This window comes from Pseudomonas sp. A34-9 (assembly GCF_029543085.1).
Lineage (GTDB): Bacteria > Pseudomonadota > Gammaproteobacteria > Pseudomonadales > Pseudomonadaceae > Aquipseudomonas.
In genome coordinates, this window is the sequence record NZ_CP119967.1 from 1,459,925 (window position 1) to 1,515,780 (window position 55,856).

General features: G+C 57.7%; 57 protein-coding genes and 1 pseudogene (1 of these 58 cut by a window edge). 23 read left to right on the forward strand and 35 right to left on the reverse strand.

Annotated elements, in window-relative coordinates; translation table 11 throughout:
* The 7 genes and pseudogenes from P3G59_RS06425 to P3G59_RS06455 form a co-directional block, all read right to left on the reverse strand.
* A protein-coding gene (locus P3G59_RS06425) for an ABC transporter permease (protein ID WP_277760898.1) crosses the window boundary here: on the reverse strand, positions 1–618 show its 5' portion. 111 nt of this gene lie to the left of the window's left edge; the window shows 618 of its 729 coding nt (coding positions 1–618); it begins with the start codon at positions 616–618; its stop codon lies off the left edge, out of view.
* A gap of 56 nt (positions 619–674) precedes the next feature.
* Positions 675–1,457, reverse strand: coding sequence for a transporter substrate-binding domain-containing protein (locus P3G59_RS06430; RefSeq protein WP_008083900.1), 783 nt, complete (start codon positions 1,455–1,457; stop codon positions 675–677).
* A 358-nt stretch (positions 1,458–1,815) separates the two neighbouring features.
* Entirely contained in the window at positions 1,816–3,504 is a 1,689-nt protein-coding gene (locus P3G59_RS06435) for an ATP-dependent DNA ligase (protein ID WP_277760899.1), read from the reverse strand.
* Positions 3,501–4,535 carry a ligase-associated DNA damage response exonuclease gene (locus tag P3G59_RS06440; RefSeq protein ID WP_277760900.1) on the reverse strand — a complete coding sequence of 345 codons (1,035 nt, stop codon included), beginning with the start codon at positions 4,533–4,535 and terminating at the stop codon, positions 3,501–3,503. The genes P3G59_RS06435 and P3G59_RS06440 overlap by 4 nt, the downstream gene beginning before the upstream one ends.
* A gap of 389 nt (positions 4,536–4,924) precedes the next feature.
* A pseudogene (locus P3G59_RS06445) lies at positions 4,925–6,046 on the reverse strand (IS481 family transposase); the annotation flags it as partial.
* Between the two features lie 103 nt (positions 6,047–6,149).
* A complete protein-coding gene (locus P3G59_RS06450) occupies positions 6,150–8,600 on the reverse strand; it encodes a penicillin acylase family protein (RefSeq protein WP_277760901.1) in 2,451 nt (816 codons plus the stop codon).
* 220 nt (positions 8,601–8,820) lie between these two features.
* On the reverse strand, positions 8,821–9,465 hold the full coding sequence (locus tag P3G59_RS06455; protein ID WP_277760902.1) for a glutathione binding-like protein: 645 nt from the start codon (positions 9,463–9,465) through the stop codon (positions 8,821–8,823).
* Between the two features lie 146 nt (positions 9,466–9,611).
* Between P3G59_RS06455 and P3G59_RS06460 the strand changes: the two genes are divergently transcribed.
* A complete protein-coding gene (locus P3G59_RS06460) occupies positions 9,612–10,169 on the forward strand; it encodes a cysteine hydrolase family protein (RefSeq protein WP_277762118.1) in 558 nt (185 codons plus the stop codon).
* Positions 10,170–10,316: 147 nt separating this feature from the next.
* Here the strand turns inward: P3G59_RS06460 and P3G59_RS06465 are convergent, their stop codons facing one another.
* From P3G59_RS06465 to P3G59_RS06480, 4 genes are all read right to left on the reverse strand, one after another.
* On the reverse strand, positions 10,317–10,520 hold the full coding sequence (locus P3G59_RS06465; protein ID WP_034154967.1) for an SEC-C metal-binding domain-containing protein: 204 nt from the start codon (positions 10,518–10,520) through the stop codon (positions 10,317–10,319).
* On the reverse strand, positions 10,517–11,011 hold the full coding sequence (locus P3G59_RS06470) for an LEA type 2 family protein (RefSeq protein WP_277760903.1): 495 nt from the start codon (positions 11,009–11,011) through the stop codon (positions 10,517–10,519). The genes P3G59_RS06465 and P3G59_RS06470 overlap by 4 nt, the downstream gene beginning before the upstream one ends.
* 121 nt (positions 11,012–11,132) lie before the next feature.
* Positions 11,133–11,609: a YchJ family protein gene (locus tag P3G59_RS06475; RefSeq protein WP_277760904.1), complete on the reverse strand. Its 477-nt coding sequence runs from the start codon at positions 11,607–11,609 to the stop codon at positions 11,133–11,135.
* Positions 11,610–11,613: 4 nt separating this feature from the next.
* Entirely contained in the window at positions 11,614–12,111 is a 498-nt protein-coding gene (locus tag P3G59_RS06480; protein ID WP_277760905.1) for a DUF6231 family protein, read from the reverse strand.
* 199 nt (positions 12,112–12,310) lie between these two features.
* On the opposite strand from P3G59_RS06480, the gene P3G59_RS06485 reads away from it, so the two are divergent.
* The 4 genes from P3G59_RS06485 to P3G59_RS06500 all read left to right on the forward strand — a co-directional run bounded on the left by P3G59_RS06485 (position 12,311) and on the right by P3G59_RS06500 (position 15,016).
* Entirely contained in the window at positions 12,311–13,006 is a 696-nt protein-coding gene (locus tag P3G59_RS06485; RefSeq protein WP_277760906.1) for an OmpA family protein, read from the forward strand.
* 91 nt (positions 13,007–13,097) lie between these two features.
* Positions 13,098–13,820, forward strand: coding sequence for an OmpA family protein (locus P3G59_RS06490; RefSeq protein WP_277760907.1), 723 nt, complete (start codon positions 13,098–13,100; stop codon positions 13,818–13,820).
* Between the two features lie 163 nt (positions 13,821–13,983).
* Positions 13,984–14,265, forward strand: coding sequence for a DUF1145 domain-containing protein (locus P3G59_RS06495; protein ID WP_277760908.1), 282 nt, complete (start codon positions 13,984–13,986; stop codon positions 14,263–14,265).
* Positions 14,258–15,016 carry a collagen-like protein gene (locus P3G59_RS06500; RefSeq protein ID WP_277760909.1) on the forward strand — a complete coding sequence of 253 codons (759 nt, stop codon included), beginning with the start codon at positions 14,258–14,260 and terminating at the stop codon, positions 15,014–15,016. Before P3G59_RS06495 ends, P3G59_RS06500 begins: the two co-directional genes overlap by 8 nt.
* Before the next feature lie 107 nt (positions 15,017–15,123).
* Here P3G59_RS06500 and P3G59_RS06505 read toward each other — a convergent pair whose 3' ends face one another.
* Entirely contained in the window at positions 15,124–15,582 is a 459-nt protein-coding gene (locus P3G59_RS06505) for a DUF2269 family protein (protein ID WP_095125631.1), read from the reverse strand.
* A 98-nt stretch (positions 15,583–15,680) separates the two neighbouring features.
* Here P3G59_RS06505 and dinG point away from each other — a divergent pair, with 98 nt between their 5' ends.
* The 5 genes from dinG (at position 15,681) to pdxH (ending at position 23,622) form a co-directional block, all read left to right on the forward strand.
* On the forward strand, positions 15,681–17,825 hold the full coding sequence (dinG, locus tag P3G59_RS06510; protein ID WP_038358136.1) for an ATP-dependent DNA helicase DinG: 2,145 nt from the start codon (positions 15,681–15,683) through the stop codon (positions 17,823–17,825).
* A 95-nt stretch (positions 17,826–17,920) separates the two neighbouring features.
* Positions 17,921–20,401, forward strand: a complete 2,481-nt coding sequence (locus tag P3G59_RS06515; protein WP_277760910.1) for a beta-galactosidase — start codon at positions 17,921–17,923, stop codon at positions 20,399–20,401.
* 189 nt (positions 20,402–20,590) lie between these two features.
* Entirely contained in the window at positions 20,591–21,736 is a 1,146-nt protein-coding gene (locus P3G59_RS06520) for a serine hydrolase domain-containing protein (protein ID WP_277760911.1), read from the forward strand.
* Positions 21,737–21,849: 113 nt separating this feature from the next.
* Entirely contained in the window at positions 21,850–22,950 is a 1,101-nt protein-coding gene (locus P3G59_RS06525) for an OmpA family protein (RefSeq protein WP_277760912.1), read from the forward strand.
* 24 nt (positions 22,951–22,974) lie between these two features.
* Entirely contained in the window at positions 22,975–23,622 is a 648-nt protein-coding gene (gene pdxH / locus P3G59_RS06530; RefSeq protein ID WP_277760913.1) for a pyridoxamine 5'-phosphate oxidase, read from the forward strand.
* A 5-nt stretch (positions 23,623–23,627) separates the two neighbouring features.
* Here pdxH and P3G59_RS06535 read toward each other — a convergent pair whose 3' ends face one another.
* On the reverse strand, positions 23,628–23,864 hold the full coding sequence (locus tag P3G59_RS06535; RefSeq protein ID WP_277760914.1) for a hypothetical protein: 237 nt from the start codon (positions 23,862–23,864) through the stop codon (positions 23,628–23,630).
* Between the two features lie 180 nt (positions 23,865–24,044).
* On the opposite strand from P3G59_RS06535, the gene P3G59_RS06540 reads away from it, so the two are divergent.
* The 3 genes from P3G59_RS06540 (at position 24,045) to P3G59_RS06550 (ending at position 27,178) form a co-directional block, all read left to right on the forward strand.
* Entirely contained in the window at positions 24,045–24,509 is a 465-nt protein-coding gene (locus P3G59_RS06540; RefSeq protein ID WP_007969461.1) for a glycine zipper 2TM domain-containing protein, read from the forward strand.
* An 89-nt stretch (positions 24,510–24,598) separates the two neighbouring features.
* The gene (locus tag P3G59_RS06545) at positions 24,599–26,209 is read left to right on the forward strand and encodes a recombinase family protein (RefSeq protein WP_277760915.1); all 1,611 of its coding nucleotides are present in this window, start codon (positions 24,599–24,601) and stop codon (positions 26,207–26,209) included.
* A 435-nt stretch (positions 26,210–26,644) separates the two neighbouring features.
* Positions 26,645–27,178 (forward strand): helix-turn-helix domain-containing protein, encoded by a 534-nt coding sequence (locus P3G59_RS06550; RefSeq protein WP_277760916.1) that lies wholly within the window; start codon positions 26,645–26,647, stop codon positions 27,176–27,178.
* Positions 27,179–27,586: 408 nt separating this feature from the next.
* Here the strand turns inward: P3G59_RS06550 and P3G59_RS06555 are convergent, their stop codons facing one another.
* Positions 27,587–28,003, reverse strand: a complete 417-nt coding sequence (locus P3G59_RS06555; protein ID WP_277760917.1) for a hypothetical protein — start codon at positions 28,001–28,003, stop codon at positions 27,587–27,589.
* Positions 28,004–28,033: 30 nt separating this feature from the next.
* A complete protein-coding gene (locus P3G59_RS06560; protein WP_277760918.1) occupies positions 28,034–28,342 on the reverse strand; it encodes a hypothetical protein in 309 nt (102 codons plus the stop codon).
* Positions 28,343–28,454: 112 nt separating this feature from the next.
* Between P3G59_RS06560 and P3G59_RS06565 the strand changes: the two genes are divergently transcribed.
* From P3G59_RS06565 to P3G59_RS06575, 3 genes are all read left to right on the forward strand, one after another.
* On the forward strand, positions 28,455–28,676 hold the full coding sequence (locus P3G59_RS06565) for a helix-turn-helix transcriptional regulator (protein ID WP_277760920.1): 222 nt from the start codon (positions 28,455–28,457) through the stop codon (positions 28,674–28,676).
* A 379-nt stretch (positions 28,677–29,055) separates the two neighbouring features.
* The gene (locus tag P3G59_RS06570; protein ID WP_277760921.1) at positions 29,056–30,207 is read left to right on the forward strand and encodes a DNA cytosine methyltransferase; all 1,152 of its coding nucleotides are present in this window, start codon (positions 29,056–29,058) and stop codon (positions 30,205–30,207) included.
* Between the two features lie 172 nt (positions 30,208–30,379).
* Complete coding sequence (locus tag P3G59_RS06575) at positions 30,380–31,270, forward strand: HNH endonuclease (RefSeq protein WP_277760922.1); 891 nt, start codon at positions 30,380–30,382, stop codon at positions 31,268–31,270.
* A 4-nt stretch (positions 31,271–31,274) separates the two neighbouring features.
* Here the strand turns inward: P3G59_RS06575 and vsr are convergent, their stop codons facing one another.
* Complete coding sequence (gene vsr / locus P3G59_RS06580) at positions 31,275–31,694, reverse strand: DNA mismatch endonuclease Vsr (RefSeq protein WP_277760923.1); 420 nt, start codon at positions 31,692–31,694, stop codon at positions 31,275–31,277.
* A gap of 175 nt (positions 31,695–31,869) precedes the next feature.
* Here vsr and P3G59_RS06585 point away from each other — a divergent pair, with 175 nt between their 5' ends.
* On the forward strand, positions 31,870–32,085 hold the full coding sequence (locus P3G59_RS06585) for a hypothetical protein (protein WP_277760924.1): 216 nt from the start codon (positions 31,870–31,872) through the stop codon (positions 32,083–32,085).
* Between the two features lie 179 nt (positions 32,086–32,264).
* Positions 32,265–32,891 (forward strand): recombinase family protein, encoded by a 627-nt coding sequence (locus P3G59_RS06590; RefSeq protein ID WP_277760925.1) that lies wholly within the window; start codon positions 32,265–32,267, stop codon positions 32,889–32,891.
* A gap of 279 nt (positions 32,892–33,170) precedes the next feature.
* Here P3G59_RS06590 and P3G59_RS06595 read toward each other — a convergent pair whose 3' ends face one another.
* The 7 genes from P3G59_RS06595 to nhaA all read right to left on the reverse strand — a co-directional run bounded on the left by P3G59_RS06595 (position 33,171) and on the right by nhaA (position 38,627).
* The gene (locus P3G59_RS06595; RefSeq protein WP_277760926.1) at positions 33,171–33,524 is read right to left on the reverse strand and encodes a DUF6572 domain-containing protein; all 354 of its coding nucleotides are present in this window, start codon (positions 33,522–33,524) and stop codon (positions 33,171–33,173) included.
* Positions 33,525–33,672: 148 nt separating this feature from the next.
* A complete protein-coding gene (locus tag P3G59_RS06600; protein WP_277760927.1) occupies positions 33,673–34,149 on the reverse strand; it encodes a hypothetical protein in 477 nt (158 codons plus the stop codon).
* A 60-nt stretch (positions 34,150–34,209) separates the two neighbouring features.
* Positions 34,210–34,443, reverse strand: a complete 234-nt coding sequence (locus P3G59_RS06605) for a hypothetical protein (RefSeq protein WP_277760928.1) — start codon at positions 34,441–34,443, stop codon at positions 34,210–34,212.
* Complete coding sequence (locus P3G59_RS06610) at positions 34,440–35,558, reverse strand: colicin E3/pyocin S6 family cytotoxin (RefSeq protein ID WP_277760929.1); 1,119 nt, start codon at positions 35,556–35,558, stop codon at positions 34,440–34,442. Before P3G59_RS06610 ends, P3G59_RS06605 begins: the two co-directional genes overlap by 4 nt.
* Positions 35,559–35,834: 276 nt before the next feature.
* Entirely contained in the window at positions 35,835–36,068 is a 234-nt protein-coding gene (locus tag P3G59_RS06615) for a hypothetical protein (protein WP_277760930.1), read from the reverse strand.
* Positions 36,065–37,276, reverse strand: coding sequence for a colicin E3/pyocin S6 family cytotoxin (locus P3G59_RS06620; RefSeq protein ID WP_277760931.1), 1,212 nt, complete (start codon positions 37,274–37,276; stop codon positions 36,065–36,067). The genes P3G59_RS06615 and P3G59_RS06620 overlap by 4 nt, the downstream gene beginning before the upstream one ends.
* A gap of 160 nt (positions 37,277–37,436) precedes the next feature.
* Positions 37,437–38,627, reverse strand: coding sequence for a Na+/H+ antiporter NhaA (nhaA, locus tag P3G59_RS06625; protein WP_077571409.1), 1,191 nt, complete (start codon positions 38,625–38,627; stop codon positions 37,437–37,439).
* A gap of 251 nt (positions 38,628–38,878) precedes the next feature.
* Here nhaA and P3G59_RS06630 point away from each other — a divergent pair, with 251 nt between their 5' ends.
* On the forward strand, positions 38,879–39,973 hold the full coding sequence (locus P3G59_RS06630; protein ID WP_277760932.1) for a PLP-dependent cysteine synthase family protein: 1,095 nt from the start codon (positions 38,879–38,881) through the stop codon (positions 39,971–39,973).
* A gap of 138 nt (positions 39,974–40,111) precedes the next feature.
* Here P3G59_RS06630 and P3G59_RS06635 read toward each other — a convergent pair whose 3' ends face one another.
* From P3G59_RS06635 to P3G59_RS06645, 3 genes are all read right to left on the reverse strand, one after another.
* Positions 40,112–41,725: an NAD(P)/FAD-dependent oxidoreductase gene (locus tag P3G59_RS06635; RefSeq protein WP_277760934.1), complete on the reverse strand. Its 1,614-nt coding sequence runs from the start codon at positions 41,723–41,725 to the stop codon at positions 40,112–40,114.
* Between the two features lie 97 nt (positions 41,726–41,822).
* On the reverse strand, positions 41,823–42,476 hold the full coding sequence (locus P3G59_RS06640; protein ID WP_277760935.1) for a hypothetical protein: 654 nt from the start codon (positions 42,474–42,476) through the stop codon (positions 41,823–41,825).
* Between the two features lie 59 nt (positions 42,477–42,535).
* Positions 42,536–43,135 carry a short chain dehydrogenase gene (locus P3G59_RS06645; RefSeq protein WP_277760936.1) on the reverse strand — a complete coding sequence of 200 codons (600 nt, stop codon included), beginning with the start codon at positions 43,133–43,135 and terminating at the stop codon, positions 42,536–42,538.
* Between the two features lie 104 nt (positions 43,136–43,239).
* Between P3G59_RS06645 and P3G59_RS06650 the strand changes: the two genes are divergently transcribed.
* A complete protein-coding gene (locus tag P3G59_RS06650; protein ID WP_277760937.1) occupies positions 43,240–44,154 on the forward strand; it encodes a LysR family transcriptional regulator in 915 nt (304 codons plus the stop codon).
* Positions 44,155–44,177: 23 nt separating this feature from the next.
* Here the strand turns inward: P3G59_RS06650 and P3G59_RS06655 are convergent, their stop codons facing one another.
* The 4 genes from P3G59_RS06655 to P3G59_RS06670 are packed head-to-tail and all read right to left on the reverse strand — an operon-like array spanning position 44,178 to position 46,624.
* On the reverse strand, positions 44,178–44,654 hold the full coding sequence (locus P3G59_RS06655; RefSeq protein WP_213027768.1) for a DoxX family protein: 477 nt from the start codon (positions 44,652–44,654) through the stop codon (positions 44,178–44,180).
* Positions 44,651–45,409, reverse strand: a complete 759-nt coding sequence (locus P3G59_RS06660) for a DNA-binding domain-containing protein (RefSeq protein ID WP_277760938.1) — start codon at positions 45,407–45,409, stop codon at positions 44,651–44,653. Before P3G59_RS06660 ends, P3G59_RS06655 begins: the two co-directional genes overlap by 4 nt.
* Positions 45,406–46,293 carry a DUF692 domain-containing protein gene (locus P3G59_RS06665; RefSeq protein ID WP_277760939.1) on the reverse strand — a complete coding sequence of 296 codons (888 nt, stop codon included), beginning with the start codon at positions 46,291–46,293 and terminating at the stop codon, positions 45,406–45,408. The genes P3G59_RS06660 and P3G59_RS06665 overlap by 4 nt, the downstream gene beginning before the upstream one ends.
* A 25-nt stretch (positions 46,294–46,318) precedes the next feature.
* Positions 46,319–46,624 (reverse strand): DUF2282 domain-containing protein, encoded by a 306-nt coding sequence (locus tag P3G59_RS06670; RefSeq protein ID WP_277760940.1) that lies wholly within the window; start codon positions 46,622–46,624, stop codon positions 46,319–46,321.
* Between the two features lie 184 nt (positions 46,625–46,808).
* On the opposite strand from P3G59_RS06670, the gene P3G59_RS06675 reads away from it, so the two are divergent.
* Positions 46,809–48,530, forward strand: a complete 1,722-nt coding sequence (locus P3G59_RS06675) for a DUF2599 domain-containing protein (protein ID WP_277760941.1) — start codon at positions 46,809–46,811, stop codon at positions 48,528–48,530.
* 34 nt (positions 48,531–48,564) lie between these two features.
* Entirely contained in the window at positions 48,565–49,803 is a 1,239-nt protein-coding gene (locus tag P3G59_RS06680; protein WP_277760942.1) for a DUF2599 domain-containing protein, read from the forward strand.
* 181 nt (positions 49,804–49,984) lie between these two features.
* Here P3G59_RS06680 and P3G59_RS06685 read toward each other — a convergent pair whose 3' ends face one another.
* The 5 genes from P3G59_RS06685 to P3G59_RS06705 all read right to left on the reverse strand — a co-directional run bounded on the left by P3G59_RS06685 (position 49,985) and on the right by P3G59_RS06705 (position 54,985).
* The gene (locus tag P3G59_RS06685) at positions 49,985–50,686 is read right to left on the reverse strand and encodes an ABC transporter ATP-binding protein (RefSeq protein WP_008082262.1); all 702 of its coding nucleotides are present in this window, start codon (positions 50,684–50,686) and stop codon (positions 49,985–49,987) included.
* Positions 50,687–51,454 carry a high-affinity branched-chain amino acid ABC transporter ATP-binding protein LivG gene (livG, locus tag P3G59_RS06690; protein WP_077571419.1) on the reverse strand — a complete coding sequence of 256 codons (768 nt, stop codon included), beginning with the start codon at positions 51,452–51,454 and terminating at the stop codon, positions 50,687–50,689.
* On the reverse strand, positions 51,451–52,707 hold the full coding sequence (locus P3G59_RS06695; protein WP_277760943.1) for a high-affinity branched-chain amino acid ABC transporter permease LivM: 1,257 nt from the start codon (positions 52,705–52,707) through the stop codon (positions 51,451–51,453). Before P3G59_RS06695 ends, livG begins: the two co-directional genes overlap by 4 nt.
* Positions 52,704–53,627 carry a high-affinity branched-chain amino acid ABC transporter permease LivH gene (gene livH / locus P3G59_RS06700; protein WP_034154997.1) on the reverse strand — a complete coding sequence of 308 codons (924 nt, stop codon included), beginning with the start codon at positions 53,625–53,627 and terminating at the stop codon, positions 52,704–52,706. Before livH ends, P3G59_RS06695 begins: the two co-directional genes overlap by 4 nt.
* Positions 53,628–53,857: 230 nt before the next feature.
* Positions 53,858–54,985 carry a branched-chain amino acid ABC transporter substrate-binding protein gene (locus P3G59_RS06705; RefSeq protein ID WP_008082248.1) on the reverse strand — a complete coding sequence of 376 codons (1,128 nt, stop codon included), beginning with the start codon at positions 54,983–54,985 and terminating at the stop codon, positions 53,858–53,860.
* A 352-nt stretch (positions 54,986–55,337) separates the two neighbouring features.
* On the opposite strand from P3G59_RS06705, the gene P3G59_RS06710 reads away from it, so the two are divergent.
* Positions 55,338–55,658 (forward strand): DUF2288 domain-containing protein, encoded by a 321-nt coding sequence (locus P3G59_RS06710; protein ID WP_277760944.1) that lies wholly within the window; start codon positions 55,338–55,340, stop codon positions 55,656–55,658.
* Positions 55,659–55,856: the final 198 nt, after the last annotated feature.

The window sequence follows — 55,856 nt, forward strand, 5'->3', positions numbered from 1 at the left end:
GTAGAACAGTTGATAAGTGCTTTTACCGGCGTCCTGCGCCGCTTTGACCAGGTCGGCGAGGCCGATGATCGACACCAGCGCGGTGGCTTTGAGCATCACCATCCAGTTGTTGCCAATGCCCGGCAGGGCGAAGCGCATCATTTGTGGAAACACCACGAAACGAAAGCGCTGGCCGCGTTTAAGGCCATAGGCCGTGGCGGCTTCGACCTGACCGCGCGGCACGGCGAGGATCGCACCACGGAAGGTTTCGGTGAAATACGCGCCATAAATGAAGCCCAGGGTCAGCACCCCGGCACTGAACGGGTCGATTTCGATGTATTCCCATTCCATGTAATCGGTCAGCGTCGTCAACCAGGTTTGCAGGCTGTAGAAGATCAGCAACATCAACACCAGGTCCGGCACCCCGCGAATCAGCGTGGTGTAGAGCTGGGCGGGCAGGCGCACCAGTTTGATTTTTGACAGTTTGGCACTGGCGCCGAGCAGACCGAGTAACACGGCCACCAGCAGCGACAACGCCGATAATTTGATGGTCATCCAGGTGCCTTCCAACAGCAAAGGGCCAAAACCCTTGAGGCTGAAGGCTGTGAGCCCCAGATTTTGTAAGAGGTTTTCGAACATAAATCAGCAACCTGAGCGGATGGAAAAGGCGCCCATCGAGGATGGGCGCCGGGGCATTATTTGCCGCTGTACAGATTCAGATCGCCAAAGTGTTTCTTTTGAATCTCGGCGTATTTGCCGTCATCGTGTAACGCTTTGATACCTTTATCTAAAAGCGCTTTGAGCTCAGTGTTACCTTTCTTAATACCGACAGCGGTTTTGGCTGGCAGCAATTCGTTGTCGACCGGCTTGCTGACGTCATAGTCGGCGCCCTGTGGCGACTTCAAAAAGCCCAGTTCGGCTTGCAGCATGTCCTGGATACCCGCGTCGAGACGGCCAGAGGTCAGGTCGGAGTACACCTGATCCTGGTTCTGATAGGCCTGGGTTTTGACGCCGGCCTTGTCCAGCACGGCTTTGGCGTAGGCTTCCTGAATGGTGCCTTGCTCATAGCCGACGGTTTTGCCCTTCAGCGAAGCGACATCGGCGGTAATGCCGGAGCCTTTTTTCGACACATAGGCAGTCGGGCCAGAGAACAGCTCGCTGGAGAAGTCGATGACTTTCTCGCGGGCCGGGGTCACGGTCATCGACGAGATCACACCGTCGAATTTATTGGCCTTGAGGCCCGGAATCATGCCGTCGAAATCACTTTCGACCCACTTGCACTTGACCTTCAGTTCGGCGCAGATCGCGTTACCCAGATCGATGTCGAAACCCACCAGGCTGCCGTCGGCCGCTTTCGACTCGAACGGTGCGTACGAAGGGTCAACGCCAAAGCGCAGCTCTTTGTATTCCTTGGCCAGCGCGGAGCCAGCGGCCATGCACAACGCCAGTGCAGAAAGGGTCAGCAATGCTTTTTTCATTATTCAATCCCTAAGAACCAATATGAGCGCTTGTGGCGCAGAATTATTGTTACTGGAACGCGTACGACCTATAGAAAGTAGCAATTTCCGAACCAGAGTCCCGAACAAGTGTTTTAAAAGGTTGGGCGGGGAGGAATGAGGGCGATTGAATGCTCGGAAATGGGCATTGCGATTTTGCTGCACTGTTTCGGATCAAACTCCGATATTGAAGGCAGGTCACTGATCGTTCCCACGCTCTGCGTGGGAATGCCGCAATGGACGCTCTACGTCCGCTTTGGGACGCGGAGCGTCCCGGGCTGCATTCCTTTGCTGCGCGTGGGAACGATCATCGGATTGTGTGTTGTCCCGGGAAAAGGGGTCAGGCCAGCAGGTCTTGCAGGGTGGCCAGGCTATCCGCCTCATCCACGGTCTTATCCTGGCGCCAGCGCAGCATCCGCGGAAAACGCACGGCGATCCCGCTCTTGTGTCTGCGTGACAGGGCAATGCCTTCAAAGCCCAGTTCAAACACAAGACTCGGCTTCACACTGCTCACCGGGCCGAACTTTTCCACGGTGGTCTTGCGCACAATGCTGTCGACCTGACGCATTTCTTCATCGGTCAGCCCCGAATAGGCTTTGGCAAACGGCACCAGCGCGCGTTGGCTGGACTCGGGCGGGCCGTCCCACACGGCAAAGGTGTAATCGCTGTACAGGCTGGCGCGCCGACCATGACCGCGCTGGGCGTAAATCAACACGGCATCGACACTGAACGGATCAACCTTCCATTTCCACCACACGCCCATGTCCTTGGTGCGGCCGACGCCGTACAGCGAATCCCGCGCCTTGAGCATCATGCCTTCAACACCCAAGCGCCGAGAGGATTCGCGCTGGCGGGCAAGGTCGAACCAGTCGCTGCCGGTCAGCACCGGCGAGGGCAGCAGCACCGGACTGTTGCACCGGGCGATGACCTCTTCCAGTTGCGCACGGCGTTTGGCCTGCGGCTGATTGCGCCAGTCTTCGCCCTGCCATTCGAGCAAGTCGTAGGCGAGCACCACCACCGGCACGTCTTCGAGGATTTTCTTGTCGAGGGTCTTGCGGCCGATGCGTTGTTGCAGCAGGGCGAAGGGCTGCACGGCCGGTGGTTCGGTCGATTGCGGATCAAAGGCGTCTTCGGTGCTCGGGTGCGTGCTTTTCCACACGACGATTTCGCCGTCGATCACGGTGCCATCCGGCAAACCGTGCACCAGCACATCCAGTTCGGGGAAGCGCTCGGTGACCAGTTCTTCGCCGCGCGACCAGACCCACAAACGACCTTCACGCTTGACCACTTGCGCGCGGATGCCATCCCATTTCCATTCAATCTGCCAATCGCTCGCGGGGCCGATCAGCGCTTCGAACTCTTCAACCGGTTGCGACAAGGCATGGGCGAGGAAAAACGGGTAGGGCTGGCCACCGCGCTGGGCATGCTCATCGCTGGATTCAGGGGCGATCAGTTTCAGGTAGCTGGCGGCGCTCGGACGATTAGATAAATCGGTGTAGCCGACCAGACGCTGCGCCACGCGCTTGCTGTCCAGCCCGGCCATCGACGCCAAGGCGCGGGTCACCAGCAATTTCGACACGCCGACGCGGAAACTGCCGGTGATCAATTTGATGCACAGCATCAGGCTCGATCGATCCAGTTGCGCCCACAGTTCCGGCAGGCGCCGCGACAGGTACTCAGGGGATTCACCGCGCAGCGGCAGCAGTTTGTCTTCGATCCATTCGGCGAGGCCGGCGTCGGAGCTGTGCGGGTTTTCCGCGAGCACCAGAGAAATGGTTTCCGCGAGGTCGCCGACCGCTTGATAACTTTCCTCGAACAGCCACGGTTCCAGGCCGGAGACCTCGACGGCGAGTTCACGCAGGATTCTCACCGGCACCAACTGCCGGGGCCGGCCACCGGACAGAAAGTACACCGCCCACGCGGCGTCATGCGGTTCAGCCTGGGCGAAGTAGGTCTGCATGGCCGCCAGTTTGGCGTTGCTTGACGTGGTCGCGTCGAGTTCAGCGTACAACTCGGCGAATGCTTTCATACGGGCATCTCGGCGATAGTCGGTTCGGTGGCAATGTTTTCTTCTTCGTCGTCGCCGTATTCAGTGTTGAAGCCTTGGGCATCCAGACCCTGTTCGCGCAGATGCCGCACCAGCACGCCGATCGAACCGTGGGTGACCATCACGCGTTCCGCGCCGGTCTGCTCGATGGCCCACAGCAGGCCGGGCCAGTCGGCGTGATCGGAGAGGACGAAACCGCGATCGACGCCACGCCGCCGGCGGGTGCCGCGCAAACGCATCCAGCCGCTGGCGAACGCGTCGCTGAACTCGCCGAAGCGGCGCATCCAGCTGCTGCCTCCCGCCGAGGGCGGGGCGATGACCAGAGCCTGACGCATGATCGGGTCGCTTTTCTTCACGTCACCGGCGTAGATCGTCGGCGGCAAATACACGCCGGCTTCCCGATAGACCCGGTTCAGCGGCTCGACCGCGCCGTGGCTGAGGATCGGACCGAGGCTTGCGTCGATGCCGTGGAGAATCCGCTGGGCCTTGCCGAACGAGTAACAGAACAACACGCTGGCCTTGCCGGCCGCGATGTTGGCTGCCCACCACTGGTTGATCTCGCTGAACACCTGCGCCTGTGGCTGCCAGCGATAAATCGGCAGGCCGAAGGTCGATTCGGTAATGAAGGTGTGGCAGCGCACCGGTTCGAACGGGGCGCAGGTGCCGTCCGGTTCGATCTTGTAATCGCCCGACGCGACCCAGACTTCTCCGCCGTATTCCAGGCGTACCTGTGCCGAGCCGAGGACGTGGCCGGCCGGATGGAAACTCAAGGTGACACCGTGGTGCGTCAGGCGCTGGCCATAGGCGAGGGTTTGCAGGTTGATGTCCTGACCCAGCCGCGCACGCAGAATCCCTTCGCTGGCGCTACTGGCGAGATAATGCTGGTTACCGGTGCGCGCGTGATCGCCGTGGGCATGGGTAATGACCGAGCGCTCGACGGGGCGCCAGGGGTCGATATAAAAATCACCCGCAGGGCAATAAAGGCCTTCGGGACGGGCGATAACAAGGTCCATGTCGTTACCAGAAATGGGGGGCTTGTTAGCTATGAGGCTGGCGCGTGTGCGGAAGTTCTATCGACTTTGAAGAGCGACCCTCACCCCAGCCCTCCCGAAACGTCGGACCGCCCGGAGGGAGAGGGGGCCGACCGAGGTGTCTGGCCAGCTACATCGAGCTGAAAGACCGGGTCGATTATGGATTCGGGAGTGCACGAACCGACTTGACTCAGGATTCGGCAGTGCACGAACGGACTTGACTCAGGATTCGGCACAGCACCTTCAGGTCGGCGTAAGTCTGCAGCAACCCCCAATCAGTCCCCTCTCCCTTTGGGAGTGTATGTACCGGAGACATGGTGGACACATGTTCGGAGACATGGTGGACGGTTTTAGATCTTCTTACCTGCCGTAACGATCTGCAAGTTCAAGTCGATTCGGGCAATACGATGTCTACTCCAGTAGACATCGTGGATGCCATCTTCCGTCGTTTCCCGGATAGCTACTGACCTCCCGTAAAAAGCTTTTCCGACTGTGTATTCACGGTTCCGCCAGTAGATCTCGCCCTTCACCTGAACCTTCCTGACCACATCCCCATCGTCGTACTCCGGCGCCGCGGGTTGCTCCTGATATTCCCGTGGGCTGCTGCTGTAGCGAGTAGCAGGCACCTGCATGTCCAACGCTTGATGTGGACGCTTCTGGTTGTAGATATCACGCCAGATATCAAACGCCCGTTGTGCACCGTTGAGATCAATAAAATGTCGGTCTCGCAGGACTTCATTTTTCAGGCTGCGGTGGAAGCGTTCCAGCTTTCCTTGGGTTTGCGGATGATAAGGTCGAGAGTGCCCGACCTTGATGCCCTGACTCATCAGCCAGACCTCCAGCGCGGTATAAACGCCAGTCTGGTCACCCCAGGGTGAACCGTTGTCCATCGTCATGCGCAAAGGCAGACCATGACGCCGAAAGACCCGGATTAGATGCTCCTGAACGGTTTCACGTCGCTCATCGAGGCAGGCCGCGATACACAGCGAAAACCGCGAATGATCGTCCAGTATCGTCAACGGATGGCAGCGTCCCTGAGCCAGGCTGATATGGCCCTTGAAGTCCATCTGCCAAAGATCGTTGGGCGCTTCATGCTCGAAGCGGATAAACGGTTTAATCTCAGCGGCCTTTGAATCAACGCGTGAATGACGCTGTAAAACCGCATGCACGGTACTGACCGAAGGCATTACTACGCCGCTGTCTTCCAGCACACGTTTGAGCTTGCGAGCGCCCCAAGCCGCGTATTCCTCACTCACGGTCAGAATCTGCTGCTCAACCTCGTCAGCGCAGCGTTTGGGTGACGTCTTCGGTCGTCGAGACTGATCGATCAAGCCCTCTGCACCTGAAGTTTCAAACCTGTTGAGCCATTTGTAGGCAGTGCTTGGGCTGATATTGAATCGGCGGCAAAGCTGCCGGACATTGGCTCCTTCTTGCCGAGCCAAATGCACGAACTCTGAACGAAGCTGCACGGTGGACACCTCTTCCCAGGACACAGGTCATCTCCTTGGTGATGAGCAATGTGTCTATTAAAAAGTGTCCACCATGTCTCCGGTACATACAGGGAGAGGGTTAGGGTGAGGGGCTTTTGATGTGGCCTTATTTGCCGGGAGTAAGGGTCAAGCGGGTTTTGCCGTACACCCGGTCAAAGTTCTGCGGCTGCATCGGCAAGCCGATGTACTGCCCCTTCAACCACGCATCGATGCCATTGAGGTAATTCGGACTCACCGGATTCCCCGATTGCCCCGTACCGTTCTGCCCCATCAACGGTTCGGCCTGGCCGAAGTCAACGATGAAGCGCATCGACGGCGCACGCGTGGTGGTGAAATCCTGGCCCCAGGCGAACGCTGAAGTGTTCAACGTCGTGTGATCACCGCCCGCTGCCAGTGGGCCGCGCACGGTCTGGCCAATGCTGTTCTTCCAGGCATAGCTGTGCAGCTTGCCCCACTGCCAGGCCCGGTGATCCCCACCCAACTGGCTGTCGCCTGCGCTGATCGCCGCAGCGAGGCTGCGCGCGAGAATCACTGCTTTGTTCTCTTTCTGCGGCGTGCGGATGTCATCCCAGAACGGACTGTCCTCACGTCCCAACAGATGGTCAGCCTGCGCCGCGTAAGACAAATCACCATTGGCGATAAACGCTTTCCACGCCTGGCTCGATTCCGGGCCGAGCTCGTCGAGGAAGATCTGCTTCATGCTTTCCTGCAGGAACAGCTCATAGATCGCCGCGTCCGCCGAGGTCGGACTGAGCTTGCCGTCGAATGCCATCAACCGCGTGAACGCTTCGCGCGCCTTGCTGCGATCCGCTTCCGGCAGGGCATCGATCGCCTGTTTCAGCGGTTGCTTCATGCCCGGCGCTTCGAAGACTTTCTTCAGTTTGGCGGCGAAGGTGGTGGTCTGGTCGTATTGCATGGCGATCACGCTGCGGCTGTCGTGCTTGCCGCTGCCAGCCAGTTCCGCCAGACGTTCGCCACGCTCCGGCGCCGCCCAGGAGTTCGACAACTGCATGCCGTAACCGTGAGGAATCACGCGTTGGTTGGCGGTGCCGAGCCAGCCTTGCGCCGGGTCCTGATCGTAGGGGTGCAGCATCGGGTCGGCATAGCCATCCCAGTCGTAGCGACCTTCCCAGCCCGGCGACGGCAGCAGGCCTTCGCCTTCACGACGATTGGGGAAACGCCCGGTGACTTGCCAGCCGATGTTGCTCGCATCGGCGAACACCAGATTCAGCGCGATGGCGCGGATTTCACGGCTAGCGTCCGAGGCGCGCTCGATGGTTTGTGCGCGGGTCAGGTCAAAAAATGCATCCAGCGATTTATCGTCGGTGAAGCTCGGGGTCTGCAAGGCCAGGCCGAAACCGCTGCCTTGCGCCGCGGCCTGAGCGCTGTTGAGCAACGCGCCGTGACGGGTTTCGTACACCGCTTCGCGAATCGGCCGCTGGCCTTTGACGAAATAGGTTTCGTTGCGCACGCCCAGCGGCTGCCATTTGCCGTTGACCTCATAGGTCAAACTGCTGCCCTGGCGACGGATTTTTTCCAGAAACAGATCCTGGTTATCGCCGAGCACGCTGGTCGTGCTCCAGGCCACTTTGCCGTTGAAGCCGCCGAGGACCAACGGCAAACCGGCGACGGTGACGCCCGCCGCCTGATATTTCGGCGCGCGGATCTGCACGAAACTCCACAGCGACGGCGCGGCCAGCGGCCCGTGGGCGTCGCTGGCCAGCAGGCTCTTGCCGCTGCGGCTGCGTTGCGGGGCGATTGCCCAGTTGTTCGAAGAGGTCGTGCCCAGCAGGTTGAGTGCCGAGAGTTGCTGACTGGCGTTGCTCAGTTCGCTCAGACCGGGAATCTGCCCGTTGAGCTTGAGGCCTTGCAGCTTGTCGGCTTCGGCCAGTGGCAGGTTTTCGTCAGGCGCCGACGGCGTCAGCCACGCCAGTTTGTCGGTGGTCACGGTTTGCGCGAGCACCAAGGATTGAATTTCTTCCGGCAGGTTGGCCGACTGGCTGAAATTCAACAGGGCGAAAATCAGCGCCGAGTCTTCCGGGTTCCAGTATTCGGGCTTATAGCCGCTGGAGGCGAGGTCGCCCGGCAGTTTGTCGGCGTAACGGAACAAGTAGGCGTTGACGCCCCGCGCATAAACTTCGAAGAAGCGCTTGAGGCGTGGCGACGAGGCCTTGTACAGCTCAGCGGCGCTTTTCTTCAGATTGACCGCACGCATGTAGCGGTCGGCGTCGAGCATCGACGCGCCGGACATTTCCGCCAGACGGCCCTGCGCTAAAAGACGCAAGGTGACCATCTGGTTGATGCGATCGCTGGCGTGGACGTAGCCGAGGCTGAACAGCGCGTCGTGGAAGGTGTTGCTTTCGATCAACGGCATGCCCATGGCATTGCGTCGCACAGACACGTTCTGCGCCAGGCCCTTGAGCGGTTGCACGCCGGAGGTCGGCGGGAGGGTGTCCTGAGCGTTCCAGGTCTGGCAACCGGACAGGCCCAAAACACCGGCCACTGCTGCGGCAACGCCGAACCGGGGAAGAAAATGTGTGAGGGCTGGCGAGGCCATGGCAAAGCTCCTGCGGGGGGTAGCGTCAGTAAAGGCGCTACGTTAGTGAGCAGGAGGGTGCCGCGCAAGCGGGCGACAGAGTTATTTCTTCAGTTCTCGACGATCGTTCCCATGCGCAGCAAAGGAATGCCACAACGGACGCTCTGCGTTGGACTTTGAAGAGACGCAGAGCGTCCCGGGCTGCATTCCCACGCAGAGCGTGGGAACGATCAGGTGCAGGTCAGGCCTTCGGTGGATTGATTTTCTGCACCAGCGCGTAGGCCTTCACCGTCGCCGGGCGATCCTTGATGTGGTTGAACCAGCGCAGTACATGCGGGAAGTCTTCGAGATTCTGGCTCTGCCACTTGTGCGAGACGATCCACGGATAAATCGCCATGTCGGCAATGCTGTATTCGCTGCCGGCGACGAATTCGTTATCGGCCAGTTGCTTGTTCAACACGCCATACAAACGTGCGGTCTCATCAATGTAGCGCTTGATCGCGTAAGGAATCTTCTCCGGTGCGAACTGGCTGAAATGATGATTCTGCCCGGCCATCGGACCCAATCCGCCCATCTGCCAGAACAACCATTGCAGCGCCGTTTGCCGACCACGCAGGTCTTTGGGCAGAAACTTCCCGGTTTTCTCCGCCAGATACAAAAGAATCGCCCCGGATTCGAACAGCGACAGAGGCTCGCCGCCATCGGCCGGTTCATGGTCGACGATGGCCGGGATGCGGTTATTCGGCGCGATTTTCAGAAAGTGCGGCTGAAACTGCTCGCCCTGGCTGATGTTGATCGGATGGACGTTGTACGGCAGGCCGGCTTCTTCAAGGAACAGGGAGATCTTGTGGCCGTTGGGGGTGGTCCAGTAATACAGGTCGATCATGGAAAACTCCAAAGCAGAAATGGACGTGTTTGCGGACAGCAAACGCCGGCGTCAGGTCGTCCCGTGTGCGTTCGATAGCTTGCTTAGTGGGAAGAGGTGATGCTGAACTGCGCAGAATTCAATGACCCCGCGTGAGAAAAATCGCCATGGAGCTTCAGGCCAACGCTGCACTGATCATCATCGACCAGCAAAAAGGCATCCTGCAGCCGCGTTTGGGCCGAAGGAATAATCCTCAGGCGGAAGCGCGAATCCTCGATCTGCTGCGTCTTTGGCGACGCAGTGCAAGGCCGGTGATTCATGTACAGCACCTGTCGCGTGAGCCGGATTCGGTGTTCTGGCCCGGGCAGGAAGGGGTGGAATTTCAGCAAAGGTTTTTGCCGCAGGACGGTGAATGGCTGATTCAGAAACAGGTGCCGGATGCGTTTTGTGCCACCGGGTTAGAGGCGCGATTGAGTGAGGCGGGGATCGGGCAATTGATCATCGTCGGTGTGGCGACCAACAACTCGGTGGAGTCGACGGCGCGCACGGCGGGGAATCTGGGGTTTGAGGCGTGGGTGGCGGAGGATGCGTGCTTCACCTTCGACAAGGCCGACTATTTCGGCACGTTGCGTTCGGCTGAAGAGGTGCACGGGATGTCGCTGGGCAATTTGCACGGGGAGTATGCGACGGTGGTCAGTTCCGCACAGATTCTAGTGGCAGGCTGAAAAACTTCACCGTATGTGCAGGCCTCATCGCGAGCAGGCTCACTCCTACAGTAGATCGCATTCCATCTGGAAAGACGCTTTCAAATGTGGGAACGAGCTTGCTCGCGAAGGCGGCAGGTCAGGCGAAGAGGGTCTTCGCCCCGGACATCAAGCGCCGTGGCACTTCTTGAATTTCTTGCCGTTGCCGCATGGGCAAGGGTCGTTGCGGCCGACGTCTTTCAGGGCGTTGCGCACCGGTTCCTGGTGGGCGTGGCCGCAGTTCGGGCCGTGAACGTGGCCGTGGTCATGCTCGTGATGATGGTCGTGATCGTGGTTGCAGTCAGGGCCATGGACATGAGGTTGCTGGGTCATCGGTGTTGCTCCGGAATTAAATCGGCGGGGATTATCACGCCATTGCGCTCAAGGTGCACGTAGTGGGCGATGAATAAACCGGTTTCCATTTCGCCCTGCAGTCGATAAGGAATCTGCTGGTTGGGACTTTTCAGCATTTTCACCACCTCTTTGACCTGCGGCCACAGGTTGGTGCGGATCGGCACTTTGTAAATCCCGCTGCGTTTTGGCCCTACCGTGATCCAGCGTTCATATTCGCCATCGGCCAGCAGCATGTCGGCCAGATGAATGCGGTATTCGAGGCCGCGCACGGTCAGGTCGCTGTCGTTGGGGTTGTCGATGCGAAAGTGCAGGATGAATTTCTGCTCGAGCAGCTTGGCGCGCACCACTTCGACTTTCACCAGATGCACGGCCGGGTCGACGCTGTCATCGCTGAACCATGAGGCGCAGCCGCTGAGCCCGAGAAACAGGAAAAGGGTGAGCGATTGCAGTGCGCGTCGTTGAGCAAACATGAAGCAGCTCCTTTTGTTGCTCAGTCTAGCCCTAAAAGATCGCAGCCTTCTGCAGCTCCTACAGGGGAACCACATTCCAGGTGTAGGAGCTGCCGAAGGCTGCGATCTTTTGAACCTGGCTTCAAGCGCCGAAATACCCCGCACAGCATTTCTTGAATTTCTGCCCGCTGGCGCAGGGGCAACTGTCATTGCGCCCCAGACTCAATTGCACCGTCGGATCAATGAAGTACCAGCGTCCGGCGTTCTGCACGAACGAGGAGCGCTCGCGGTGGCTGTGTTCGCCCTGATCGTCGTGCCAGCGCGCAGTAAAGGTGACAAAGGCGTGTTCCGGCTGACCGCCCAGGACTTCCGAGCTTTCCACCTCAAGGCCGAGCCAGGTGCTTTGCGCGCTCCATTGACTGATCGACAGGCGATCCAGTCCCGCTTGCTGAGCGGGCAGGGTGGTCGCCACCAGGTAATCGATCAACCCCAGCACATAGGCGCTGTAGCGCGAACGCATCAGCGCTTCGGCGCATGGCGCTGGATGGCCGTCGTGATAGTGACCGCAGCAGGCATCCAGCAGATTGCCGCTGCCGCACGGGCAAATGGCTGTACTCATTGCATTACCACCAGTATTTCCCGAAGTTTTCCGGATTGGCCCAGAACCGCGAATTGAGCCAGTCGGGGACTTGTTTATAGTCAAGCAGATCGTAGGTGAACAGGGTCAGCACTTGATCGTCGCGTTGAAAGCGTTCACTGGCCTGCAGTGCCAGCGAATAGAAGTCGGTTTCCTGCCAGCCGCTGGCCGACAGATCTGCCAGCACGGCGATGCGGCTGGCGTTGAGATTGCGAATCCCGCCCAACAGGTTCAGGCCATCGCGTTTGGGCAAATGTTCCAGACAGTCGACCACCAGCGCCAGATCGAAACGCTGAGCCGCCAGTTCGGCAGGCAATGCGCCCGGCGCGGCATGGGCCACGGCGGTGTCTGGATGCGCCTGTTTAAAAGCGCTCAAGGCCGGAAACTCACTGGCGCCAATCAGCAGCAGACGCGCCGGGGCATAGCGATCCAGCAAAGCGGCCAACGCCTGTTGCGGCGTGCGGGAAGAAATGGCGACGTTCATCAAAGCTCCTCAATCAGACCGCCAAGACTAGCCTGCCTGACGGTGGCGGCAAAGAGCCCTGTTTCGCCCGTTTGCGGTAAATGTGCCGAAGTCCTGTGAACACGCTCGCAAACAGCGGTGGCCTATTGCTGGCGGAGATTAAAACTCCGGTCTTTACTCCCTGAATCGGTTCTAAGCCGATCCCTCAGGAGAAAACCAGATGAGCATAGTTCGGACAGCATTACCTTTGATTCTGCTAACCAGTGTGTTGACTGGTTGCGCAGGTTTACAGAAAACCGACTGGCCGACCTGTGCGGCGGTCGGTGGTGTTGTCGGTGCCGGTCTCGGCGCGACCGAAAGTTCGGCGTGGGCCGGCTACGGTGCGTTGCTGGTCGGCGGCACGGCAGCGGCCTATTGCTGGGTTCACGGTGATGGCGACGAAGACGGCGACGGTGTGCCGGACAGTCGCGACAAGTGCCCGCACACGCCTAAAGGCGTGCAGGTCGACGCTGACGGTTGCCCTCCACCCGCGCCTGCACCCGTGGTCGAAGAAGCTGTAGTGGTCAAGGAAGAAACCATTGTTATCCGTGATGTTCACTTCCAGTTCGACAAAGCCACATTGACCGGCCCTGACAAGCAAGTGCTCGACAAGGTCGCCACCCGCCTGAAACAGGAATCCTCGACAGCGCAGCTGACCGTGACCGGTCATACCGACAGCGTGGGCAGCGATGCCTACAACAAAAAACTGTCGGATCGTCGTGCGCACTCGGTGGTGGAATACCTGATCCAGCAGGGTGTGCCGCGCGCCAGCTTCGTTTCGGTGTCCGGTCTGGGTGAAAGCCAGCCAGTGGCCGACAACAAAACCGCTGACGGTCGCGCGCAAAACCGTCGTACCGAAATCAAAATCCAGCGTTAAGCCCCTCTCGCATCCGCAGCTTGTGCAGTCGCGGATGCGGGTCTTTACTCCTGTGTAACCGGTATGGGCCGGTGACACAGGAGCTTTCACAATGACTGTATTCTCAAGGTCCGTCTTGCCGGTGCTACTGCTAGGCAGTTTGCTGACCGGATGCGCCACTCACAGCGATGGCACTGCCCCCCTCAATCAACGTACGTGGCCGATCTGCAGCCTTCTCGGAGGGCTGGTCGGTGGCGGTCTTGGCGCCATTGAAAGTGCTGGCTGGGCCGGTGGCGGCGCCGCGCTGGGGATCGTGACCGGCGGACTGATCTGTTATGCCCAGGACGGCGATGAAGACGGCGACGGCGTATTCGACCGCCGCGACCGTTGCCCGGACACCCCGGCAAATACCCCGGTCGACCACCGTGGTTGCCCGTTGCCGCAATACCCGATCGCGGAAAAAGTGCCGGAGCCCGCACCGCAAACTGAAGTCATCACCTTGAGCGATGCCGGCAACGTGCTGTTCGATTTCGACAAGTCCGATCTGACCCCGGCGGCGAAAGCCCAGCTCGATACGCTGATGGATAAACTGCGCAATGCCGACGTGGTGAGCATCAAGGTCATTGGCCACACCGACAGCAAAGGCTCGGATGCCTACAACCAGGCCTTGTCGGAACGACGTGCGAGCAGTGTCGCGGCGTATCTGCTGAGCCAGGGCCTGGCGCCAAACAAACTCACCAGTGAAGGGCGTGGCGAGAGTGAACCCGTGGCGGATAACGCGACCGACGAAGGGCGTGCGCAGAACCGTCGTGTGGAGTTACACATTAATCGTTAAGACGTGTCTGTAGTCCGCGGGCTAGAGCTGCCGGGCGACGATTGGCGTCGTTTCGGCAGCCATTTGGCGGGCGAAGGAAGTTTTTTCATTTACCCCTCTGGCTTATCCCCCGCAGAAGCCGTTACTGTGCGCCCAAAGAATAATTCGCAACACGGGGGAGCGTATGAAAGTGTTCTGGGGGCTGGGGCGTTTATTGACCCTGCTGTTCTGCTGCGTGGTGCTGGCCAATCAGTTGGTGCCGTTCGTTCATCCGCTGCATTTGCTGGTCAATCTGGCCGGCGGTCTGTTGTTGCTGATCCATGTCCTCGAAGTGCTGCTGTGCAATCGCAGCCTCAAAGGCCGTCCGCATCCTTGGCGTGACCGTGGCCGCATCCTGCTGTTCGGCATATTCCACCTGCAAACCATCCCGGCCCCGGCCGCTCCGGAGGCTTCTTCCCATGCGTAAACTTTGCTTGCTCGCTGCATTCATCAGCCCATTGGCCTGTGCCCAGGTTGTCAGCGTCGAAACCAATTCCCTGATGCGTTTGCCCAATACCACCAGCACCTTGCAACTCGAACGTCTTGATGTGGCCGATTACGGCACCTTGCTGATTCCCGCCAACGTGACCGAACTGACGGTGGGCGAATTGCGTCTTGGCCATGAAGCGCGCATTGCGATTGTTCCGGCTGAACAGGCGCTGGAACTGAAAGTGGCCCGCGCCGAACTCAGCGAAGGCAGCCAGATCACCGCGCGCGGGGCGCCGGGGACTTATGAGAAAGCCGCCCGTGCAGGGCGCAATCTTAATCTGCAATTCAAGGCACTGAATGCGCCGCAACTGTTGGTCGATGCCCGTGGCGGCACCGGTGCGCCGGGTTTTGTCGGCCTCGATGGCGGGAATGGAGAAGACCCGGGCTGCACCTATGGCGCGGCCGGCCACGGTTTTGATGGCAGTAACGGCAGCGACGGCCAACCGGGCGCACCGGGGGCGCTGGTACGTCTTGAAGTGCCGCGCGAGTTTCCCACGGAGCTGATCAAGGTCAATGTGGCTGGCGGCAACGGTGGCCCGGCGGGTGTTGGCGGTAAAGCAGGGAAGGGCGGCAAGTCCAAGGGCTGCCTGGTGTATCGCGCCGATGGTGGCAAGAACGGCAAGGCAGGGGCGGATGGTCAGCCTGGGCCGGTGGGGGCGGCGGGTGCTGTGACTGTGCAGCGCTTGTAAGATCACTGATTGTTCCCACGCTCCGCGTGGGAACACAGCCCGTGACGCTCCGCGTCACTGGACGCAGAGCGTCCCTTGCGGCATTCCCACGCAGAGCGTGGGAACGATCACGGTCTTGCCGCCGCAATCGCCACCAGCACCAGTCCGACAATCAGATTAAGCCCCACCACCCGCCGAATCCGCCCCAGCACCGCCGCACCCGCCGGCCAGTCCTTCGCGTCCACTGCCGTACGCAATTCCGGCAGCATCAAGCCCTGAATCCGGATAAACAGCGCCGTCATCACCACGTACAGCCCCATCATCACCTGCACATATTTGGGCGCGGTCTCAAAACCGACCTGCTGCAAATGCAGCATTCCCACGCCGCTGATCGGCAACAGGATCACCGCGACCCAGACCCAGCGAAAAAAACCTTGAAACACTTCCACCCACAAGGTCAGTCGGGCCGGGCCGTCGAGGGCCTTCACAGCCGCCGGGCGCAGGACCATCCAGGCGAAAAACATGCCGCCAACCCAGACTAAAGCGGACAGCACATGCAGGGGGTAAACGAGGCTAAAAGGTGTCATTGGGGCACTCCGTTCTGCGCGGGATTAATTAGCGGGGTATGATAGCCGCCATTCGAAACCACTGAAAATTTATCCAGCGTTTTTACGCCCGACACTCAATGATCAGCACTGAACTCAAAACCACGATCCAGGGCGCCTACTCGCGTTTTCTAGAGGCCAAGAGCCTCAAGCCGCGTTACGGTCAGCGCCTGATGATCGCTGAAATCGCCAAAGTCCTCGGGGATATCGACACCGACGACGAAGGCCGGCGCAGTGGCGACCCCGCGATTGTCGCGGTGGAAGCCGGCACCGGTACCGGCAAGACAGTGGCCTACAGCCTGGCCGCGATCCCGACCGCGAAACTCGCCGGCAAACGCCTGGTGATCGCCACCGCGACCGTGGCCCTGCAGGAGCAGATCGTCTACAAGGATTTGCCCGACCTGATGCGCAACAGCGGGCTGAACTTCAGCTTTGCCCTGGCCAAGGGCCGTGGCCGCTACATGTGCCTGTCCAAGCTCGACATGCTTTTGCAGGAAGGCCACGCGCAAACCGCCACTGCCCAGCTGTTCGAAGAAGAAGGTTTCAAGATCGAGGTCGATGAGGCCAGTCAGAAGCTGTTTACCAGCATGATCGAGAAACTTGCCGGCAATAAATGGGACGGCGACCGCGACAGCTGGCCGAATGCGCTGGAAGACGCCGACTGGGCGCGCCTGACCACCGATCACAGCCAGTGCACCAACCGTCATTGCCCGAACTTCGGCCAGTGCGCCTTCTACAAGGCCCGCGAAGGCATGGGCAAGGTTGACGTGATCGTCACCAACCACGACATGGTCCTGGCTGACCTGGCTTTGGGCGGCGGTGCGGTGTTACCCGATCCGCGCGACACCATTTACGTGTTCGACGAAGGCCACCACCTGCCGGACAAGGCCATCGGCCACTTCGCCCACTACACGCGCCTGCGCTCCACCGCCGACTGGCTGGAAACCACCGCGAAGAACCTGACCAAATTGCTGGCCCAGCATCCGCTGCCGGGCGATCTTGGCAAGTTGATCGAACAAGTGCCGGAGCTGGCGCGCGAAATCAAGGCACAGCAGCAGTTCATGTTCAGCGCCTGCGAGCAGGTCGCCGATTTCAAACCCGGCGAAGACGTCGAGGGCCGTGAGCGGCCGCGCCATCGTTTCGTCGCCGGGGTCATTCCCGAGCACATGCGCGAAATGGGCATCGAGCTGAAAAAAGGCTTCTCGCGTTTGAACGATCTGTTCACGCGCCTGACCGACCTGCTCAAGGAAGGCATGGACGGCGAGGTCAATATCGGCATCGCCAGCAATCAGGCCGAAGAATGGTATCCATTGTTCGGCAGCCTGTTGTCCCGTGCTTCGGGCAACTGGGAACTGTGGACCGCGTTCACCGCCGAAGACCCGGAAGATAGCCCGCCGATGGCGCGCTGGCTGACCCTCGCCGAAAGCGGCTCGCTGTTTGACATCGAGGTTAACGCCAGCCCGATTCTGGCGGCGGAAACCTTGCGCCGCAGCCTGTGGAACGTGGCCTACGGCTGTCTGGTAACCTCGGCAACCCTCACAGCGTTGGGCACTTTCGACCGTTTCCGCATGCGCGCCGGTTTGCCGAAAAAAGCCGTCACCGCCGTAGTGCCGAGCCCGTTCCATCACGCCGACGCCGGTGTGTTGCGCGTGCCGGATCTGAAGGCCGATCCGCGCGATGCCGCGGCACACACGGCAGCGATCATCCGTGAGTTGCCGGATCTGGTCGAAGGTTCGCGCGGCACCCTGGTGCTGTTTTCCTCGCGCAAACAGATGCAGGACGTGTTCGACGGCCTCGACCGCGACTGGCGCAAGCAGGTGTTCATTCAAGGCAATCTGTCGAAGCAGGAAACCTTGAATAAACACAAGGCGCGGGTCGATGGCGGCGATTCCAGCGTGCTGTTCGGTCTCGCCAGTTTTGCCGAAGGGGTGGACTTGCCGGGGGCCTACTGCGAGCACGTGGTCATTGCCAAGATCCCGTTCTCGGTACCGGATGATCCGGTTGAAGCGGCGTTGTCGGAGTGGATCGAAGCCCGTGGCGGTAATCCGTTCATGGAAATCTCCGTACCCGATGCTTCGCTGAAACTGGTACAGGCCTGCGGACGCTTGCTGCGCACCGAAGAAGACCGCGGCACCATCACTTTGCTCGATCGGCGGCTGGTCACCCAGCGCTACGGCAAGGCGATCCTCAATGCGTTGCCACCTTTCCGTCGTGAAATATCCTGAGACAACGGTGGGCAGTTTTGCCCACTGTGTTGTCTATCTCTCTGTCATCGCTTTTCCATTGGCCTTTGTTGGTCGTTAGGGAGAACTCCGTTCTTATGATCCGCCGTTCGTTGCCTGCCGTATTCGCCTTGATCTTCGCCACGCCGCTGTTCGCGGCGCCTGCGGGTCAGCAGACCCTGTTCAACTTTGTTCGTCCTGCCGACGTGGTGAAAATCGCCACTGAAAACGCGGATCTGCCGCAAGCCAATGCCGAGCAAACGCCAGAGGGCGAAGTGCTGCGCCGGGTGACGTTCAATCCGGTGGCCCGCCCGACCTTGCGCCTGACGCCGCAGACCGGCGCGTGGGACTGGTCGCAATCAGGCATGATGAGCCTGCGGTTGCAGAGCGCAATGGACTGGGCGGTGACGGTCTACGTGCAGATTCAGAGCAACGACGGGCGTACCCTGGTCAGCCGCGTCGACTTGCCGGCCGGGCCTGCGCAAACCCTGTTGGTACCGCTGGTCGCGTCGACGCCGCTGAGTCAGGGCATGAAAGCCGGGCCGCCGATGCCGATGACGGTCGATGGTCAGCGAATTTTGCTGGCCAGCAGTAGCGGCGAGATTGATCGCAGCCAAGTGGTCTCGGTGAGCCTGTCGATGGATCAGCCGAAAGTCGCCCAGAGCTTGCTGCTCGAGCGCTTCGGCGTGCAGGACGGCGACTCGGTCACCCAGGCCGTTTACGGCAATCTGGTCGACGCGTACGGGCAGTCGACCCGCAGCAAATGGCCGGAAAAAATCAGCAATGACGAACAACTGAAATCCGCCGCCGCCAAGGAACAGCAACAGCTGAAAACCTGGCTGGCCGAGCGAGAGAAGTCCTCGCTGGACAAGTTCGGTGGCTGGAACAAAGGCCCGGCGTTCAAGGCCAGCGGGTTCTTCCGCACCGAAAAACGTGATGGCCGCTGGTATCTGGTCACGCCTGAGGGGCATCCGTTTTACTCGCTGGGCGTGAACACCGTCAGCCCGCAGGTCAACCAGACCTACGTGGCCGGTCGCGAGTACATGTTTGAATCCCTGCCTAAGCCTGGTGAACCCTTGGCCAGACACTTTGGCGAAGGCGACAACCGTGGTGGCAACGGAGTTGATCAGGGCCGGGGTTACGGCAACGGGCGCTGGTATGACTTTTACGCTGCCAACCTGCAACGCCTGTACGGTGAACCGTGCAAGGCGGACAGTGACAGCAAGTCCGGGGTAGCAGAAGCGGCCAAGTCCGCAGCCGCTGAAACTGCCGCGGTGCAAGCCGCAGAGCCTGTTGCCGTGCCTGCGCAGCCGAAGTCCGGCGTTGCCGAAGCCGCCAAGACTGAAACTGTACAAACAACGACAGAAAAAGCTGCCGAGCCGTGCAAGGCCACTGTCGATGAGCAGCAGTGGGCCGGCCACACGCTCGATCGCCTGCAAGCCTGGGGCTTCAACACGGTTGGCAACTGGAGTGCCGATTCGCTAAGTGATGCCGAACGTGTGCCCTATACCTTGCCGCTGTCGATCGTCGGTGACTACACCAGCATCAGCACCGGCAGCGACTGGTGGGGTGGCATGCCGGATCCGTTCGATCCGCGTTTCGCCATGGCCACCGAGCGCGCCGTGGCCATCGCTGCCCGCGATCACCGCGACGATCCGTGGCTGATCGGCTACTACGCCGACAATGAACTGGCGTGGGCCGGTCCCGGTGACGATGCGAAATCCCGTTACGCGCTGGCCTATGGCACGTTGAAAATGACCACCGACGTGCCGGCCAAACGTGCATTCCTCAAGCAGCTGCGCGACAAGTACCGCAATCAGGCGGGGCTGTCGAAGGCATGGGGCATCGATCTGCCGGCGTGGGAATTGATGGAAGACCCGGGTTTCGTGCCGCCGCTGCCGAGTCCTGAGCACCCGGAAATCGAAGCGGACTTCAAATATTTCCAGAAAGTCTTCGCCGACACTTACTTCAAAACCATTTCCGACTCGCTGAAATGGCACGCGCCCAACCAGTTGCTGCTCGGCGGCCGTTTCGCCATCAGCACCCCGGAAGCTGTGGCCTCCTGCGCGCAGTACTGCGACGTGCTGAGCTTCAACATGTACACGCTCAAACCGCAAGATGGTTACGACTTTGCCGCGTTGGGCGCTTTGGACAAACCGGTATTGATTACCGAATTCAACTTTGGTTCAGCGGATCGCGGCCCGTTCTGGGGCGGCGTCACGCAAGTGGCCAAGGAAGAAGATCGCGGCCCGGCTTACGCCAACTTCCTCAAGCAGGCCTTGAGCGAGCCGTCGATTGTCGGCGTGCATTGGTTCCAGTATCTCGATCAACCAGTGACCGGGCGCTTGCTTGATGGTGAAAATGGCCATTTCGGTCTGGTCGGGGTGACGGATCTGCCGTATCAGGGCTTTGTCGAGTCGGTGCGCAAGAGCAATTTGCAGGCGATTGATCAGCTCGGCAAAGAGGCTGAGAAAGCAGCCGCTGCGGCGGGGCACGAGGCTGAAGGCGGGCGCAAGGGCGAGGCCGGCAAAGGGCCTGGGGCAGGGCATGCCGGTGGACACTCGGGGAATGGTCATTAATCTGTGATGCGCTAAAAGATCGCAGCCTGCGGCAGCTCCTACAGAGGAACGCGATCTCATGTAGGAGCTGCCGCAGGCTGCGATCTTTTGACTTGGCTTTTAACCGTCCGGCCTGCAGCTGTTCCCAAATCCCTCTAGGGCTGGAACAATGCGGGCCACTTTGTAGAGCGTTTTTGCGGGGAGTTGCGGGTGCAGATTCAGGGACATTACGAGCTTCAATTCGAAGCGGTGCGCGAAGCCTTTGCCGCACTGTTCGACGATCCCCAGGAACGCGGCGCAGCCCTGTGCATCAAGGTCGGCGGAGAAACCGTTGTCGACCTTTGGTCCGGCACCGCCGACAAGGATGGCGCCGAAGCCTGGCACAGCGACACCATCGCCAACCTGTTCTCCTGCACCAAAACCTTTACCGCCGTCACCGCCCTGCAACTGGTTGCCGAAGGCAAGTTGCAACTGGATGTTCCGGTCGCCCGCTACTGGCCGGAATTCGCCGCTGCCGGCAAAGAATCCGTGACCCTGCGCCAATTGCTTTGTCATCAGGCCGGTTTGCCGGCGCTGCGCGAGCTACTGGCGCCGGAAGCCCTCTACGAATGGCAAACCATGGTCGATGCCCTTGCGGCCGAAGCGCCATGGTGGACGCCGGGCACTGGTCATGGTTATGCCGCGATCACTTATGGCTGGCTGATCGGCGAGTTACTTCGCCGCGCTGACGGTCGTGGGCCGGGCGAATCGATCGTTGCTCGGGTGGCCAAGCCGTTGGGGCTGGATTTCCATGTCGGTCTGGCTGACGAAGAATTCCACCGCGTGGCGCACATTGCCCGCGGCAAAGGCAATGCCGGCGACGCTGCCGCGCAACGCCTGCTGCAAGTGACCATGCGCGAACCGACCGCGATGACCACCCGGGCTTTCACCAATCCGCCGTCGGTGCTCACCAGCACCAACAAACCGGAATGGCGCCGCATGCAGCAACCGGCGGCCAATGGTCACGGCAATGCGCGCAGCCTGGCCGGTTTTTATGCCGGTCTGCTCGACGGCAGCCTCCTCGAAAGCGACATGCTCGAAGAGCTGACCCGCGAACACAGCCTCGGTGAAGACAAGACTTTGTTGACCCGGACCCGTTTCGGTCTGGGCTGCATGCTTGATCAACCGGATGTGCCCAACGCCACTTACGGTCTCGGCCCTCGTGCATTCGGTCATCCGGGTGCGGGTGGTTCCATCGGTTTCGCTGATCCTGAGCATGATGTCGCTTTCGGTTTTGTGACAAATACCCTTGGGCCGTACGTCTTGATGGATCCGCGCGCGCAGAAGCTCGCGCGGGTGCTTGCCACTTGTCTGTAAAGTTTCATCCGAGGTCCCAGGGTCGGAACCTCAAGCGTTTTTTCGTTTCAAAGCGACTGTTTATCCGGGCGAAAGTGCTCTGATTTTTCATTACTTCATTTTGTGGATTTTCAATGTCATCTAAAAAGACCCTCGCCCTGGCCCTGTGTGTAGCGATCACCGGTTGCGCACAGACCCCGAAAAACGATGCGGACGGCGGCAGTTGGTGGCCGTTCGGCTCCTCCGACAAAGTCGCGGCCAAGGAGCCCGCGCCGGCGCCTTTGAAACCCGCTGCTACCGCACCGGTGGCCAAGACTGAAAGCAGCAGCCCCTGGTACTGGCCGTTCGGTTCCGATGACGAAGCCGCCAAGGCCGACATGAAGGCTGAGGTAGCGCCGCAAGCCAAGAAACCGGTCGCCGTGGCCAAGGCTGACGCCGACACCGGCAGCAAGTGGTGGTGGCCGTTCGGTGGCAAGGATCAACCAACAACTCAAGCTGTGCCTATGCCGGATCCGAAAGTCACCCAAGCCTGGCTCGACGATTACGAGCCGCGTCTGCGTGAAGCGGTCAAGGACAGCAACCTGCAACTCGAACGCCGTGAAAACGTGCTGGTGGTCACTGCGCCGGTCGAAGGCTCGTTCAACCCGGACCGTCCAGCCATGCTGCTGCCGGTCACCCTGGGTCCGTTCACCCGCGTGGCGAAAATCCTCGAAGCTGACCCGAAAACCGCTGTGCTGGTACTCGGCCATAGCGATACCACGGGTGCCGCCCCGGCCAACATCAAGCTCAGTCAGGAACGTGCCCAGGCCGTTGCCGCGATCTTCCGCCTCAGCGGTTTGCAGCGTGATCGCCTGATGTTGCGCGGCATGGGTTCCGAAGCCCCGCGTGCGGCCAACGACAGTGTTGAAGGCCGTGCTCTGAACCGTCGCGTCGAACTGCTGGTGACCCCGCAAAACACCATGGTCGCACTGTTGAGCAAGTACAACATGCCCGCGCCGAAGCCAGTGACCATGGTCGCCGCGCAAGACGTCAAGCCAGCCGCCAAACCGGTCACCCCGGCCCCAGCCGCGAAAAAAGCGGCTGTGCCTGCGACCAAAAAAGCGCCGGCGAAAAAAGCGGCCGCCAAGGCTCCGGCCAAAAAGGCCCCGGCCAAGGCCCCCGCTAAAAAGACTGCGCCAGCCAAAGCCGCCGCGACTGACAAGAAAGTCGCCGCGACCGATGCCACCAAGAAGTGATCCGCTAACGAAAAGGAATGCGCCATGACCCAGGCTCTGGCAGATATGCGTCGTGATTACACCCGGGATGGTCTGACCGAGGCGCAAGCCCCGGCCGAGCCGTTTGCGTTGTTTCACCAATGGTTTGCCGACGCGGTGAAAACCGAACAGGCGCCGGTGGAAGCCAACGCCATGACCCTGGCCACGGTCGACAAGGATGGGCGGCCGCACTGCCGCATTCTGCTGCTAAAAGGCCTGGACGAGCAGGGCTTCACCTTTTTCACCAATTACGACAGCGCCAAGGGCGAGCATCTGGCGGCCAATCCGTTTGCCGCCATGACCTTTTTCTGGCCAACCCTTGAGCGCCAGGTGCGCATCGAAGGGCGGGTGGTCAAGGTCACGCCCGAAGAGTCCGATGCGTATTATCAGGTGCGGCCACTGGGCAGCCGCCTCGGCGCCTGGGCATCACCGCAGAGCCGGGTGATCAACGGGCGCGGTGAACTGGAAGATCTGCTCAAGGCCACCGAGCAGCGTTTCTCCGACACGCAGCCCGACTGCCCGCAACACTGGGGGGGTTACCGTTTGCTGCCCGAGCGCATCGAATTCTGGCAGGGCCGTCCGAGCCGCCTGCACGATCGCCTCAACTACCGCGCGCAGGGTGCCGCCTGGATTCTTGAACGTCTGGCACCTTAAGCAGTCTACCGAGCGGGATAGCCTGCTGAAGCGGCCTCAAGCCACTTCGGCAGATCCCGGCGCTTGATCTTCTGCGCCTGAGCGTTCGCCAACTGTTCGAGCATGAACGTGCGTTTGTCTTCGTCCTTGCCCGCCAGTGACAACGCCAGATCGCGATCCATCCAGCGTTTGATCCGCACGTACAACCACCCATGGAAGTACAGACCGGCGGCCGTGGTGACGACGATGATGAAGTAATCCATGAAAATCCTTAGTGTCGGTGGCGCAGAATCGGTCATTTGGCGCTACTGTAGGGGCTATGTCAGGGAAATCGTGCGGGCGTCTGTACCGTGCCTGAATGAAAGCCAATTTATCCGGGCTGCGTCGTGACAGGCGTCAAGCAGCGGAGTTTAATGAATATATGTTCCTTTGGAGTTGATGCTATGCGTAAGTCTGTTCTGCTGGTTGCTTCCTTTTCCACGATGGCGATGTTGCTTACCGGCTGCCAATCGAGCCTGACCGGTGACTCCTACTCCCGTGACGAAGCGCGTCGCGTGCAGACGATTCGCATGGGCACCATCGAATCCCTGCGCCCGGTCAAGATCGAAGGCACCAAGACCCCGATTGGCGGCGCTGCAGGCGCAGTGGTCGGCGGCGTCGGCGGTAGCGCCATCGGCGGCGGCAAGGGCAGCATCGTTGCCGCCGTTATCGGTGCGGTGGCGGGCGGTCTGATCGGTTCGGCAACTGAAGAAGGTCTGACCCGTACCCAGGGTGTGGAAATCACCGTGCGTGAAGACGACGGCAGCATGCGTGCTTATGTGCAGCAGGTTCAGGAGAATGAAGTGTTCCGCGTTGGCGAGCGCGTGCGCATCTCCACCGTTGGCGGGACCAGCCGCGTTTCGCACTAAGCGGGATTTAGGGTAAGAAAACCCCGATCAGGTGGAAAGAATCGGCAATGTTATGATTGCCAGTTTAGTCCACCCGGTCGGGGTTTTTTATGCCTGTAGCTTTTTCATACATTCGCTTCAGCAGTGCAGAGCAGGCTCATGGTGACAGCCTCACACGCCAGCAAGAGTACGTCGCCAAATGGCTTCTGGCCCACCCTGAATACGTTCTGAGTGGTGCAAGCTTCCAAGACCTTGGCATTAGTGGTTACTCCGGCAAACATCTTGAAAATGGCTTTGGCAAGCTTCTCGCTGCTATTGAGAATGGCGCTATTAAGTCAACTGATGTTGTTCTGATTGAAGCCATCGACAGGGCTGGTAGGCTTGAACCTTCAGTAATGCTTCACCTGCTAACAGGCATTGTGAACGCGGGTGTGAAGCTGATCACGCTGGACGATGGGATCATATACAGCAACGATCCCAACAATTCGAACAACCTTTTTCTTCTGGTCGCCAAGGTGCAACAGGCGCATCAGTACAGTGACGCGTTGAGTCGAAGGGTCAAGGATGCGTACACCCGGAAAAGGGAGAAGGCCGCTGCCGGTGATGGCGTCAAACGTCACACACCAATTTGGTTGACTTCCGAAGGTGAGCTTGTCGAAGGTCTTGCTCCGATCATCGTCCAAGTGTTTGAGGACTACGCAGATGGTCTTGGCGAGCGTCGCATACTTTCCCGTATTCGGGGCAAGCACCCGTTGGTAGAAACTACGAATGCAACCACATTGAAGCGTTGGTTGCGAAACCCCACCGCAATTGGACGCTGGAACGACATCGAGGGTGTTTACCCACCTGTCGTCAGTAAAGAACTTTGGTACAGGGTGCAGAAGCGTTTGGAGGACGGATATGTGCCACGGTCAGCTCCTTCGAAATATCTGTTGTCCGGGTTGGTTCGGTGCGGACGGTGTGGCACTAATTACTGCGTGGTAGATACGAAGCGTTCTCCGGCGGTGATGCGGTGCTATCGGCGCCATCGTCAAGGTGCTGAGGGGTGTACAAATGGAAGTTCGATCCCTATGCACGTACTTGATTTTGTTCGTAGTCAGACAATGTATGGCGCTATGCAGCGTGCAGCTCAAAGTCGAAACCTCACATCAGGTGAGAAGCGATTGATTGAGATTGAGGGTGAGTTGACCGAGCTACAGCGTCAGTCTGCCAATCTCGCGGATTCTCTTGCAGAGTTTGGAATGCTCCCGCCAATTCGTTTCAAGCTGGAACATGTGACAGCTTCGATTCAACGGCTTGAGCAGGAAAGAGCATTGCTCATAGTCGCACCGGCTCCAGTGTCCATGGACGACATGATAGACCTACAACATACGTTGCTGGATGACGATCAAATGCGGTTGAACGCACTCCTGCAAGGCGTGGGATATATCATCGTTTGCGATGGCACTACGATCACTGTAGATGAATCGCACCTTGAAACAGAGGGTGAACGCCAAGTGTATGAGTATAAAGGTGCACGCCGCTCCACAGAGACGTACAGGGTGATTGAGAACAACCATACGGAACATCACCTTGATATGCCGAACTCCAAGCGTGTGGCTGCTGCAATCGTGGAGTTTGACAATACGCCAATCACCCAGCACCTACGCTGGAACGGCACGGAGTTTGTTGAAGAAGTGCCTGAACAGTCTGGAGTGGATTGGGAATTTGGCGTCGTTTAATTGGCGTCAGAAACACATTGAAAACCTACCGAAAACCACTGTCAAACCTCCTCGGGTTTTGTCACGTACCGAACTTCCACTTTAGCTTTCCCCCGTGTTTACTGGATTAAACGGGGCTTAGAACCAAGCAAAGGGCGTGTTCCGCACCGGAAATCAGTTTCTACAGATTCGCAGCGAAAAGTTCGAGGATGAGACTGAGCACCAATGTTGCAAGAGCCACTATCAAGATCAACAAACTCACACCATGTCAACTAGTGGATTGACAGGAAGTGGCGTCTCGTGTAGAGTTCGCAACTCAGCCAAACATGCCGACTACGTCCCGCACCAATACAGTGCCAGACGCTCGGTAGAGTGTTGTCTACGATCTACCAAACTAACCGGCACAACCCGAGGGAATTGCCTACTGAAACGAACTTGAACAAGGAGAACAATCGCATGACCGAATCATTCTGCAAAATGCCACGCCCCTTTATGGCTGCCACGCAATGGGTTAGCTTAACAACTGGTGAGCACTTGGCTCTCAGTGGTCAAGACAAGATTCTTTGGGTCTGGATGAAAGACCGATACGACTTCTTCACCGCCCAACGCAAGGACTGGTTTGATAACCAAGATGAAATCGCCAAGTTCACTGGTTGCAGTGTCAGCACGGTGAAGCGATTCATTGGTCTCTTGAGTAAACATGGTTATATGAAAAAGACTCAGCGTCGGATGCATGGGTGTGCTCACTCGAACAGTTACACCATTGTCCAAGAATTGATGCTGGCGCCTGTTGTAAAGGCTACGCCTTCGCCACTGCCATTGGTGCAGGAGATGCAGGAAGAGCGTTCAGGATATGCACCAATCATATTCCCTGTGGCGGTGACATACGCCAAGCCAGTGGTTGTGCCTTCTGAACCGGTGAGCCTCCATCCGAGCGTACAAGCTTGTTCGGATGATGAGCCGCAGTGGGAAGTCCGAAGCTCAGGTTGACACCTGCCGTAGCTCGTACTGATACCTGTCATAGCTCATTCTGACACCTGCGGTAGGTCACATTGAACCTCGTGGGGTAGGTCAGGATGAGCTTGTAGTAAGAACGATATTTAACAAGAACGACTAGCAAGAACGATTAACAAGAACGATTAACAAGAATCTTGCACCAAAAAATAGAGTCAAGATCAAAGACAAGAGCTTGATTTGATTCTAGTGTTTTGTTGTGTTGCTTGACCGGTAGGTCATGGGTTGATTCGCATGTTTGGATGAATTGTTGAAAACTCGCGTTTTCGGTGCGAGAACACTGGCGAAGCCAGGAGGTAGTCATCCTTCAAGCTCCGCTTGGCTGATCCCATTATCAGTAAAGCTGGTTACTGTGCTGAGAACGTTATGTTTGGTGTTGTGTGGTTATAGTGCATCATCTATGTCGTCTACTGTGACGGTGAATTTGTCGTTTGCTTGGTTGATGGTTAGTCCCGACTTCTTGCAGGTGACAATTCCTCGCCGATAAAGCTCATTGATCTTCTCTTTGTCATTGTTCTTAACGGCTGTCGTGAAGTAGTTGACTAATATGCTGGCGGTATTGCTTGAGGTGTCTGTCATTATTCTTAGTGTGGTTGATGGGTACTTGTTCTTCGCAGCAACTGCTTTCATCTTGACTCCAGCGATATCGCTAGAATTATCCACCATCTTTGGGTTTATGTACTTTTGTGAGGCAACGAAGCCAACGCATTTCGATATGTCGTTTTCTTCTTCGGATAGCCCCCCTGCAATGCTGGAGGTGCTGAGTGCAAGCAGGACTGCTGTAAGAATCAGTTTTTTCATCGAGTCATGTGTCCTTTCGAAGGTGCTGGCTTACCGGAGATAGAAGTAGAGGAACACGACAACCAGAAGGACGAATATCACTCGGCCTTGAAGTACGTCGTAGTTTAGTTCGTCTTTCTTGATCTGCTGGTACGTATCGGTGTCACTCAGCCCCTGTGTTTTGTAAAGCATGATCTGATTAATCTGCTTGTCGATTCTCTTGTTGTGGGCGTCATTGCTGCGCATGGTTATCCCCCACACCAGCAGCCATAGCCCTCCTGTCAGCACCGTCAGAATCACGTGCAGGATGTGATTTGTCGTCTTCTTCTGGTTGGTGAGTACAAACAGTTTTTCGTTCATGGGCATCCCTGTCAGGTGCTAGCTGGGTGAGCAACGAGGATATCAATGTATCACTTGGTGTGTCATCAGCTAGTGTGTTCATGATTGGGGTACATCCGACCATCATTCAGGGATGCAGCCAAATCAGAATTTGAGAAAGGGCTTCGGCCAACGCATTCGAGAGCTACGCAACAGTCAGGGCTTCAGTCAGGAGGCTTTCGCTGATAAGTGCGGGTTCGTTCGAACTTACATGTCCCGAATTGAGACTGGCACCGCCAACCCCAGCCTAGATGCGGCTAAAGTGCTTGCTGATGGATTGGGAATGTCGTTGTCGGAGTTGCTCGAAGGGCTTTGACTGGTCTCGCCGTACCCAAGCTGGTTGTGAGCGGCGTTCAGAGCGGAACGCGTCGGTTGGATATCGTACAGCTGCGAGACTTGCGTGAACCCTTGGGAATTGCTCTTGGAGAGAATTTGGAAAACAGTGGTTGATGCTGGAACGAGTTGACTAGGATTGCTGATTCAACTGGCGAGACATTTCATTGGTCGGAGAGGCGGGCTATCCATTGCGGTTTCGCTTACTCTTCGTTCCCCATTACAGGTTGACTAGCTGGTGACGCCAAATGTACTGTCTATGCATACAGTCCGCAGGGCGTTGATGGATGTTGCTCTAGAAAATCCTGTACGAAGAAGACGGAAGATTTCTGTGACCTTCTGCTCCGATTGGGTTGCTCTTGATGGTTTTGTTCGAGACGCCTGCCCTATACTCCGGCGATGAAAAAATATCAGCTATGCATATCAATATGACACCTAACAAATTTCGTGTAATCGACCTTTTTTCCGGTGCTGGCGGCATGACGCTCGGCTTCACCGATGAAAGATTCTGCGGTGGATTCGAGTGTGTTCTGTCGGTCGATAATGATGCGGCAGCAATGAGAACGCATGAGCAGGCTTATGCGGCTCCAGCGGTGGTAGGAAACATTGAAGATTGGCTACAGACAAGCCCTGACATTCCAGTTGCGGATATCGTCATTGGTGGCCCGCCTTGCCAAGGTTTTAGCCTCCTTAACAAGAATAGGACGGGGGATGGCCGTCGAGCATTGTGGGAGCCATACATGGATGTAGTGGAGCTGTGTGGCGCCAAAATGTTCGTGATGGAAAACGTCCCTGAGCTCCTTCGCTCAAGCGAGTTCCTTGATATCCAATCTCGGGCAATGTCTATGGGCTTTGAGATGATCTTTGAGGTCGTGAATACTGCCGATTACGGTGTGGCACAAACTCGAAAACGACTGATCATCATCGGGTGGAAAAAAGACCTAATCGAAAAACCAACATTGCCGGTTAAGACACATTCCAAGAATCCAGATGACCGACTTCTACCCCCATGGAGAACGGTCAAAGATGTGATAGCCGATTTGCCAGAGCCCAAAGGCATTCAAATTCGGGATTGTGCTCCTCCTTTGAACTTGCATTTTGGCCGTACTCCAACAGAAAAAAGTCTTGCTCGATACAAGGCTGTACCACCTGGCGGCAACCGTTTCGATTTACAGCGAAATGCACCTGAGATTACTCCTGCATGTTGGATTCGGAAGACGTCCGGTGGAACTGATCTGTTTGGAAGGCTTTGGTGGGATAGGCCGAGTGTGACCATCAGAACAGAGTTTTTCAAACCAGAGAAAGGCCGCTACCTGCATCCAGAAAAGCATCGTCCGATAACTCACCGCGAAGCGGCAAGGATTATGGGGTTTCCGGATGATTTTCCTTTTCAGGGGACAAAAATCGAAATTGCACGGCAGATAGGAAACGCTGTCCCACCACTTCTCGCTGGTGCCATCGCGAAAGTCGTGTACAAGGTTTTGAATGTAAAGTTGGAAAGCAAGGCCGCGTAGGAGGCTTGGCAGTTGGGGTTTCCTTCTGTCCACTGTCGAAATCGGATGACGTTCTAATAGTGCTCAATGCGTCCAGTATGCATTTGGCTGCTCGTTTTTCATGGGGGATGATGGGGTGGTAAGGCGGTCGGGGAAACTGCGAGATGATCCAGAAAGCTTGCGACTTAGGTTGTTGGAGCTGATCAAAAACTTCGGGCATGAATTGAGTCATGGAGACCTACGTGCCAGAGTGATCTCATTGGTGCCAACCTTTCACGCCCTCAGAGATTTGGGCAGTTCTCTAATTCCGAAATCTAGTGCTGCATCCGCGAGGGATCGCATAATTCTTTACCTCGTCACTTATCCGCGTAAGGTCATAAAGGGCGATGAGTTGATGGTGGTTGCAGGTATTGGAGAATGGGCGAGGCGTGTCCGTGAGCTTCGCGTCGAGCAAGGCTGGAGTATTGTCACAGGTGTGACGGCTGAGGAAATGGTTAAAGCCGGAGACCTTGACTTAGCCATGCTGGGTGTCGATTCATTAATGGTTGATGACTACGTATTGCTTGATGAGAAGCAAGATCGAGATGCCGCATTTCGTTGGAATAGCGCGAACACGATTCGCAAAAAGAAACTTGCGGTGAAAGATAAGCTGCTGGAGTTCCTGCAAGTAAATGTGGGGCGAGCTGTCACAGGCGAGGAGCTTCGATATGTGGCCGATGGCTCAACGGAATGGGCACGCAGGGTACGGGAGCTAAGAACAGAAGAAGGGTGGTCTATTGCGACCAGAACGACAGGCCGTCCAGATTTGCCGATTGGTACTTATGTTCTTGAGGACATGAACCAGACGCCTCCTCATGACCGGAAAATTCCCGATGATGTTAGAGGGAAGGTACTGATTAGAGACCACTACACTTGTCGGCACTGCCCGTGGAACCATTCAATGTGGAACGCTTCTGACCCGAGGCATCTTGAACTACATCATGTTGTTCATCACGCAAAAGGAGGGCAGAACTCCGTAGATAACCTAATCACCCTTTGCACCGTATGCCATCACAAGGTGCATAAAAAAGAAAAATTTGAGTGAACACTTATCCTTCCTGTTTTTGACATAGCTGTTGTAGGAGTTGATTGAGTATGTCCGGCCCTTTCTTTAGCTGGCATTCCCATATGATCAAAACCCGCCAGCCCAAGAGCTCCAAGGCTTTTACGTTTTCGTTGTCCCTTGCCACGTTACGTAGAAGCTTTTCATTCCAGAACTCGAACCTGGTCTTAGGCATCGTCGCGTAGCGACATCCTGAATGGTTGTGCCAAAAGCATCCATGGACAAATATGCAAGTCCGGAATTTTGGCATTACGATATCGGGTTTTCCGGGTAGCTTTTTCTGGTGTAGACGAAATCGATAGCCATGGGCGTGTAAGAACTTCCTGACGATCATCTCAGGTCGGGTGTTAACACTCCGAATGGTCGCCATCATTCTTGATCGAGTCGCTTGATCTACGAAATCCACTCTAGCTACCTTTCTTTGGCTGATACTGTCTTGGAATTTATCTCGCTCTCGTCATTGCTCGCAACGATCACCGAAGGGAGCGAGAGCTGCACAACCATTAGCTGTGAAGAGATATCTGGGACACCCCATCGCGGTGTCTAAGGCTGCCACCTCTAACCTTCAAGGACGATTGCTGATGACCACTCATAACCAAGCCGTAGCCATGGCTGACGCATTGACGCTGATGTTGTATAGCCAACATGGCATCGCTGCGGCGCTTGAAGAACTCGCTGGGTGGGCTGCCAGTCAAGGAGGCGCAGTTGCCGCTGACAATGCATTGGCTGCATTGCAGGTGCTTGACTCAAGCGCTCAGGCCGTTACTGATGCGATCAATCAAATACGGCAATCCTGATCCCGGAATGCTGCTTCTCCTGTCAGGGCTCATTTCCGACTATCAAAGAAGTAGACCTATCCGGTAGTGCGGCGGACGCTCCGCAGTGGCGAAAATAAACTATCAGTAATGTCTTTAAAATAGGCTATTGATAGTTTATCATTGCTCTATCAGATCAAGACTCCAAAGGATAGTCAGCCATGAACGCCCACCTGTACCTCCGAGCATCGACCAAAGACCAAGACGCCAACCGTGCAAAAGCTGCTTTGGAGTTGTTCGCCGTCGAGAAGGGTTTGAACATCGTTGGCGTGTATGCAGAGAACATCAGTGGCACCAAGCTCAATCGTCCTGAGCTGCTTGCACTGCTCGATACTGCCAAAGAGGGTGACGTGCTATTGGTTGAGTCTGTAGATCGACTGAGTCGCCTCTCGCAAGCTGACTGGGACACGCTCAAGGCCACTATCAGGGCGAAGGGGCTGCGTCTGGTTGTAGCTGATCTGCCAACCAGCCACATGCTGGTTGAAGCGAAGGGGATCACCGGACAAATCATGGACGTGATCAACAACATGCTGATTGATTTGATGGCAACCATGGCTCGACTGGATCAAGAGAAGCGTGTGGAGCGCATCAAGCAAGGTCTGGAGAACAAGCGTATTGCTGACCCTGAATGGAGGCCAGCAGGCAAAGGACGGAACGCTGCCAAGTGGGCCAAGGTCAAGGAAACCCTGACCAAGTATCCAACCATGTCTGCTGACGAAGTGGCCCGCGTTGCTCACTGTGGTGTTGCGACGGTGTACAGGATCAAGCGGGAAACAATATCAGCCTGATACGGGGCGCTACAGCGTCACTCCTGGTCAATCTTCGGGGCTACGTGCCCCAACTTATTTGTGGTTCCGCTTGGACCTTTCTGGCTGAGGCCGCTGTTCGTTGCTTAGTAGCACTGGCTTTCACACCAGAGTTTCAGAGGAAGCGCCCCAGCTTATATTCCAATCTGAAAAACCAAACTCATAAAAGACGAGGCTGAAAATTTTGGGCGGGGATGGTTTTCATGTGGAAAACGGCCTTGGTCACAGCGTCTTTGTAGTGACTCGCTTGGAGCAGGGTTGTCACACGTTGCGAATGTCTTCGTCCGCCTTAAGCTCAAACTCAAATCCGATCCCCACTTCTTCTAGCGTCTCTGTAACGCGGTCAATGAAGAACTCGGCTTGCTCTGGCAGCTCATACAGGCCAAGAACACGAATGATGGGATGTTTACCAAGAGCACCGGGAATCTCGGTGTAAATCTCACCACTTTCTATGAAAGCGATGTACGTATTGATTTTCTCTTGCAGCAACAGCAGGTGTTCTCCCTGTTGGGCTTTGCCGCCCCATTCGAGGTGGTCAGTGATAACCAGTTCGACATTGGGCTCCTGCTTGGGGATTCCCCAAAAGTCAATTACCCGTGCATCTGTGATGGACATGTCTACTCCCTTAGAAGGTCGGATCAGATTGAAGGATTTCCGTTCTGGTAAATCCGCTGCAATACCAAGTTATAATCGACGCCAGCTCGCTCACACCTCCGTTTACAGTCGTGCAGGATGACAGTCCTTTGGTGTGGGCGGGCTGTTGCTACAGCAAAACATCTCTATCATTCAACGCGATTTCTATCACCTGCTCTGGCGATAGTCTTTGCGAATAATTCACATCGTTGAAGTATTCGTCTGGCCAAAAAATCAAATCGGATACGCGTTCATTGGGTATGTTGATTGCCAACATGCTCAACCAGAACTCGACTTCATGGTCAGCGCCAACACCCTCCATGACCCTTCGAGCCAGCTCAACCAACTCTTGCTTGGTTACATCCGTCAGGCGCCGCTCATACGGTGTTGCTAAGACCTTGCGAACCCATGTGTCGTGAGATTGCCCACCATAGATTCCCTGAAAGTCGATGAACTCAAGTGCGGTCATTGCTTCCCGGTTGAATGCTGCCACCTGACTCCGAGTTTGTTCGGGATCTCCACAATCAATTTGTTCGGAAAGTTTCGTCAGTCGAGCAACCAAAGACTCGTCCAGCAACGGGGGCATTAAATCAGGGCGAAGCTCCATACGTTCTCTCACAATCCATTCGTTAGTCTTTGAATCCCGGCAAGCCTTGAGCGGCGCAGGTCAGCTCAAATTACAGGTGAGCTGGAAGATACAACCCGGGTCGAAAATTCGCCTGCCTGCTAAAGCCTCAATGGCTGCGAGCTGTGCGACGCTAAGGTTATAACCCTCATCTCCGCGTTGAGGTGAAGACCAGTTCATGATTTTGGCTAACTGAACATCACACCCGTTCGGAAGGTCGATCTCAAAAGCTAAAAATTCGGTTTCTTTGTCAAAAGCTTCAACGGTGTATTTCACGGTTCGACCTCGCGAGTCTTATTTGCGTCTTTAGTTTGCTGTCCAGTCTCGGGATCAAACTCCCCGAGGTGCTTGCCGCGTTTGTTGTACATTTCAACAGCACCATGCTGGCTATCCCACTCGAGAATACTGCCATCCCTAGTTTTCCACCGTTTACGCAGACCCCCCCCACCTTTTATAGGAGTTTTACGAGGTGCCACCTGTGCGTCAGGAAAGGCTGTCAGTCCTTTAGGTGGAGGGTGATAACTATGGTCACCTGATACGCTCAGCGAAATGTAAATCGGCTGAATATCGGTGTTAGGAAATGTGATGATTGCATCTTGGTAGTCTGGTGGATGCACCGGATTGACCAGTATTTTATTGGCCTGTTCGGTCGGTGGATACACCCACACAGACGGTAGTTTCGGAGCGCCTTCCAATGCAGGAATGCCCAGTACGCCATCAGAGTTTGCCGCTGGCGTCCAAGTGAGACCAATGCCGTTACCGATGTCAGCGACAAATTTATCGCCGTCTTTCTTGCCTTCGATGACCGGGACATTCTCCCAATCCGTTTTACCGCCCGTGTAGAAGCCGTAGGCGTTAACGGAGCCATCCGGCAAAGACTTCACGTTGACGCGTACACGGGTGCGGCCAGTTTCAAGCGTTGCGTATTGATCGTTCTTGTAGAAGGCGCTGTCAGGTGAAATGCTGGTGTTCGGGATCAGCATCCCAACCGTACCTGTTACAAAGCCAGCAGCAACAACACCTGATCCTTTCAGCAGGCCCAGTGATAGCGACCCGCCAAGACGTGTAGCAATTGCACTGCCAGTAGCAGACCCGCCCACCAGTTGGAGCGGGGTGCCTTGGGCGGTAATCGCTGCTCCGGTTCCAAGCACAGCCCACAGTCCGTAGTCGGCCAGTTTCTCAACAGGCACAAACCCGGATTGATTCTTGTGGTCGATCACACCATCAGGGAGGTTGCAGCTCTTGGCAAACACACAGCCCATTGTGTCGGGCTTGTCTTCTGGTTTTGGTGATAGGTCTTTGTATTCCGCCCAACGCTGGGCATGGATATCGACAGGCTCAACACCGCTGTAGCGGTAGCCCTTCGGCGAGTTGGGTACATAGCCAGACATGCAGCTTCCTTTCGTCCTTGGGGAATTCCAGCCGTTAGCTGGGCAGCATCGACATTAGCGGGAAGTTCAAGCAATGGCTGTAGGACAAATCCCAAAAGCGTTACTGATTGTTCCCTGTCTTCCGTGTCATTGGTGCGGGGACGAAGGATACCGAGTTGGGAAGAACTCCTGAATGATGGCTATTGGCCCTAAATAGGAGGGATCCGAATCTTTTCTCGATTTGATCATAATTATGCAGATTGTTGCTGACTGGTCGGGGTTTTTCTTTGTCGTGTTTCAACGTCCATTACACGTCAGTTGAAAGTAATAGCGCGGATCTTCGATGGACTTTTGAATCAGTGCCTCAATGGCTTTGATCTGTTGCTGATTCAGGTCGTAGCCTTCCCAACCTTGCTGCTCTGTTTTCCAACCCATGATCGATTTGAGTTGCTCGGTACAATTCTCGGGTAGTTCAATTACCGATGTTTGGAAGTCAGTTTTCTTGTCAAAAGCTTCTACTAAGAATCTCAAGGCTCAATACTCCTTTTCTTGCCTTTTTTCGATTTTTTGTTCTTTTTTGTAGACGTTGGCTCGCCAGTGTCTGGATCGAACTCGCCAATGTGTTTGCCTCTGGCGTCATACTTTTCTATAGCGCCATGCATCGAGTCCCATTCAAGAATAAGTCCTTTAGCGGTTTTCCATCTTTTGCGTTTCGCGCCGCCCCCTTGAACAGCTGTTTTGCGTCCCACAACTTTCGCATCAGGGAAGGCTGGCAGGAAATCAGGCGGCGGATGGTACTCGTGATCCCCTGCTCGGGAATTGATTACGATATATACCGGCTGAACCAACGAGCCAGGTGGAAAAACCAGAATAAAATCCCGGTACTCCGGCGGATAAACCGGATTGACCAGAATTCCATCCGCCGCTTTTGTCGGCGGGTACACCCAGATGTGCGGTGTCTGCGGTGCTGCCTCCAGCGCGGGGATACCAAGGATGTCCGAGCCATCCACAGCAGGCGTCCAGATCAGTTCTACACCTTCGCCCAAGTCAGCAATGAACTGGCTGCCACGCAACTTGAACTGCACGACATCAACCATTTCCCAATCGCGATTCTTGCCGGTGTAGAAGCCGTAGCCCTTCAAGCTTCCATCAGCCTGTTGTTCGATTCTCAACCGAACACGCGTTCGCGCCTGTTCAAGTCCACGCAGTTGCTCGTCTGTATAAAGCGCGCTGTCACCAAGGTTCGATGGCATGACCAGCGCCACCAGAGTCACCAATGGCGTGATCACTGCGGTGGATATGACTGTGGGCAGTGCTTTGAAAGCTGAGCCCGCCAACGCAAAACTGCCGAAGCCTGCCGGGATGGCCGTTGCACCGATTTTCTTTAGAGGCACTGCGCCGCTTTCATCGGCCTCACGCGCGCCCAGCAGGATCAGGTCGCCGTAATCCTTCAGGCTGTCAGTCGGCACCATCCCCGAAGGATTGGAGTAATCGATAATCGCATCCGGCAATTTGCAGGACTTGGCGAATACGCAGCCAGCGCGCACGGGATCGGCTTTTTTGACCGCCACCTCACGGCTGCGCTCGAAAGCCTCCTGCCGCGCCAGCATGGCGTCGTAAGCGTTTTGTCTGGCGTCGCGTTCGGCCAGTTCAGTGGCCGTCATGTAGCGGTAGGTGACGTGATGCCCGTCGCCTTGCGGTGGGTTTTGAACCCGGGGAATGTCCTTGTTGCCAGCCACTGATCGTCCTTTAGCTCATCCATCGACAGCCCTTCGCAAAGGGCTGCGCAACGTTAACGAAGCAGGAAAATGATGGCTGTAGGACGCGTCTCTAAAGACGTGGGGATTTGTCGCTGTGGTATCAGAAGGGCGAGGGGAAAGTCCCCTCGCCGCAGGTTTTCTATGCGTTGGGCAATGCTGTATTCCGGCGACTCGCCGCCGCCGTCACCGCATAACCAATCAACGCCGCCAAAATCGACCCGGTCAAAATCCCCATCCGGTCCATCCCGGCGTAATCGCTAACGCCCGGCTCAAAGGCCAGCGAACCGACGAACAGGCTCATGGTGAAGCCGATGCCGCACAGGATCGCCACGCCCAGCACCTGACCCCAGTTAGCGCCTTGGGGCAGGGCGGCGATGCCGGTTTTAACGGCGAGCCAAGTCAGGCCGAACACGCCGACGGTCTTGCCCAGCAGCAGGCCTACCGCAATGCCCATCGGCACATGGTGGGTGAAGCTTTCCACCGTGACACCGGTCAGCGACAGGCCAGCGTTGGCGAAGGCGAACAGCGGCAGAATGCCGTACGCGACCCAGGGATGCAGCGCGTGTTCCAGCGTCAGCAGTGGCGAAGGCTCAGCGTTTTTCGTGCGCAGCGGGATGCAGAAGGCCAGGGTCACGCCGGCCAGCGTCGCGTGGACACCGCTCTTGAGGACGCAAACCCACAGGATCAGTCCGATGATCATGTACGGCCCAAGCTTGACCACTCCGAGCCGGTTCATCGCCACCAGCGCCGCGATGCACGCTGCCGCCAGACCCAGCGACAGGGTCGACAGTTCGCCCGAGTAGAAGATTGCAATGATCACGATGGCGCCGAGGTCATCGATGATCGCCAGGGTCATCAGGAACAACTTCAGCGACACAGGCACGCGCTTGCCGAGCAGGGCCAGCACGCCGAGGGCGAAGGCGATGTCGGTGGCGGTCGGGATCGCCCAGCCGTCGAGGGCTGCCGGATTGTCACGGTTGAGGAACCAGTAAATCAGCGCCGGCACCAGCATGCCGCCGATAGCAGCCGCGCCGGGCAGGACGATTTGCGACGGCTTGGACAACTGGCCGTCGAGGACTTCGCGCTTCACTTCCAGGCCTATAAGCAGGAAGAACATCGCCATCAGACCGTCGTTGATCCACAGCAGCAGCGGTTTAGCGATTTTCAACGCGCCGATCTGCGCCACCACCGGGGTGTCGAGCAAGCCGGTGTACAGCCACGACAGTGGCGAGTTGTTGATAATCAGGGCCAGGATGGCTGCGGCGATCAATAACAGACCGCTGGCAGCTTCCAGCTGAAAGAAACGCGTGAAAGTGCTACGCAGAGGCAAGGTCGCTCTCCATCGAATCGTCAAAAAGGTGGGACACCCTAACCCGTACTGTTAGTTGTTAAAACAAAAGTTATATTCTTTTTTGTTATATGTCGTTACAAGGTGTCTGGCCCAAGCCACGGTGAGCCTAGCAGTTGTCTGACATATTGAGACTCAGCTGTATCTGTGCGCGCTATAGGATTTTTCCTAAGCTGATGAGTGAGCCTTTTGTACACATTCATCTTCTGCCCGATTCAACGAGAACCATCACCATGAGCGACAACCGACAGTGGGCCCGCGAAGCCATCCGCATCATCGAGGCGGATTTTCAGCGAAGCGCCGACACCCACCTGATCCCCTTGCCGCTGCCAGGTTTTGCGGGCATCGAGTTATATTTCAAAGATGAATCAAGCCACCCGACCGGCAGCCTCAAACATCGGCTGGCGCGTTCGCTGTTTCTCTATGCGTTATGTAACGGCTGGCTGAAACCGGGGGCGCCGGTGATCGAGGCGTCCAGCGGTTCAACGGCGATTTCCGAAGCTTATTTCGCGCGGATGCTTGGTTTGCCGTTTATTGCGGTGATGCCGGCGACCACCTCCAAAGAGAAGATCGCGCAGATCGCTTTCTACGGTGGCCAAAGCCACCTGGTGAAAGATCCTACGCAGATCTATGCCGAATCCGAACGTTTGGCCCGTGAGCATGGCGGCCATTTCATCGACCAGTTCACCTACGCCGAGCGCGCGACCGACTGGCGGGCTAACAACAACATCGCCGAATCGATCTTCCAGCAGATGCGCTATGAGAAACATCCGGAACCGAGCTGGCTGATTTCCAGCCCCGGCACCGGCGGCACCACGGCAACCCTTGGTCGTTACGTGCGCTACCGCCAGCACTGCACCCGCGTGTTGTGCGCCGATGCCGAGCGCTCGGTGTTCTTTGATTACTACCAGACCGGCGACGCCGATTTGCGCCTCGATTGCGGTTCGCGTATTGAAGGCATTGGCCGGCCACGCGTTGAGGCGTCGTTCCTGCCCAAGGTGATCGATGCGATGGTCAAGGTGCCCGACGCCTTGTCGCTGGCGGCCATGCATTATCTGGCGCAGCGTCTGGGACGGCATGTCGGCGGTTCGAGCGGGACTAATCTGATCGGCGCCTTGATGGCAGCGCAGCAGATGAAAGCGGCGGGGGAGTCGGGGTCGATCGTGGCGATTCTGTGCGATGGCGGCGAGCGTTATGCCGACACGTATTACGATCAGGCTTGGCTGAAGGCGCAGGGGTATAAGTTGAGTGGGTTGATCGAAGCGGTGGCGGCGAGTGCCGAGCGCGGTGAGCCGCTGCCTGATTCAGTCTTGCGCGCCAATATCTAAAGGCGAACGCAGAAACCAATGTGGGAGCGAGCCTGCTCGCGAAGGCGCCATCTCATTCAACATCATCGTTGACTGAAATACCGCTTTCGCGAGCAGGCTCGCTCCCACAGGGTTTTGTGCTTCACCCACTAGAGTTGATCAGGCTTCCAGGCCCAGGATGTCCCGCGCCACAGCTTCAGCAATGCGAATCCCGTCAACACCCGCCGACAGAATCCCGCCCGCATAACCCGCGCCTTCACCGGCCGGGAACAAGCCTTTCACGTTCATGCTCTGCAGCGTTTCGTTACGGGTAATCCGCAATGGCGAAGAGGTGCGCGTCTCGATACCAGTCAACACCGCATCATGCAGCGAATACCCGCGAATCTGCTTCTCGAACGCTGGCAAGGCTTCACGGATCGCTTCAATGGCAAAATCCGGCAGTGCCAAGGCCAGATCACCCAGCGCCACGCCCGGTTTGTACGACGGCTCGACTTCGCCCAACTCGGTCGAAGGAATGTCGTTGATGAAGTCGCCAACCAGTTGTGCCGGCGCCTTGTAATCGCTGCCGCCAAGAATGAAGGCGTGGGATTCCAGACGTTCCTGCAACTCGATGCCGGCGAGCGGGCCGCCCGGGTAATCGACTTCCGGGGTGATGCCGACAACGATGCCGGAGTTGGCATTGCGCTCGTTACGCGAGTACTGGCTCATGCCGTTGGTGACCACGCGGTTCGGCTCGGAGGTCGCCGCGACCACGGTGCCGCCCGGGCACATGCAGAAGCTGTAGACCGAACGGCCGTTCTTGGCGTGGTGCACCAGTTTGTAGTCGGCAGCCCCGAGTTTCGGGTGGCCGGCGTACTTGCCCAATCGCGCACGGTCGATCAGCGACTGCGGGTGCTCGATGCGGAAGCCCACCGAAAACGGCTTGGCTTCCATGAACACGCCACGGCTGTGCAGCATGCGGAAGGTGTCGCGGGCGCTGTGGCCGAGGGCCAGAACCACGTGTTTCGAATGCAGGGTTTCGCCGCTGGCAAGTTCCACGCCGACCAATTGACCGTCTTCGATCAGCACGTCGGTGACGCGCTCCTGGAAGCGCACTTCGCCGCCCAGTTCACGGATCTGCTCGCGCATGTTTTCAACCATGCCGGTCAGACGGAACGTACCGATGTGCGGCTTGCTGACGTAGAGGATTTCTTCCGGCGCGCCGGCCTTGACGAATTCGTGCAGGACTTTGCGACCGAGGAATTTTGGGTCCTTGATCTGGCTGTACAGCTTGCCGTCAGAGAATGTGCCCGCGCCGCCTTCACCGAACTGCACGTTCGACTCGGGGTTGAGTACGCTTTTACGCCACAGGCCCCAGGTGTCCTTGGTGCGCTGACGCACTTCGGTGCCACGCTCGAGGACGATCGGCTTGAAGCCCATTTGGGCCAGCAACAGGCCGGCGAAGATTCCGCACGGGCCGAAACCGACGACGATCGGGCGCTGGCTCAGGTCGCTTGGCGCCTGACCGACGAACTTGTAGCTGACATCCGGCGCCACGTTGACGTTACGGTCGTCGGCGAACTTGCCCAACACTTTGGCCTCGTCGCGCACTTGGAGGTCGATGGTGTAGATGAAGCACAGTTCGGAGGACTTTTTGCGCGCGTCGTAGCTGCGCTTGAACAAGGTGAAATCGAGCAGATCATCGCTGGCGATACCCAGACGTTGCACGATGGCAACGCGCAGGTCTTCTTCGGGATGGTCGATTGGCAGCTTGAGTTCAGTGATTCGTAACATGGCGAGGATCCGGGTTCGCGGGGCGCACAACTGCGCCAGGGCGTTTGAAGGCCGCGATTATAAGCCGCAAAGGCCGGATCCGGTGAGGCTAAAACGCTCAGTCGTTGCGCGATCCGCCGAAATACCCGCAACCGCGCTGCACCTGACCGTCGATGCGCAACTCGGCGCTCATGTGTTGCACGCTACCGGTGCTGCTGTCGACGCAGCGCTGCGGCGCGACCCACAACTCGATGCGCTGGTTGTTGGCTTCGCTGCTCAGATTGAAACGGCCGTCGCCCAGTTGTTCTTCAACATACGGCACGGCAAGCGGCGGCTGGCCCTCACGGTCGATGACCATGCCTTTGCCGCTGACTTTGACGTTCCACTCCGGGCCATGACCGGCGGCGCGCAGGATCAGCAGTTTGAAATTGGCGTCATCGCACGCGGTGCCGGAGCGCTCGACGCGATACAACTGGGTGAGGTCGAGGCGGTCGCCGGCGACTTTGCCGCGTACGTCGGCGAACAGTTTGCCCTGCTCATCGGCGAGGGTTGCAGCCTCTTGCAGGATGCTGGTGCCGCCGATGTCGTTGATCACGTATTGGCGTTGATCCTGACACGGCTGGAACACCAGTTTGCCGTCGACCGCCGTCAGTTGCCCCTGCATTCGCGTCTGCCCGACATGCGAGGCACTTTCACGCTGGCCATCGAACAATTGGCAGGCGGCAAACAACGGCAGCAAGGCAACAAGGACTAACGAACGGGCAACACGCATCTTCGGCTCTCCAGACAAGTGCCGCCACGTTACGCAGCCTGACCGTTCATCACAAGGGTTTAGCCCACGTGAAATGTCTGACCGGTTTGCAAGCCTTCAACACTTTTCGCGTAGGCCAAAGCCACATCCGCCGCCGGAACCGGCTTGTAACCACGGAAATACGGCGCATAGCTGCCCATCGCTTCCAGCAGGACGGTCGGGCTGATCGAGTTCACGCGCAGTCCACGCGGCAGTTCGATGGCGGCCGCGCGCACGAAGCTGTCCAGTGCGCCATTGACCAGCGCCGCCGACGCGCCACTGCGGATCGGGTCATGACTGAGGACGCCGGTGGTGAAGGTGAACGAAGCACCGTCATTGGCGAATTCGCGGCCGATCAGCAGCAGGTTGACCTGGCCCATCAGCTTGTCTTTGAGGCCCATGGCGAAGCTGTCTTCAGTCATCTCACCCAGCGGGGCGAAGGTCACGTTACCGGCCGCGCAGACCAGTGCATCGAACTTGCCGGTCTGTTCGAACAGCTTGCGGATGGACGCGCTGTCGCTGATGTCGACGTTGAAATCACCGCTGTTGCGGCCGATACGAATGACTTCATGACGTTGCGACAGTTCTTTGTCCACGGCCGAACCGATGGTGCCGCCAGCGCCTATCAACAGAATTTTCATCGTGCTGTGCCTCGAGTGATTGAACGAGGTTTCAGTCTAGAGTGGTTTTTTTTGTAGATAAGCGCACTAATGGGCAACCTTTGGTTTTCAAATGGAAACAATCCATGAGCGAGATGGATGACCTCGCGGCGTTCGCCGTTCTGATCGAGGCCGGCAGTTTCACTTTGGCGGCGCAGCAACTGGGTTGCAGCAAGGGACAGTTGTCCAAGCGCATCAGTCAGTTGGAAGCGAGCTTTTCCGTGGTGCTGCTGCAACGCACGACCCGGCGTTTAAGCCTGACCGCGGCCGGCGCGGCTTTGTTGCCGCAAGCCCAGGCACTGGTCGTTCAGGTAGAAAAGGCACGTCAGGCATTGGCCCGGCTGAAGGACGACATGGCCGGACCGGTGCGTATGACGGTGCCGGTGTCGCTGGGGGAAACCTTCTTCGATGGGCTGCTGTTGGAGTTTTCGCAGAAATATCCCGAGGTGCAGATCGAGTTGGAGCTGAACAATAGTTACCGCGATCTGTCCCGGGACGGCTTCGATCTGGCAATCCGCAGTGAAGTGGCCAATGACGAACGATTGGTGGCCAAACCGCTGCTGGCCTGGCAGGAAATGACCTGCGCCAGCCCGGCGTATCTCGAGCATTTCGGCGAGCCGACGACGCCGCAAGCGCTGGCCGAGCACCGTTGTCTGCTCAACAGCCATTACAGTGGTCGCGAGGAGTGGCTGTATCACCAGCAACATGAGCTACTGCGCGTGCGGGTATCGGGGCCGTTCGCCAGCAACCATTACAACCTGCTCAAGAAAGCCGCGTTGACCGGGGCCGGTATCGCGAGATTGCCGTCGTACCTGCTGCAAGCGGAATTGGCCGATGGTCGATTGCGCTGGCTCCTGCGCGATTACCAGACCCGGCGCATGCCGATGTACCTGGTACACCCTTATCAGGGCGGCTTGCCGAAACGCACGCAGGTATTGGCGGACTATCTGATTGGTTGGTTCAAGCGCAGCGGCGAGGCGCTGGATCGCCTCCAGCGCTGACGTCGCTCCCACAGGGGATTTGTTTATTTTGCGAAGCGGCGTGCGATCAAGTGATCTATCGACAGCCTGCCAGGGCCACGAGCCATCAGAAACAGCAACACCGCCGCCCACGTGCCATGAGTCGGATACGCGTCCGGATACACAAACAGCTGGATGGTCAGCGTCATCCCCAGCAGCGCCAGGGCAGAAAAGCGTGTGGCGAAGCCGAGCAGAATCAGCATCGGGAAAAAGTGCTCGGCAAACGCGGCCATGTGCGCGGCGATTTCCGGCGATAGCAGCGGCACGTGGTATTCACTTTTGAACAGTGGAATCGTTGAGTCCGCCAGACGCGGCCAGCCGAGTTGAAAAGTCCCGTCAATCAGATCGATGGCCAGGCCTTCGACCTTGGTCTGCCCGGATTTCCAGAACACCGCCGCAATCGAAAAGCGCGCGATGAAAGCAATCAGACTGTGGGGGATTTTCTCCAGCAGCGCGATGGCGCGGAGGATGAGCGTGTTCATGGCGATTCCTTGTCGTTCAGATGAGTGATGGCGTTGTGTGCGATCAATAGGGCCAGGGTTTGACTGAGGTCGAACGCCGGGCTGTTTTGCGCCGCTGCCAGCAGTGACTGGCCATCGAGCAATAGACGGATAAACACGCTGGCGCCGTGTTCGAGGGCAAACACCTCGACGTCCAGATGGTTACGCAAGACCAGGGCGTACTGCGTTTGGTGAATGTTGATGGCTTCAAGCGTTGCGTCGTGTTGATGCGCAGCCCAGATCGCGACAACGGCATGGCTTGAGTCGAGCAGGCGCAACGACGGGTGAAGTCCTAAGCACAGTTCGCTCAAAGAGTCGGGCGCAGACAGTGCGGCGGTGATTTTTTCCGGGTGTATCGGGCTGGCATCGGCGGCGTGGTAGGCGACGGTACGCAGGTGCTCGAGACGTGCGACATCGGCCAGATAGGGCACGCTGAATGCCGGTTCAAACCTTTCGATGAAATCCGCAAAATCTTCGCCATAGAAGCTCATCAACGGACTGTGCGGTGGCCGAGCCTGTATGAACACGGCCGCCATGGCGCGGAAGAATTCCTCGCCAACCAATTGCGCAACCACCGGATAACTGTCGCCCAGAGCGTTGATCAGCGAACTCTGCACGTTGTTGCGATACACCGCGAAACGGCTCTCGGGATCAGCACCGTTGGCGCTGCACAGGCCTTCGGGGCAGGGCGATTGCACATCGAGCAGTGCCGCCGTGAAGGCCGCTTGCGTGCTCATGATCGACCCCCGACTTGCATCAGCAAGTCATCAGCCTGCCGCGCTTCGGCGAGCAAGACGCTGAAAACCGGCACCTGATTGTCGCGTTCGATCAGCGTTGCCACCGGGCCTGTGCGCTCCAGCACTTGGCGGTACAGATTCCACACCGCCTGATCAATCGGCGCACCATGATCGTCGATCAGCAAACGGTCGCCGAGACTGTCGCTATCTTCTGCAAAACCGGCCAGATGAATCTCGCCCACCGCGTGCAATGGCAAGGCTTCGAGATAAGCCAATGGATCGCGCTGATGATTGATGCACGACACGTAGACGTTATTGACGTCGAGCAACAAGCCGCAGCCGCTGCGGCGGATGACTTCGGCAATGAAGTCAGCTTCGTCGAGGGTCGAGCGTTGAAAGGCCAGATAGGTCGCCGGATTTTCCAGCAGCATGCGGCGCCCGAGGGTGTTCTGCACCTGATCGATATGCTCGCAGACGCGGTGCAGCGTCGGTGTGTCATAGGCCAGTGGCAGCAAGTCATTGAGGAACACCGGGCCATGGCTGGACCAGGCCAGGTGTTCGGAAAAGGCGTGCGGTTGATAGCGTTCGATCAGTGCACCGAGACGCTTGAGATGTTGCACATCCAGCGGCCCTTCAGCGCCGATGGACAGCCCGACACCGTGCAGCGACAGCGGGTACTGCTCGCGAATCAATCCGAGAAAATGATGAAACGGCCCGCCGGCCACCATGTGGTTTTCGGCGTGGACTTCGAAAAAACCGAGGTCCGGTCGGGACCCGAGCACTTCCCTGAAGTGCCCGGTCTTGAGCCCCAGCCCGGCGCGGGCAGGGAGCCCGGTGAGGGCTGCCTGAGTGTCGGAGAGGGCAGGTTTGTTGATTGTGAACATGATCGTCACTCAGGCAGGCCGCAGGTCAGGACTTGGCTTTAAACGCTTCCATCTGACCGAAGCCGGTCGGCGAGGTTTTGCTTTCAGTGGTCGTGCAAGTGCCTTTCGGAACGAGTTTCCAGGCGTTTGCCTGGTAGTCCATTTTCGCGGTGCCGGCACAAGTGGTGCCTGCACCTGCGGCGCAATCGTTATGGCCTTTCATTGCCACGCCGAAGCATTTTTCCATGTCGGCGTCAGCGGCGTGGACGGTCGATACGGCGGCCATACTCAGAGCGGAACCGAGGGCCAGAACCAGTGCAGTGGCGGACAGGGTGCGGGTGGTAGCAGTCATGATGTTTCTCCGAATTGAGCTTGGGTTTTACAAGCGGTTTGCGCTTGCTTGTCCCTCTAGAGAAACGACATGGCGATGCGTTACAGCGCAGCCGAATTTTTTTAGAAAAAAATGCAAAACCCTGAGTGTTCTATAGTCATTTCAACGGCCACATCGACAGGCCGATTTACCAGGACGGTATCTCATGAAAATGGAGCGCTCAGACTCACGCGTGCTGTCGCGCGTGACTTCATCTTTCGCTTTGGCGTGCGCGCTGCCGTTGCTGTGCAGTACGCTCGCCGCGCAGCCACTGCTTGATCCACAGGACACGCTCAAGCGGATCAATCACAACTACAACACCCTCAAGCAAGAGTGTCAGGAGCCGGATACCGGCGCCCCGCGTGGTCTCTACTATTGCAGTGGTGTGACCTTGCGCATGGTCAATGACGGCCCCTTCAATCCCTGGGACTACAGCCCCTACGCGGTCAAGATCGGCGCAACTTCCTACTCGTGGATTCGCAAGGATCTGAGTACGAAGATTCTCATTCACCCGGCCGGTTTGATCCTGCGAACCCCCACCGATGCGGCGGCGTTGAACCTGCCAGTCAAGGAGCAGGGGTTTACCTGCATCTACGCGTTCGATGGCGGTACCGGGCCGGAACGCAAGTGGTACGGCTGCGGATTCTTCGACAGTCGCGAGCCACCGCGTGCCGCTCAGGGCGTGATGAACAACCGCAATGCCGCGCTGGCCTACGGCACTTGTGCGGAAGCCGGAGTTACCACAGCAGAGCAATGGACGCAAAAATACACCGGGCTGATGAAGGGGCCGATCCAGTACGGCCAGTGTTCCTTTAACGCGGAAATACCCAGCGACTGGCACGCAATGATCCGGGTTCACGAGTCCCGGCCAACCACCACCAACAAAGACCCGTTCGCTTACAGTGCCCAAGTCAACGAGTTCATGTTGAAGAACGCTACCGCGACTAACGACGGCAGCGAAAACATGAAGTACATCGATGCCTTCATCTACAACGTCAACAGCACCCAGAACTTCGCCACCCGTGGCGATCAGGCTCCGCCGAAACCGGAAAACGGCCTGAACAGCGCACGCAACTTCCAGAAGAAACTCCAGGCGCAGGGCTACAGCGTGCCGATCCTGCGGCTGGACTTCACCAAGCCTGCCGAACAACGTTTCAGCTATGTCGCCGCTGACCAGGCGATAGACCTGACGGCGGCTGGCGGCGCGCAGCCGACACCGGCGCCACCGGCGCAGAAATACATCGCCGAGGCAGTCTGGATCGAACGTTACGATCCCGGCAGCAAGAGGAACGAATGGTCACTCAAGATCACGCCCACTGCCCAAGGCAAAGCGATTCAGGCCAGTGATCAGGAGGCCTTGTACAAAGAACTGTTCGCCCTGCGTGGCGCCGATAGCCAGTGGCGTGACAACGAGAAATCGGCGGGCAGCATGCGCGGGCAATTGAGCTGCCTGATCCAGAACTATCCGGGCAAGACCGAATGGAATCTGGAACCGTTCCGCCCCAATGTCAGTGCGCAGGAATCGGCCAAGGCGGGCTGCAATCCACTGCCGGTTCAGGCACCGCAATATATTGCCTCAGCCGACTGGATCAAACGTTTCGACCCCGGCACCGGCAAGGATGAATGGAGCCTTAGCGTGGTGCCCACAGCGGCGGGGCGTGCCTTGCCCGGCGAGCAGGTGGCGGCGTTGTACGACCAACTGCTGGCGCTCAAAGGCGCGGACAGCAACTGGCGGGACAACGAAAAATCCGCCGGCAGCATGCGCCAGCAATTGAATTGCGTCCTGCTCAATTACCGCAACAAAACGCCGTGGAATCTTGAACCTTTCCGGCCGGCGTTATCGGACAACGAGACGCGGGCCGCGGGTTGCAACCCGGTCCCGCGTTGAGGGTGTGTGTTGGCTAATCAAGGAGATGCAAGCCATGAAAAAACGTTTGAACAGGATCGCTCCATTGCTCATGTTCCCGCTGCTGGTGCAGGCGACATGGGCCAATGCCGAGTCATGCGACGAGACGCTGAGGAAGGTCGAATCGTTGTACAACAAAACCGTCGACAGCTGCGGTCAGGATCCCGCCTCGGACTGTTCAGGGCTATTGGTTCGGGGCACGCACCGCGCCGACCCGGCCAAGGGGCAAAAATGGGACGTCTGGAATCCCAGCCCGAAAGCGCTGGAGCTGGGGACTTTTGCCGCTTCGTACATGCGGGCCGACGGCATCAGTTATGAAGACCCCGGCATGAGCACGCAAAACGGCTATCTGATTACCCCCAGAGATCTGGTTCGCGACCCCGAGACCCCGGTGCATGTCTATTGCGCGTTCCCCAACGATGCCTGGACTGACTTTCGCAATGACCGAGGCTGTGGCGACAACAAAAACACCGCCCCGGCAGAAGCGGTCTGCCAGGCCATGAAACCACCGATCCTGAGTCCGAATGCCTGGGTCGCGCACTTCACCCAGTACAACAACAATCGGCAACAGGACCAGTTGCAATGCGGCTTCAACATGCGCAATCCGATGAGTAGCAATGAGCGCGTCGACGCCTTCCGCAACTTCATGGGCGCGCGCAAAGTCATCAACAGCCGCGAGTTTCAGACTCAGACAGAACTGCGTCTGGGCAACCCGAAAACTGACGAGTTGCCGATTCTGGCGTTTTTCTACAGTGATCAGCGTGGCTTGAACGATGCGATGGCCAACCAGCGCGACTACAAGGCCAAGACCGGCAAGGAACGCAACATCATCAAGATCGACTTCCCGAAAACCCCGGTCGCCAAGGCCTCTTTCTCATGCATCCAGACCTCGACGCCAGCGGCGCCACAGTTCTGCGAGAAGTACATCGAGTCGAGCACCTGGGTACAACGGCCTGATCCGAAACTGGGGCCGAACACCTGGTCGCTCTCCGTGGTGCCGACTGTTTGCGGTCGTGCAATCAAGGACGATCAGACCGACCGGATGTTCGCCGAGTTGTACAACAAGCACAAAGACGATCAGCAGTGGCGGCAGTACAGCGTCAATGGCGGGTCACTGCGGCGGCAGATGGTTTGTCACCTGGCGGCCACCTACGACGGCAAACCGGTGCGCAACAAGCCTGAGTGGAACCTTGAACCGGCACGGCCTTACGTCGATCAGGCCACGGCGGTAGCGCAGCACTGCAATCCGTACTGACCCTCCACTGTAGGAGCGAGTCTGCTCGCGATGGTGTTGTGTCATTCAACATCAGTGGTGCCTGACTCGACGCGATCGCGAGCAGGCTCACTCCTACAAGGGATTTTCGGTGGGTTCGAGGTTTTTGGTGCGCATAAAAAAAAACGGCCCGAAGGCCGTTTTTTTTGTTGGGTGAAATACATCAACCGCCGAGGTACGCCTCGCGTACTTTCGGGTCGGTCAGCAGCGCTTCACCGGTGCCTTGCATGACCACGCGGCCGTTCTCCAGAACGTAGGCGCGGTCGGCGATTTTCAGCGCCTGGTTGGCGTTCTGCTCGACCAGGAACACCGTTACACCGTCCTTGCGCAGCATTTCGATGATGTCGAAAATCTGCTGGATGATGATCGGTGCCAGGCCCAGCGAAGGCTCGTCGAGCAGCAGCAGTTTCGGCTTGCTCATCAGCGCACGGCCGATGGCGAGCATTTGCTGTTCGCCGCCGGACATGGTGCCGCCGCGCTGGTTGAAGCGTTCTTTCAGGCGCGGGAACAGGCCGAGCACCTTGTCCATTTGCTCCTGATAGTCGCCCTTGTCGGTGAAGAATCCGCCCATGGACAGGTTTTCTTCAACGGTCAGACGGGCAAACACCCGACGACCTTCCGGCACCACCGCGATGCTTTTGCGCATGATCTGCGACGAGTCCTGGCCGACCAGTTCCTCACCCATGTAGCGGATGCTGCCGCTGTGCGCCTGCGGTGAACCGCAGAGCGTCATCAGCAGCGTCGACTTGCCGGCACCGTTGGCGCCGATCAGGGTCACGATCTCGCCCTGACGGACTTCGACGTTGACGCTGTGCAGGGCCTGGATCTTGCCGTAGAAGGTGGAAACGTTTTCGAACTGCAGCATTTACGCTTCCCCCAGGTAGGCTTTGATCACTTCAGGATTGTCGCGGATCTGTTCCGGCGTGCCGTCGGCCAGGGGCGTGCCCTGATTGATCACGACGATGTGGTCGGAAATGCTCATGACCAGTTTCATGTCGTGTTCGATCAGCAGTACGGTGACGTTGTGCTCTTCACGCAGCACGCTGATCAGCGCCTTGAGGTCTTCGGTTTCCTTCGGGTTCAGCCCGGCAGCCGGTTCGTCGAGCATGAGGATCCGTGGACGGGTCATCATGCAGCGAGCGATTTCCAGACGTCGTTGCTGACCGTAGGCCAGGGTGCCGGCAGTACGGTTGGCGAACTCTTTGAGGTTGACCTTTTCCAGCCAGTACTCGGCAAATTCCATGGCCTCGCGCTCGCTTTTGCGGAACGCCGGGGTCTTGAACAGACCGGCCAGGAAGTTCGTGTTCAGGTGACGGTGCTGGGCGATCAACAGGTTCTCGACCGCCGTCATATCCTTGAACAGGCGCACGTTCTGGAAGGTGCGCACCACGCCCTTGAGCGCGATCTTGTGGCCGGGCAGGCCTTGAATCGGTTCGCCGTCGAGCAGGATGCTGCCGCCCGTTGGCTGATAGAAACCGGTCAGGCAGTTGAACACGGTCGTCTTGCCCGCGCCGTTCGGCCCGATCAGTGCCACCACTTGTTTCTCTTTGACGGTCAGGGCCACGCCGTTGACCGCCAGCAAGCCGCCGAAGCGCATGCTCAGGTTTTCGACTTTAAGGATCTCGCGGCTCATTTTCGCAACTCCATGTGTGGGCGTTGCATCGGCAGCAGACCTTGTGGACGCCAGATCATCATCAACACCATCAGCGCACCGAACATCAACATGCGGTACTCGCTGAACTCACGCATCATTTCCGGCAACAGGATCATCACCACGGCAGCCAGGATCACACCCAACTGCGAGCCCATGCCACCCAGCACCACAATGGCGAGGATGATCGCCGACTCGATGAAAGTGAACGACTCCGGGGTCACCAGACCCTGACGGGCAGCGAAGAAGCTACCGGCGAAACCGGCGAAGCTCGCACCGAGGGTGAACGCCGAGAGTTTGATGATCGTCGGATTCAGACCCAATGCCCGGCAGGCGATTTCATCTTCACGCAGCGCTTCCCACGCACGGCCGATCGGCATGCGCAGCAGACGGTTGATGATGAACAGCGCTGCCAGCGCCAGCAACAACGCGACCAGGTAGAGGAAAATCACCTTGTTGATCGAGTTGTATTCGAGGCCGAAGTATTCGTGGAAGGTCTGCAGGCCTTCCGCCGCTTTACGCTCGAAGGTCAGGCCGAAGAACGTCGGTTTCTCGATGTTGCTGATGCCGTTCGGACCGCCAGTGATGTCGGTCAGGTTACGCAGGAACAGACGGATGATCTCGCCGAAACCGAGCGTCACGATCGCCAGATAGTCACCGCGCAGGCGCAACACCGGGAAGCCCAGCAGGAAGCCGAACGTCGCCGCCATCAGGCCGGCAATCGGCAGGCAGATCCAGAAGCTCAGGCCGTAGTAGTGCGACAGCAGCGCGTAGCTGTAGGCGCCGACGGCGTAGAAGCCGACGTAACCGAGGTCGAGCAGACCGGCCAGACCGACGACGATGTTCAGGCCCAGGCCGAGCATCACGTAGATCAGGATCAGCGTCGCGATGTCCACCGCGCCACGCGAGCCAAAGAACGGCCACACCAGCGCACCGATGATCAGCGCAATGATGAAGTAGCGTTGGGTGGTCGGCAGGGTCAGGAAGTTGCTGGCCTTGGCCGGGATCAACGGCAGCCCCGGCGAGGAATTCCACGCCTTGCTGATCTGCTGGTTGAACAGCACCCGCAGGAACATCAGCACCGAGCAGATGGCGATGGTCGCCAGGATCATCGGGCTGGTGTTGTGCACTTCGAGGTTGATGCCGACGATGGTCAGTTTCAGACCGAGTACCGGGTAGGCCACGGCCCACACCAGCAAAGCGCTGAACAGCGCCTGTTTAAGATTCCTAGTCATACTTTCTCAACCTCCGGACGGCCCAGAATGCCGGTCGGACGGAACAACAGCACCAGAACCAACAAGCCGAAAGCCACGACGTCCTTGTACTGGTCGCCGAAGATATCGGCGCCAAACGCTTCCGCCACCCCAAGCACCAACCCGCCGAGCATGGCGCCGGGGATGCTGCCAATGCCGCCGAGTACGGCTGCGGTAAAGGCTTTGAGGCCGACGAGGAAACCGGCGTTCGGGTTGATTACGCCATATTGCATGCTCAGCAGTACGGCCGCGATGGCCGCCAGCGCAGCACCAATGACGAAGGTCAGGGCGATGATGTTGTTGGTGTTGATGCCGAGCAGGTTGGCCATCTTGATGTCTTCGGCGCAGGCGCGGCAGGCGCGACCCAGGCGAGAGCGGGAGATGAACAGCGTCAGGCCGAGCATGGCGACCAGGGTCACCACGAACACCACGATTTGCATGTAGGAAATCAGCACTTCATGTGCACCACCTGGCCCGAAAGAGATATTGCCGGGGATCAGGTTGGGGATGGATTTGTCCTTGGAGTCTTGCGCCAGCAGAACCGTGTTCTGCAGGAAGATCGACATACCGATGGCGGAAATCAGCGGGATCAGACGGTTGCTGCCGCGCAGAGGGCGGTAGGCGATCCGTTCGATGCTGTAACCGTAGGAACTGGTGACAACGATGCTCGCAATGAAGGCGGCGGTCATCAACAGCGGGACGTTGTCGATTCCCATCATGGCCAGCCCGGCGATGGCGATGAACGCCACGTAGGAACCGATCATGTACACCTCGCCGTGGGCGAAGTTGATCATTCCAATGATGCCGTAAACCATCGTATAGCCGATGGCAATCAAGGCATACGTGCTGCCAATGGTCAGACCATTAACCAGCTGCTGGAAGAAGTGATAGAGGTCAGGCATTACAACGCTCCTAAAAACCTGATACGCATTTCACTGGTGGAGTCATTTTCCCGCCCGGCCCCGTGGATCTATATCCACTTCGAATCCGGGTTTTGCCAGCGAACCGCTGATGACGGTTTTGAGATTTTCAGGTGGGGAGACTGGCGGATCACGCCAGCGCGGCCCATACATTCGTAAAACAAAGCCCACGGCACGCCGTGGGCTTTATTGGCAGTCAGTCAGGGCGCGCCTTACTGAGGCGAAACTTCAGTTTTTGGTTTGCCGAAGTGCCACTCGTAAACCACAAATTTGAAGTCCTTCAGGTCACCCTTGGCGTCGAAGCTCAGGTCGCCAGTCGGGGTTTTGAAGGTGCCGGCGTGAATGGCTTCGGCCACTTTGGCTGGGTCTTCGGATTTGGCTGCGGTGATACCGCCGGCAATCACTTCAACCGCCGAGTAGGAAGGGAACACGAACGGGCCGCTCGGGTCTTCTTTCTTCGCCTTGAATGCATCTGCCAACGCGATGTTGGCCGGATCCTGGTCGAAGGATTTCGGCAGGGTTACCAGCAGACCTTCGGAAGCGTCTTTGGCGATCTGCGAAATGGAGTCGTTACCCACGCCTTCCGGCCCCATGAACTTGGCTTTCAGGCCTTTTTCAGCCGCCTGACGCAGGATCAGGCCCAGCTCCGGGTGGTAGCCGCCGTAGTAAACGAAGTCGACGTTGGCTTGCTTGAGTTTGGCGATGATCGAGGAGAAGTCCTTGTCGCCGGCGTTGACGCCTTCGAACACGGCAACCTTGGTGCCTTTCTTCTCGAGGGTGGCTTTGACGGCGGTGGCGATGCCTTCACCGTATTGTTGCTTGTCGTGCAGGACAGCGACGATTTTCGGTTTCACGTGATCGGCAATGTAGTTACCGGCGGCAGGGCCCTGGGCGCTGTCCAGACCGATGGTACGGAAGACCATTTTGTAACCACGAGCGGTGATGTCCGGGCTGGTGGCAGCCGGGGTGATCATGATCACGCCTTCGTCTTCGTAGATGTCCGAAGCCGGTTGAGTGGAGCTGGAGCACAGGTGACCGACGACGAACTTGACGCCGTCATTGACGACCTTGTTCGCGACCGCTACCGCTTGTTTCGGATCGCAGGCATCGTCGTATTCAACGGCTTCGAGTTTTTTGCCGTCGACGCCGCCCTTGGCGTTGATTTGCTCAATGGCCATTTTCGCGCCGCTGAACTGCATGTCGCCGTACTGGGCTACTGGACCGGTTTTAGGGCCGGCGATACCGATTTTGATGGTGTCAGCTGCGAACGAATGGCTGGCAACCCCGGCCAGAACCATAGCGGCAAACAGTTTGGAAATCTGCTTAGTAGCCTTAGTCATAGTGCTCCACTCTTACTGTTGTAATTTTTTTGAGTTCTGGCGCCGTAGCAGCAGAACCGGGTCAGATATCTTTGCGATACCCTCCGGAAATGCCCCCGGCAACTGTACCGGTACAGTGTAGAGCGCCGGTTGTCAGCCTGGGAAGCGGGCGCCGAGGGGCAAAACTTGGGGGTGTCGCATTTTTGAATGAAAAAGACAGAATTGCGGCGGGGCGTTCGTGGGCATATATCCCAATCAGCAGCATTCCCTCGCGTTCCTGCTCTTTTCGTTCGGTGCAGCCATTTACAACCGGGTTTTTCTGGCGGACCACCGACGTTATCATTCGCGTCGATTTCTTTTCCGGACAGCACCCATGAATCAAGAACCTAGCACCCTCTATGCCAAGCTGCTTGGTGAAACCGCATCTATTACCTGGAAAGAGTTGGAGCCGTTCTTCGCCAAGGGTGCCCTATTGTGGGTCGACCCTGCGCTGGATTTGATCGCTACCGCTGAGGCCGTGGCGTCGGATGAGGGCGAGAAAGTGGCTGCCTGGCTGGCCGAAGACAAAGTCGCCAAGCTGTCTGAAACGCGGGCGCTGGATCTTTTCGAACGCGATCCGCAGCTGTGGGCGGTGGTGGTTTCGCCGTGGATTCTGATCCAGGAAAGGGCAGTCGCTGCTGACGTCGCACCGTGATGGTGCGACCGGTCATCAGCGAAAAGTGTGTAGCCGAGTAGCGTGATGGCACGTTGCCGTAGAGAAACACCACAAGCGCGGGTGGCCTCACGGTGACGTAAACGTAACGGGAACAGTTTAGTAAGCAGCCTAACGGCTGCTTAATTGTTTGTGGATGTTGGAACGGCTGAAATCTTCAGTGACTGTGCCGGCCCCTTT

What these genes read in the sequence shown, in the direction of transcription:
- P3G59_RS06430 (WP_008083900.1), bottom strand. Translation starts at nt 1,457, where the DNA reads ATGAAAAAAGCATTGCTGACCCTTTCTGCACTGGCGTTGTGCATGGCC.
- P3G59_RS06435 (WP_277760899.1), bottom strand. Translation starts at nt 3,504, where the DNA reads ATGAAAGCATTCGCCGAGTTGTACGCTGAACTCGACGCGACCACGTCA.
- P3G59_RS06440 (WP_277760900.1), bottom strand. Translation starts at nt 4,535, where the DNA reads ATGGACCTTGTTATCGCCCGTCCCGAAGGCCTTTATTGCCCTGCGGGT.
- P3G59_RS06450 (WP_277760901.1), bottom strand. Translation starts at nt 8,600, where the DNA reads ATGGCCTCGCCAGCCCTCACACATTTTCTTCCCCGGTTCGGCGTTGCC.
- P3G59_RS06455 (WP_277760902.1), bottom strand. Translation starts at nt 9,465, where the DNA reads ATGATCGACCTGTATTACTGGACCACCCCCAACGGCCACAAGATCTCC.
- P3G59_RS06460 (WP_277762118.1), top strand. Translation starts at nt 9,612, where the DNA reads ATGGAGCTTCAGGCCAACGCTGCACTGATCATCATCGACCAGCAAAAA.
- P3G59_RS06465 (WP_034154967.1), bottom strand. Translation starts at nt 10,520, where the DNA reads ATGACCCAGCAACCTCATGTCCATGGCCCTGACTGCAACCACGATCAC.
- P3G59_RS06470 (WP_277760903.1), bottom strand. Translation starts at nt 11,011, where the DNA reads ATGTTTGCTCAACGACGCGCACTGCAATCGCTCACCCTTTTCCTGTTT.
- P3G59_RS06475 (WP_277760904.1), bottom strand. Translation starts at nt 11,609, where the DNA reads ATGAGTACAGCCATTTGCCCGTGCGGCAGCGGCAATCTGCTGGATGCC.
- P3G59_RS06480 (WP_277760905.1), bottom strand. Translation starts at nt 12,111, where the DNA reads ATGAACGTCGCCATTTCTTCCCGCACGCCGCAACAGGCGTTGGCCGCT.
- P3G59_RS06485 (WP_277760906.1), top strand. Translation starts at nt 12,311, where the DNA reads ATGAGCATAGTTCGGACAGCATTACCTTTGATTCTGCTAACCAGTGTG.
- P3G59_RS06490 (WP_277760907.1), top strand. Translation starts at nt 13,098, where the DNA reads ATGACTGTATTCTCAAGGTCCGTCTTGCCGGTGCTACTGCTAGGCAGT.
- P3G59_RS06495 (WP_277760908.1), top strand. Translation starts at nt 13,984, where the DNA reads ATGAAAGTGTTCTGGGGGCTGGGGCGTTTATTGACCCTGCTGTTCTGC.
- P3G59_RS06500 (WP_277760909.1), top strand. Translation starts at nt 14,258, where the DNA reads ATGCGTAAACTTTGCTTGCTCGCTGCATTCATCAGCCCATTGGCCTGT.
- P3G59_RS06505 (WP_095125631.1), bottom strand. Translation starts at nt 15,582, where the DNA reads ATGACACCTTTTAGCCTCGTTTACCCCCTGCATGTGCTGTCCGCTTTA.
- dinG (WP_038358136.1), top strand. Translation starts at nt 15,681, where the DNA reads ATGATCAGCACTGAACTCAAAACCACGATCCAGGGCGCCTACTCGCGT.
- P3G59_RS06515 (WP_277760910.1), top strand. Translation starts at nt 17,921, where the DNA reads ATGATCCGCCGTTCGTTGCCTGCCGTATTCGCCTTGATCTTCGCCACG.
- P3G59_RS06525 (WP_277760912.1), top strand. Translation starts at nt 21,850, where the DNA reads ATGTCATCTAAAAAGACCCTCGCCCTGGCCCTGTGTGTAGCGATCACC.
- pdxH (WP_277760913.1), top strand. Translation starts at nt 22,975, where the DNA reads ATGACCCAGGCTCTGGCAGATATGCGTCGTGATTACACCCGGGATGGT.
- P3G59_RS06535 (WP_277760914.1), bottom strand. Translation starts at nt 23,864, where the DNA reads ATGGATTACTTCATCATCGTCGTCACCACGGCCGCCGGTCTGTACTTC.
- P3G59_RS06540 (WP_007969461.1), top strand. Translation starts at nt 24,045, where the DNA reads ATGCGTAAGTCTGTTCTGCTGGTTGCTTCCTTTTCCACGATGGCGATG.
- P3G59_RS06545 (WP_277760915.1), top strand. Translation starts at nt 24,599, where the DNA reads ATGCCTGTAGCTTTTTCATACATTCGCTTCAGCAGTGCAGAGCAGGCT.
- P3G59_RS06550 (WP_277760916.1), top strand. Translation starts at nt 26,645, where the DNA reads ATGACCGAATCATTCTGCAAAATGCCACGCCCCTTTATGGCTGCCACG.
- P3G59_RS06555 (WP_277760917.1), bottom strand. Translation starts at nt 28,003, where the DNA reads ATGAAAAAACTGATTCTTACAGCAGTCCTGCTTGCACTCAGCACCTCC.
- P3G59_RS06560 (WP_277760918.1), bottom strand. Translation starts at nt 28,342, where the DNA reads ATGAACGAAAAACTGTTTGTACTCACCAACCAGAAGAAGACGACAAAT.
- P3G59_RS06565 (WP_277760920.1), top strand. Translation starts at nt 28,455, where the DNA reads ATGCAGCCAAATCAGAATTTGAGAAAGGGCTTCGGCCAACGCATTCGA.
- P3G59_RS06570 (WP_277760921.1), top strand. Translation starts at nt 29,056, where the DNA reads ATGGTTTTGTTCGAGACGCCTGCCCTATACTCCGGCGATGAAAAAATA.
- P3G59_RS06585 (WP_277760924.1), top strand. Translation starts at nt 31,870, where the DNA reads ATGACCACTCATAACCAAGCCGTAGCCATGGCTGACGCATTGACGCTG.
- P3G59_RS06590 (WP_277760925.1), top strand. Translation starts at nt 32,265, where the DNA reads ATGAACGCCCACCTGTACCTCCGAGCATCGACCAAAGACCAAGACGCC.
- P3G59_RS06595 (WP_277760926.1), bottom strand. Translation starts at nt 33,524, where the DNA reads ATGTCCATCACAGATGCACGGGTAATTGACTTTTGGGGAATCCCCAAG.
- P3G59_RS06600 (WP_277760927.1), bottom strand. Translation starts at nt 34,149, where the DNA reads ATGGAGCTTCGCCCTGATTTAATGCCCCCGTTGCTGGACGAGTCTTTG.
- P3G59_RS06610 (WP_277760929.1), bottom strand. Translation starts at nt 35,558, where the DNA reads ATGTCTGGCTATGTACCCAACTCGCCGAAGGGCTACCGCTACAGCGGT.
- P3G59_RS06630 (WP_277760932.1), top strand. Translation starts at nt 38,879, where the DNA reads ATGAGCGACAACCGACAGTGGGCCCGCGAAGCCATCCGCATCATCGAG.
- P3G59_RS06635 (WP_277760934.1), bottom strand. Translation starts at nt 41,725, where the DNA reads ATGTTACGAATCACTGAACTCAAGCTGCCAATCGACCATCCCGAAGAA.
- P3G59_RS06640 (WP_277760935.1), bottom strand. Translation starts at nt 42,476, where the DNA reads ATGCGTGTTGCCCGTTCGTTAGTCCTTGTTGCCTTGCTGCCGTTGTTT.
- P3G59_RS06645 (WP_277760936.1), bottom strand. Translation starts at nt 43,135, where the DNA reads ATGAAAATTCTGTTGATAGGCGCTGGCGGCACCATCGGTTCGGCCGTG.
- P3G59_RS06650 (WP_277760937.1), top strand. Translation starts at nt 43,240, where the DNA reads ATGAGCGAGATGGATGACCTCGCGGCGTTCGCCGTTCTGATCGAGGCC.
- P3G59_RS06655 (WP_213027768.1), bottom strand. Translation starts at nt 44,654, where the DNA reads ATGAACACGCTCATCCTCCGCGCCATCGCGCTGCTGGAGAAAATCCCC.
- P3G59_RS06660 (WP_277760938.1), bottom strand. Translation starts at nt 45,409, where the DNA reads ATGAGCACGCAAGCGGCCTTCACGGCGGCACTGCTCGATGTGCAATCG.
- P3G59_RS06665 (WP_277760939.1), bottom strand. Translation starts at nt 46,293, where the DNA reads ATGTTCACAATCAACAAACCTGCCCTCTCCGACACTCAGGCAGCCCTC.
- P3G59_RS06670 (WP_277760940.1), bottom strand. Translation starts at nt 46,624, where the DNA reads ATGACTGCTACCACCCGCACCCTGTCCGCCACTGCACTGGTTCTGGCC.
- P3G59_RS06675 (WP_277760941.1), top strand. Translation starts at nt 46,809, where the DNA reads ATGAAAATGGAGCGCTCAGACTCACGCGTGCTGTCGCGCGTGACTTCA.
- P3G59_RS06680 (WP_277760942.1), top strand. Translation starts at nt 48,565, where the DNA reads ATGAAAAAACGTTTGAACAGGATCGCTCCATTGCTCATGTTCCCGCTG.
- P3G59_RS06685 (WP_008082262.1), bottom strand. Translation starts at nt 50,686, where the DNA reads ATGCTGCAGTTCGAAAACGTTTCCACCTTCTACGGCAAGATCCAGGCC.
- livG (WP_077571419.1), bottom strand. Translation starts at nt 51,454, where the DNA reads ATGAGCCGCGAGATCCTTAAAGTCGAAAACCTGAGCATGCGCTTCGGC.
- P3G59_RS06695 (WP_277760943.1), bottom strand. Translation starts at nt 52,707, where the DNA reads ATGACTAGGAATCTTAAACAGGCGCTGTTCAGCGCTTTGCTGGTGTGG.
- livH (WP_034154997.1), bottom strand. Translation starts at nt 53,627, where the DNA reads ATGCCTGACCTCTATCACTTCTTCCAGCAGCTGGTTAATGGTCTGACC.
- P3G59_RS06705 (WP_008082248.1), bottom strand. Translation starts at nt 54,985, where the DNA reads ATGACTAAGGCTACTAAGCAGATTTCCAAACTGTTTGCCGCTATGGTT.
- P3G59_RS06710 (WP_277760944.1), top strand. Translation starts at nt 55,338, where the DNA reads ATGAATCAAGAACCTAGCACCCTCTATGCCAAGCTGCTTGGTGAAACC.